A 57,671-nucleotide genomic window follows, 5' to 3' on the forward strand; every position below is an offset into this window, starting at 1 on the left:
TATCCACGCTCAGTGCTCTATATACCTAGCCGTTATCCACTTAAATATAAACAGTAATGCTTATCCGAATAGCATTAATCAGAAATGATGGGGCTTTTTAATAATTTTATACTCAAGGTTTATATGAGTAATATGTCGATGAACCCACCGAAGCGGGTGAGGGTAAGTTATTGAAAAATTGATTTAAATGGTTTGAAGACTTTGTAAGCTTGTTGGTAAGTTGCCGGGTGTCAGTAATAAAGACAACGTTCTAACATTAAATTATCGATACCTCACACCACTAGACCCCCCCAGTCTGAAGTTTTACAAACTACAATATTTATGCAGTGGTATTGTGACTCCGACAGGTTAAAAATGCATTTACATAAATAAGGCAGATTCATTTTTATAATATTAACACTTCGGTCAGCAAATTGTTATGTAACGGAATTTACAAAATAGAGCAATTTTTATAGGTAGTGACGATGATCAAATTTTTGGTTGCTCATGCTAGGAATTAATTTATGACAAAGATACTCAAAATAGGCATCGTTGGTTACGGCTATGCCGCAAAAACGTTTCATGCACCATTGATTAAGGCTGTATCGGGCCTACAACTCGCCGCAATATCCTCCAGCAATCCGGCAAAGGTGCATATAGATCAACCTGATTTGGCTGTGTTCTCATCCCCCGAAGAGTTATTTTCCTGCGCTGATATAGATTTGGTGGTTATTCCAACTCCCAATGATACGCATTTTCCTCTTGCGGCAGCGGCTCTAGCAGCCGGTAAGCACGTAGTTTTGGATAAGCCATTCACTCTCACTACTAGTGAAGGTAAGGAGCTTATTAAACTCGCTCATCAATATGATCGGCTGCTATCAGTATTTCATAATCGCCGTTGGGATTCCGATTTTTTGACGTTACAGAAGGTGTTGCGCGAAGGTTCACTAGGCCGTGTGACACATTTTGAATCACACTTTGACCGCTATAGGCCTGAAGTTCAAACGCGCTGGCGTGAGTCGGCTGCTCTAGGCGGAGGTTTGTGGTTTGACTTGGGATCGCATTTACTCGATCAGGCACTGCAGTTGTTTGGTACACCAAATACAATGTGGTTAGACCTGGCTCAACAACGTGATGGAGCAGTCGCAGATGACTGGTTTCATGCCGTGCTGGGATATGACGAAATGCGGGTAATTCTTCATGGTAGTGCATTGGTTGCTAACCCTGGCCCACGTATGACCGTGCATGGCACTAGTGGCAGCTTTACTAAGTTTGGTCTTGATACGCAGGAGAATGCGCTTAAGTCAGGTCAGCAGCCTGGAACTCAGGGGTGGGGAAACGATCCACTTTCTTGCAAATTATCGCTGAAACACAAAGACGCGATTATCGAGCAAGACATCATAACGACACCAGGCAATTACCAAGCATATTATGAAGGCATTCGCGATGCGATTTGTCTTCGCAGCCCAAATCCAGTAACGGCAGAGCAGGCCCTTTTGGTCATGAGACTTATTGGACTCGGCATTGCCAGTGCTGAAGAAGGTCGTAAGTTGAAAGTGTTTGATCTCTGAGTATACGCACTAAATTTTTATATTATTTTCGAGCAAGAATACTTGCTCGATTATAAATTAACTTATGTTGTGTAGTGGATATAAAAATCGTTAACTTGTTGTTTACCTTTTCTGCTACACACTCTGTGAGATATATCTCACAAAGTGTGTGAGCCGAATCACCTTATTACGGGTTAATATTTCTCCTGAATATTTAAGTTATTGATTGTAAAGTTTATTTAATTTTGTGTTATCTGTGAGGTATTTTAATCATTTAGAGGTACCTGTTTACGTAGAGGTAAATGAATTATTATTTATCTCGTTCCTAGGACGGGAACATTACAAGGTAGTAAAGAGGTCTTGGAAGACCATGAGTATATGGAAATAACGGACGGTATTGAGTTTCAGGATGAAACGTTAAACTTGCTCAATGGACGCAATAGCGGATTAAGCGAGTTTTATAACATTATCAGGATGATAGTGCGCAATGGATGCAAGATTCTACGCAAATGATTTGCGACAGGATACGTTAAGAATTTCATGGATGATATAAGGACACGCTCAGGATGGAGCAGGCTCGGTAAAAGGATAATCGAGTAAGATGGAAAGTACTTAATTGTACAAGGAACATCAAGGATTGAACAAGGATAGAGCAGGAAGCAAGTGATACGCATGGATGGTGCAGGGAGCACATTTATAGCTGGAAAGCTTAACAAGAGATCAAGAGGCCGCGACAGTTACTGTCGCGGCCTTTCTTTTGGTTTTTTTCAGAGCTATGGAACTTTGTAGTGATATGTTGTCCAATTGTAAAGTGCCTATGTGTAGGGTTTGAGTACCTCATTTAAGTACACAACATCTAACTCACCATTGTATAAGGAGATAGCATGAAAGGGTTTAAAGTTGCACTATTGGTAGGTTTTTCATTCGTTTGCTATAACGCCAATGCAGCCGTGAGCGAAGAACAACAACAATGGGTTGAGCAAGCGTTCAGCGATCTTAATAGTAATAATGACGGTACCAAGGTGCTTTGGCAGTATTCACAGCAAACAGTGATGCCAGACATGACACGTATTGAACAATTCAATGCATCTTTAACTGAAACTGAACGTTGGAGTTTGGTGTCTGAAAATGGTGATACTCCTGGTAAAAAGCGCTTAACTGAATACCGAGAACGTCAACAAGATCTGCATGAAGATAAAGACGAAACTAGCTATGAATTAGCGTTTTCTGATTTAATTGATTTGTCGACATTGGTTTTTGTCGGTGAGGATGACAATAATATGTCATTTACGTTTACACCCAATATTGATGAGCTAGACAATAACGTATTAGCAGGCGTGCTTTATTTGGATAAAACATCCAAGCATTTACGTAAAATTCTCATCAAAAATACTGACGAGTTAAATCCTGCGTTTTCAGTTACGTTAACTAAATTTGAATTAGAGTTAAGTTTTGATGTGTTTGAGGGATTAGTGATGCCAGCTCATACATCAACCACTATAATGGGTACAGCGGCAATTTTTAAGTCACTCGACAGTGTTCAAACTGTTACCTACAGCGATTATAAAATCCTCAACAATCCACAAACTTAATTGCATTTTATGGCAATAAAAAACGCTATTTTTTTGAAAAATAGCGTTTTTTTTGATTCAACATCGACTAATAAATAATGATATTAGTGGCATTTACCAGAATCACAGCTTTTACTGCTGCCACAACTGCCAAATTTACCGCTCGCCATTGGTGCATCCATCCATTCTGGTTCAGGGAAAATTGGCCATTCAATTTTTTTGGCTCGATTACCATGCATTAAAATATGGCCGCGATATTGGTTAATACCATCGGTGCTAAACTCGAACATGAATGTTGCTTTCCAACAAATGCCAGTACTGCCACCAATACTTGGACGGGCTGATTCCATTGCAATAGCCAGTAGTTGTACGTTTTGCTTTTTACAGGCTTGCTCTGTAATCGTTCGGCTTAATTCTGCCATTTGTCGAAGTTGCCAAAAAAAAGCAGCAACGACAACTAAAGCAACAATTAATAAAAAATCAGTCATCATAGGCTGGTAGCTCTAAATAATCCGCCAATTGCGGTTGCTAATTGAACGCTTCTGTCTGGATGCCTTAAGTCGGCTAATAATCCAGAACGTAAGCTGGGTATTGCCACGATATCAGCAAATACTTGATTAAAGAAGTGCTGAGGCTGTTTTGCTAGCGCTTCTAAATAGTGTTTACGAGTGGCATCATCTTTTAACGCTAACCAGTTACGTGCTGCAATTGTTATTAGCGTGTTGTCGTCTAAATGTTGTTGTTCATTGAGCTGGTTAATGGCTGTCGTACTGTATTGAACATCAGATGCTAATGCCGCTAAATACATTACTTTTATATGGTCTTCAGCTTGTTCTAATTGATTAAATAAGTACTCTGCAAGGCGTTTATCAATATTAATGTGTTCTAAGCATTGGCAAAGGGCGGCTTGCACTTCAATAGGTGCATTATCAAGTGCATTTATAATGTCATCAAGATGGTTGAATTGATGTGCGCGAACGCAAATATCGGCTAAACCTTGTAAACCCAGTTGTGGCCATGTGTTTTGCGCTGCTTGGCCAGACAAATACTGTGCCGCAAATTCATATTGGCTCGATGCGGGTTGATCAAGCTGAAGTCTGACCAATGCATTAAATAACGCCAGTTTGTGCTGATTAGGCTTAAAGCTGAAAGGATGATTGGCTAATTGTTCTTGCTGTACATCGGTTAATGCTTGGGTTGGATTACGACCTAGGGCTTCTAAAATCATTTTAATAAACTGAGTTCGAGGCGCAGGTGATAATAAACCTTGCTCATCTAGAGGTAACTTTACAAACCAAATATAAGGTAATTGTTCTTGTTGCCAAAATACGATAGCAAACTGTGCATGGCCTTGAATAGGATAAGGATACGGTGCCAGTAAAGAATCAATTTGCTGAAAAGCTAACATATCGATATGTTGCACTCGGCGACCTAAATCGTATATTTGGAATTGTGTATTTGCGGTCGTCAGAAACTGGCTTAAGGTGGTTATCTCGGTCATGGGGTCGTCACTAAATCAAAGAAGTTGGATGGGTATTCAATGGGCTAAATGATATCATACTCCGACTTAGCCTTTATGTTGTCGTTCATTTTTATGCTTTATTTAGCCAGCCAAAATTATTTAGTTAAATTAGAACAATTGCTTAAGGAATTTCAGCTATGGTCTGATATCTCACCTCCTGCATCTGTTATGGCGAGTACTGCACCTTTTTGCTGTGATGTAATGGCATTCGAGCAATGGTTGCAGTTTATTTTTATTCCAAAGATGACCGAGCTTATTGCGCAACGACAACCTTTACCGACCAATATGGCATTAGCGCCTATGGCCGAGCATGTGTGGCAAGGTATGCACTATGGTGATGTTCTGATTGCTCAATTACAACAATTTGATACTTTGCTCAGTCAGCGTTAAGCGAATGACAAACACCACCACATTCCAACAAAAAAATTAAGCCAATACTGAGTTGGCCAATACAAAATAAGTAAAGTGATAACAAATGATCTTAAAAGATAACGATGCTGAATACTCATTAGATAACGATGACTTATGTGAACCAATAGGCTCAGAATACATGGATGAGACCTCTACTGCAGATACTGAATTAGACAGTGATTTACAACCTCCCCATATCGACATTCTATTTGAAGACGAGCACCTAGTTGCTATCCATAAGCCTGCTGGTTTGTTGGTTCATCGTAGTTATTTAGCCCGTAGAGAGCGTTTTTTTGCGATGCAGATGACTCGTGATTTAGTGGGCTGCCATGTTTTTCCGGTGCACCGCCTAGATAGACCAACATCCGGAGTATTGCTGTTTGCCAAGTCTAGTGAAGTGGCTCGGGCATTATGTGAGCAATTTGCTGATCACAGTATCAAAAAACACTACTTAGCGATTGTACGTGGCAATATACATGAGTCTGGCACGCTAGATTATGCCCTAAAACAGGAATTTGATGATTTAGGCGATAAGCATGTTGATCCCAACAAAGCCGCACAAGAAGCCGTGACGGATTATCAACCATTATTGAATACCGAAATACCGTTTAGTTCTGGTCGTTATCCTTCCAGCCGTTACGGTTTGGTAAGATTAAGCCCTCATACAGGCCGCAAGCATCAATTACGTCGTCATATGGCACATTTACGTCATCCAATTGTTGGTGATACAACCCATGGTGATGGTAAACAAAATAAGTTCTTTCGCGAACACTTCGGTATTAACCGTTTGTGGTTGATTGCAAAAAGCCTGCAGTTTGTGCATCCGGTAACCCAGCAATCAATGCATATTGAAACAGAGTTAGAAGCTGAATGGTTGAATGTTTTTAACGCATTTGGCTGGGATGATGATCAATTATCCTCAATGCCAAGTATATTATTAAGTTAATTCATTCGGTCTGCAAGCAAGGCTTTAAGCTTTTCAAATTCGGGGATATGCGGTATGGGTTCGTGCTGCTTTTGTTCGATGTGGAAATAATAGTTACGACGAATGTGGGCGAATTTATGTTGTAGTTTTAGTCTTCGCTTTCTGCTCACTTGTCGCATCGTCTTGATTCCGTTATTGCGCTATTTCATTTGGGGCAACTGATGTTGACCATATCGATTTAAATTACTTTATAAAGACACTTGCGAGAGACTCAAACAATACAGTAAGGTAAGTCACTAAGACTCAAGGTCTTTTATATCGTATTACATTTAAGGGGAAAGTATACCATGAAAAAGGTCAATGTTGTTTTTGGTACCGTTTATGGTAGCGCACAATTTACAGCCGAAACAGTGACTAAAGCGATTGCAACATTAGGGTTTACAACTAAGCTTTGGCAACCCAATGAATTGTCTGGTTTTATACCACCTCAAGATGAACTACTCATAGTAGTGTCATCAACCACAGGGCAAGGTGATATACCCGAGGATATGTCTCCTTGGTTTAATGAACTTAAATCCAGTGCACCGTATTTACCATTATTGCAATACAGCCTAATTGGGTTAGGCGATTCGAGCTATGACACTTTTTGTGGGGCGATAAAACAATTTGATGAGTTGTTAACCGAGTTGGGTGCCAAGCCGCTGACTGAACGATTAGAAATTGATGCCTGTGAAACAATGGAACCCGAAATAGAAGCTAAAACATGGATAGCCACTTGGCACAACGCCGTCATATCGGTAAACGTAGCGTAAGTTTTTTTACGCAACAATGGTTTAAATTCGCACAGCGCCTGAGTCAAGCACTGCTCATACCTATTGCTATTTTACCTGCTGCGGGGGTGATGTTAGGGTTGACGGTTAACCCGTTGCCATTTATCCCTGCAGAATTAAATACAGTATTTTCTGCTGTAGGCAATCTGGTTTTTACCATGATGCCTTTGCTGTTTAGTGTTGCTGTAGCGATTGGTTTTTGTCGAGATCAAGGCATTGCAGCATTTTCTGCTGTATTTGGTTTCGGGGTGTTTTTGTCCACGATGGGTGCCCTAACAAATATTTATGGCTTGGTATCGCGACCGCTCTGGGGCATGCAAACGATTGACACTGGTATCGCTGGCGGAATGTTAGTCGGTGCGATGACATGTTTAGCTGTCAATCTTAGTCAACATGTTAAATTGCCTGCTATTTTTTCATTTTTCGAAGGTCGTCGCAGTGCACCAATAATTACTATACCCCTGTCTATGGCACTGGCTTATTTACTTGTGCATGTTTGGCCACCCTTGTCGCATATTATTGAACTCCTTTCTGATTGGGCAGTATATCAAGACCCCGCTATTGCTTTTGGGGTTTACGGAACAGTTGAACGCTTATTAATTCCACTAGGGTTGCATCATATTTGGAATGCACCATTTTATCTTGAAGTAGGGCAGTACATTAATCAAGGTACAGTGGTTCGGGGTGAGGTGGCGCGTTATTTGGCCGGCGATCCATTGGCGGGAAATCTTGCTGGTGGCTATTTGATTAAAATGTGGGGCTTACCCGCGGCAGCATTAGCGATTTGGCGTTGTGCTGATAAATCCGAGCGTAACAGAGTTGCGGGGATTATGTTATCAGCGGCGACAGCTAGTTGGTTAACCGGGGTGACAGAGCCGATAGAATTTGCCTTTATGTTTGTCGCGCCAATTTTGTTTATTGTGCATGCATTACTCACGGGCATAGCTTACAGCGTGTGTATTTTACTAGAAGTTCATCACAGCATCGTGTTCTCTCATGGGCTGGTAGATTTCACCTTATTGTTTTCTCGCTCTGCTAATACTCATTGGATTTGGATATTGGGCCCGCTTACCACAGTAATCTATTATGCCATTTTTAGGGCCAGTATTTTAGCGTTCAATTTAAAAACACCTGGCCGAATCGAGCAAAGTGATTTACCTGCAGAGCCTAAAGAGAGCTTGCGGGCTATGATTTCTGCATTGGGCGGACGCGAGAATATTGTTGAGATTAATGCCTGTTTAACCCGCTTACGTATAAGTGTTAATCAAGCCAATTTAATCGATAAAGCTAGACTAATGCGTTTAGGAGCTAAAGGCGTGGTTGTTATGGGCAAAGGTGTACAAGTTGTTTATGGCACTAAGGCTGAAACATTACGTAAATTGCTGCAAAAATATTTAGATTCTCGGCGTTAGTTCGGACGGTTGTTTCATTAAGCCATAATAGTTGTTGCTTAACTTGTCATACATATTTGAGAGTTTTGTATTTAAAGCAAGATTATTTCTCTTTTATGAGAATTTATCATTAAAAACATCACCCAAAAATCTTTTTAAATGGCACACTGTAAAACAGTATTTTAAGAGGAGTTGTACGCGTGAGCCATCAAGATAAAACTATTTTTACCCCAGCTAATTTACAACGTAAAGTGCTAATAACCGATTGTGCTGATGCTCAGGGGTTGATAGCCAAAATCACCAACGTATGTTTTGCTCATCAATTAAACATTATTAAAAACACCGAATTTGTTGACCACACTCAAGGCCGCTTTTTTATGCGTGCGGAGCTTGAAGGGGTGTTTGATGATGAACGCCTACTGAATGAATTACGTGAAGTATTGCCAGCTAAAAATCACATGAAATTAGTGGATATGGGTAAAAAACGTATCGTGATCATGGTGACAAAAGAAGCCCATTGTTTAGGCGATATTTTGATGAAGTCTTATTATGGCGGTTTAGATGTTGAGATTGCCGCTGTGGTAGGCAATTATGATGTGTTGCAGCCATTAACTGAAAAGTTTGATATTCCATTTCATTATGTTAGTCATGAAGGTTTAAACCGTCAGGAGCATGAACAAGCCATGCTTAAAGTGATAAAACCCTATGATCCTGACTTTGTTGTACTCGCTAAATATATGCGAGTATTAACACCCGAGTTTGTAACAGCATTTGCAGATAAAATTATTAATATTCATCATTCTTTTTTACCCGCATTCATTGGCGCATCACCTTATAAACAAGCGTGGGATCGTGGTGTTAAAATTATTGGTGCAACAGCACACTTTGTGAACAACCACTTGGACGAAGGGCCGATTATTAAACAAGATGTCATTTCAGTTGATCACAGTTATAGCGCAGAAGAATTAGCCCATAATGGCCGTGACGTTGAAAAAAGCGTATTAAGTAAAGCACTGCAATTGGTATTAAATGAACAAGTTGTGGTGTACGGTAATAAAACGGTCGTGTTTTAAAGTTTGTAGATATACATCATTTGACGTTAAATCAAATGGTGTTATCTTTAAAGATAAATAAAGATGAGTGGTTCCTGTAAGTTACTGTATCAACTTATCTATTAGAAATTTGCTATGCTGTATTCCATTGGAATTGATATTTTTAGTCTGTATAAGTAAGAAACGGGAAACTGGATGTTACAAAAAGCTAATTTTTTCTTAAAACCTTCAGAATTACCTAAAACAGTTGGGCTCTGTTGGGGCATTCTTAATGATAGGCTTGAATTAATTAAGCTAAGTGAACCGCTATACAAATTAGTCAATAAACCCATCTCGGCTATTCTAAAACAACCATTATCGAATGCTTTTTCAATGCTTACTCATGAGCAAATAGATCTTACCAATCATCTTTCTTCACAACAGATCAATTTTGTTGATGATAAAGGGCATGCATTACAAGCGACTGTCACCCCGATAGAAGAAAGCAGTGAGCATTGGTGTATTACCTTCATAGAAATCGAACTCGATAAAGCTTGGTTATCTGATTTACATCCTGATTATCATCAAGCGATCCAGTCTAGTGATGATTGGCTAAATCAAATCGAAGAAGTGATTAATGCCAGCGGTGATATGGTGTTTGCTACGTCATTAAAACAGGCGCTTTCACTGACTCAATCTAATGTGGGTTATCTGCATATGTTTGATGAGAAAAACAATCAAATAGTGCGAACCACATGGAGTGAAAACGTCAGTGAATACTTTACGATTACAAAACAACAAACCTATAAAGCAGATTCTGGTATTTGGGCTGAAACCATCCAAACCCGTAAATCGATGGTGCATAATGAATTAGCCAGTATTTCTGAGAATCGTTCGCAACAACAAGGTTTTTTTGCCTTTAGTAATCATCTTTGTGTGCCGATTCATTATCGCAAAAAACTCGTTGGCATTATCGGCGTTGGCAATCGAGATAAACCTTATACCCAAGTAGATGCCAAATCGTTAAGTATTTTTGCGACTATTTTGTGGCACAGCGTCGAATTACCTCGCACCATGAAAGCGGTATCGAGACAATCTAGCATTATTAAAATGCAAAAAGAAAAGATGACCCTTATTTTGGTGCAGTTGATTGGTGCCATTTCAGAAGCGCTAGAGTTAAAAGATGCTTATACCGCGGGGCATCAAAAGTCGGTAGCGCAGTTAAGTTATCTTATTGGCGAGAAAATGGGCTTAACACCTGAAGTATTGGAAGGATTAAAACTGGGATCATTGATCCACGATATCGGTAAGTTGGCCATTCCAAGCCAGATTCTATCTAAACCCTCACGGTTAAGTGATGCTGAGTTTGGCTTGGTTAAACAACACCCTGAGCAAGGCGCTTTAATTGTTGATGAAGTGGAGTTTCCTTGGCCTATTAAGCAAATGATCCTTCAACATCATGAACGCTTAGACGGTTCAGGTTATCCAAAAGGGTTGAAAGCGGATGACATTATACTAGAAGCCAAGATCATTGCTGTAGCCGACGTTGCTGATTCGATTCTTAGCCATCGACCTTATCGGCCATCGCTCGGAATGGAGGTGTTAACCCAAGAGTTATTAAAAGGCAGAGGTATAATATTCGATGAAGTCGTTGTTGATACCTGTATTGATATTTTGGCTGTCGAAGACTTTAAACAAGAAGAATATGTTAGCACTTTGTCATTAGCCCCAGTTGTTTTTTTAGAGGAGTATCATACTCTTGAACATGCTGAGTCTATGATGAAAAAAGCTAAAATGGATGTGGCCGTGGTACTGTCAGAAAAAAATCGTAGCCCAATCGGCGTGGTTGATAATAACGTTTTAGCATTTTGGCACAGCCCATTTTTAAATACAGCAGCAGAACGTGCAGCGGATAGAAGCTTACTGAATAAACGTGTACATCAAGTGATGGAACATAAAATAAATATGATTAACGATCGTACCATTTTGAACGATGCTCAACGGACGATGGAAAAAAGTAATGTTAATTATTTGATTGTTCAAAATGACAAGCAGTTGGTGATTGGAATGTTAACCTGGCGAATATTAGCCAATGCATTATTGGTGAATGCACAAGCAAGATCTAATTAGTTATACTATTGATTTGATAAGTTAATGTTATTTTTTGAAACTTATATTTTTTTTAATGGATGATTTAACAGTAACAAAAAAGGCTCCTAGGAGCCTTTTGTAGATTATCGTTGGGTAATAAAATTAATCAACGATACGTAATAGTTCATTGATGCCCACTTTACCGCGGGTTTTAGCATCAACTTTTTTGACAATAATCGCTGCATACAAGCTGTATGTGCCACAAGCCGATGGTAGGTTACCTGATACGACAACCGATCCAGCAGGAACACGACCGTAATGTACTTCACCGGTTTCACGATCAAAAATTCGCGTGCTTTGGCCAATGTAAACGCCCATTGAAATGACGCTGCCTTCTTCAACCACAACACCTTCAACGATTTCGCTGCGAGCACCAATAAAACAGTTATCTTCAATAATGGTTGGACCTGCTTGTAATGGCTCTAAAACACCGCCAATACCAACACCGCCAGATAAGTGTACGTTTTTACCAATCTGCGCACACGAACCAACAGTAGCCCATGTATCAACCATAGTACCTTCATCAACATAGGCACCAAGGTTAACGTAAGATGGCATCAATACGGTATTTTTACCGATAAATGAGCCTTTGCGAACCGTTGCGGGTGGCACAACACGAATACCTTCTGCTTTAAAACGAGCTTCGTCATAATCGGCAAATTTTTGTGGGACTTTGTCGAAATACTTGGTGTCGCCACCTTCAATCACGCCGTTATCAAAAATGCGAAAAGACAGTAGTACCGCCTTTTTAAGCCATTGGTGAACATGCCATTCACCGTCAATTTTTTCAGCAACGCGTACTTGGCCTTTATCGAGCATATTGATCACGGTTTCAACATCAGCGCGAACACTCGGTTCTACGGTTGCAGGTGAGATGTCTTGACGTGTTTCGAATGCTGCTTCAATGCGTTGGCGTAAAGCCTCCATTGTTTTCTCCCGGTATTAAATGATTAGTTGCACAAATTTATGGTTTAAATTAGTTAGATGATTTTAGCGCCAGTGTTAGCGCATCAGATAATTGTTGCTGTTGTGGCTCATCTAGGGCCGTTCCACTTTGGTTTTTTAATATGAAAAAGTCTTCTGCACGTTCACCAATAGTGGTAATTTTAGCGGCTAATAATGTCACATTACAACGGTAGAAGGTATCACCGACTTTGGCTAATAAGCCTGGGGTGTCGAGAGTGATTAATTCCATCATACTTGTACCATGGCGAGCACTGGGTAAGAAACTCACATGAGTCGCAACATTAAAAGGTTTCATGATCCGGGCTAGTTTTCTAAACTTCGGCAGTTTTGGATTTTCACTTGCCAAGGCTTTTTCAAGTGCTTTGCGGATACTTTGAATACGTGATAATTGGATAATAGGCTCGCCATCTTGTTCTAAAATCACAAAGGTGTCGAGTGCATAGTTATCTCTTGATGTCATGATGTTAGCGTCATGCACATTGATATTTTTGTTATCTAAAACGGTCATAACGGTGGCGAACAGTTTTGGTTTATCTTTACTATAGACAAAAAGCTCCGTACCACCACGTGTTGTATGCTTAGACATTAATACTAATGGTTCGTCGTGATGATGTTTTAGAATGGCCTCAGCATGCCAGGCCACTTGGGTTGGCTGATGACGTAAAAAATAGTCAGATTTGAACCGAGACCAGAGTTCATCCATGTCTTTTTCTTTCAGGCCACGACGAATAAGTTCTTTTTTAGCTTTGGCCTGGACCTCTTTAACACGCGCTTTAGCATCAATAGGTTTTTCTTTACCCCGAGCTAATACTCGTTGAGTTGAAAAATACAAATCACGTAATAACGAGCCTTTCCAGTTATTCCATGTTTTCTCATTGGTGGCACAAATATCTGCGACAGTGAGGCAATACAAATAACTTAAGTGTGCAGCATCGCGTACTTTTTCAGCAAATAGTGCAATCACTTCCGGGTCTGAAATATCTCTGCGCTGAGCGGTGATTGACATCACTAAGTGATTTTCAACTAACCAAGCCACTAAGCGACCGTCATGATCATTCATGCCATGCAATTTACAAAAGTCGATAGCGTCTTTTGAACCTAATTTGCTGTGATCGCCGCCACGGCCTTTAGCGATATCATGAAAAATAGCCCCGAGAACTAACAAACCTTTTTTCGGTAACTGATTAATTAAGATGGCACCGAGTGGAAATTCATCTTTTTGTTCAGCTTGTGAAAAACGATCAATATTGAGCAGTAATCTATGGGTGTGTTCGTCAACGGTATAAGCATGAAATAAATCAAACTGCATTTGGCCTTCAATCTTGCGCCAAGCCGGTAAATAAGACGACAAAATACCGTGCTGGTGCATTAATGAAAATGCGGTAATACCTCGTGGATGTTTTAAGATCTCCATAAACACTTTACGACATGCGGGGTTTTCTTGTAAGGGTGATGTTAATGCTCTACGAGCATTGCGCAGTAATCGTAACGTTGGCGCGTAAATTTCTTGAATGTTTGAGTTTTTAGCCACCAGTAGAAATAAGCGTAATATTTCTTCGTTTTGGCGGCTAAATAAATCGTCATCTAATACTTCAATGTAACGTCCACGCCGTTGATAAACATCGCTTATCGGCTGAATTTCCAGTGCTTGAGTGTGACCTAATGTCGCGCGCTTAAACAATTGCAACAGCATTTGATTAAGCTCCATCACTCGGCGTACCGTGCGATAATAGCGCTTCATCATTTGTTCGACGGCTAATTGGGTAGCATCCTCGTAACCTAATAAACTGGCAACTTGTCTCTGTAAATCAAACAACAAGCGGTTTTCGTTGCGATTCGCGGTGGTGTGAAGTGCAAAACGGATTTCCCACAGAAAATTTTGGCATTCAATTAATTCTGCTAATTCGGCTGGCGCTAGAAAATCGTGCTCGACTAAATCTTCTAATTTAGCGGCATCAAAGTGGCGCATTGCAACCCAAGCGATGGTTTGAATATCACGCAATCCGCCGGGGCAGGTTTTGATATTAGGTTCTAAATCAAAGGCACTGGCTTTACTATGACGAGTCGTTTGTTCATCTTTCTTGGCATTATAAAAGTCATAAGAGGGCCAAAAGTCTTGTTGACGAATAGCATCGTATAACACGTCAAATAGATATTCATTACCAGTGAGCAATCTGGCTTCAATGAGATTTGTGGCAATGGTGATGTCTGATTTACCTTGTTCAATGGTTTGCGCAACTGTACGTACACTGTGGCCTATTTCAAGCCCAGTATCCCAAAGGTAGGTAATGAATTGCCCTAACTCAATTTCAGTTTCGGGCGATAATTGTTCATCGTTAACCAAAAAAAGTAAGTCAATGTCTGAATAGGGATGCAGTTCACCACGACCGTAGCCGCCAACGGCAACTAGGGCAAGCTGGCTATTATGTAAGCCAAAATCCCGCCAAGTTTGTATTAGTAAAGCATCAACAAATTGACTACGGTGTTTAACAATATCAGCAATAGGGTGTTTTGCAGTGTACTGCTCAACTAAGCGCTGGTTTAAGTCAATTAATGCGTTTTTGGCGGCCAGCGCAGTATTCATTGATGTCCTTACTAATTTGAGTCTTTAGTGGTTAATGATACGGGGAAAGTCTTCTTCTTCACGCAAAGTTAACACTTCTACACCGGTTTGGGTCACTAAAAGTGTATGTTCCCATTGTGCTGAGTTTTTACTATCAGAAGTTGTCACTGTCCAATTATCACTTTTATCCAACACAGTAGTATGACGACCTGCATTGATCATTGGTTCAATCGTAAAGCACATACCGGGTCTTAACACGGTTTTATCATTATTTTTATAATGAACAACTTGTGGTTCTTCGTGGAAGCCAGTGCCAATACCATGACCACAATAATCTTGTACGATGGAGTACTTATCAAGCCCTGTTTTACTTGTTTTGATGAATTTTTCGATGGTTGTGCCAATTTCGCCTAATTTTAAACCAGGACGCACTTTACGAATGGCTAAATACAAGCTTTCTTGGGCAATGCGGCTTAAACGTTTGTCTTTTGCTGATACTTCACCAATTAAAAACATTTTCGAGGTATCACCATGATAACCGTCTTTGATGACAGTAATATCAAGGTTAATCATATCGCCTTCTTTTAACACGTACTCTGAAGGAATACCGTGGCACACGACTTCATTTACCGACGTACAAATAGACTTCGGAAATCCGTGATAATTTAACGGGGCTGAAATAGCACCTTGCTCTTCGGTGTATTTAGCACAGATTTCATCTAATTCATTTGTGGTCACTCCAGCCTTAATGTGTGGAGCTACCATTTCTAATACTTGCGCCGCTAATTTACCCGCTGCACGCATTTTTTCTATCTCGTCTGCATTTTTGATCACAATACTCATGAAAAACTCTCTATCTTTTTGACGGTCAAAATAGGCTTGTTTTATCCAAGGATTTTACGGCAAAAATTTGTATTTACATGCCGTTTATGGTATAAAGCGCGCCGTTATGTGTAAGATCGTTGTTGTACGGTTCGAGTTAATACAATGTCAATCGCTGCTTTTTTTAGCAAGGTATACATTGTGTTCGGCAAATCGTAAAATATGGTGGTCATTATACATGGCAATTAACTTAAATACTAAATCACACACGTATCGACACATTTTTCGGGGTGCTTTCTCATTCTTAACGGAAGTTAGAAAGTCGAAACATGGGATGCGTGGAGGTCTAACCCCTTACATTAAGGTAAATACAATGACTACTGTTTCAATGCGCGACATGCTACAAGCTGGTGTTCACTTCGGTCACCAAACTCGTTACTGGAACCCTAAGATGAAGCCTTTCATCTTCGGCGCTCGTAATGGTGTACACATCATCAACCTTGAGCATACAGTACCAATGTTCAACGAAGCTTTAGCTTTCATTAGCAACATCGCTTCTAAGAAAGGTAAAGTATTATTCGTAGGTACTAAGCGCGCTGCTGGCGAAGCTATCAAAGCATCTGCACTTTCTTGTGATCAGTATTATGTTGATCATCGTTGGTTAGGCGGCATGTTAACTAACTGGAAAACTGTTCGTCAGTCAATCAAGCGTCTTAAAGAGCTAGAAAGCCAGTCTGTAGACGGTACTTTCGACAAGTTAACTAAGAAAGAAGCGTTAATGCGTTCACGCGAATTAGACAAGTTAGAAAAGTCTTTAGGCGGAATCAAGAACATGGGCGGTTTACCTGACGTATTATTCGTTATCGGTGCTGACCATGAGCATATCGCTATTAAAGAAGCAAACAACCTAGGTATTCCAGTTGTTGCAGTTGTTGATACCAACTCTGCACCAGACGGTGTTAACTACATCGTTCCTGGTAACGACGACGCGATGCGTGCTATCCGTTTGTACACTTCTTCTGTTGCTGCAGCTGCTAACGCTGGCCGTGGTCAAGATTTAGCTGTTCAAGCTGAGCAAGACGGTTTCGTAGAAGCTGTTTAATAAGGCGTGATGATTATCATCCCCCTTATTTGCCAATAAGATAATTGGTGAACAGGGGCCTTTTGGCCCCTGTTTTATAAATGCAATATTAGACGAATTAAATTAGAGGATTTAACAATGGCAATTACTGCTGCCCAAGTTAAAGAACTTCGTGACCGCACTGGCGCTGGCATGATGGACTGTAAGAATGCACTGACTGAAACTGACGGTGACATCGAACTAGCGATTGATAACATGCGTAAAAGCGGCGCCGCGAAGGCTGCTAAAAAAGCAGGTAACATCGCTGCTGACGGTACAATTCTAATCAAGAATGGCGAAGGTTTCGCTGCACTTTTAGAAGTTAACTGTCAAACTGATTTCGTTGCAAAAGACTCAAACTTCCTAGCATTTGCTAACGCAGTGCTTGATGTTGCTGCTGCATCTAAAGTGTCTATCGAAGACTTAAAAGCACAGTTTGAAGAAACTCGTGTTGCGCTTGTAACTAAAATCGGTGAAAACATCAACGTTCGTCGCGTTGAGTATATCGATGGTGCAAACCTTGCGTCTTACCGTCACGGTGATCGTATTGGTGTTGTGGTTGCGGGTGAAGCTGATGAAGAAACACTAAAGCATATCGCAATGCACGTAGCTGCTTCTAAGCCAGATTTCGTAAACCCTGAAGATGTGCCTGCTGAACTTGTAGAAAGAGAGCAAACGCTTCAAATCGAAATCGCGATGAATGAAGGCAAGCCTGCTGAAATCGCTGAGAAGATGGTTGTTGGTCGTATGAAGAAGTTCACTGGTGAGATCTCTCTTACTGGTCAAGCTTTCATCATGGAACCAAAGAAAACTGTTGGCGAAGTGCTTAAATCGAAAGGCGCTACAGTAACCAGCTTTATTCGTTTAGAAGTTGGTGAAGGTATCGAGAAGAAAGCAGAAGATTTCGCTGCTGAAGTAGCTGCGCAAATCGCTGCTACTAAAAAAGCGTAATCGCTTTAATCTAAATACCCTAAGACCGCAGCAACCGCTGCGGTTTTGTTATGATCAGGATGAAAATTATGAGCACCAATCCAAAACCAGCGTTTAGACGTATTCTGCTTAAATTAAGCGGTGAAGCATTAATGGGTGAAGAAGGCTTCGGCATTGACCCTAAAGTACTTGATCGTATGGCACAAGAAGTGAAAGAGCTTGTTGAACTTGGTATTCAAGTTGGCGTGGTTATTGGTGGTGGTAATCTATTTCGTGGTGAAGGCTTAGCAAAAGCTGGTATGAACCGCGTGGTGGGCGATCACATGGGTATGTTAGCAACCGTAATGAATGGCTTAGCCATGCGTGATGCCTTGCACCGTGCATATGTTAATGCCCGCCTTATGTCTGCTATTCCACTTAAAGGTGTGTGCGATGATTACACTTGGACAGAAGCAATTAGCCTATTAAAGTCTGGTCGTGTGGTTATTTTTGCTGCGGGTACGGGCAATCCTTTTTGTACAACAGACTCAGCAGCATGTTTACGTGGTATTGAGATTGAAGCTGAAGTGGTACTAAAAGGCACTAAAGTAGATGGTGTATACTCAGCAGACCCAATGAAAAACCCTGAAGCGGTTAAATATGACACGCTTAGTTTTGCCGAAGTCCTTGAATCAGAATTAAAAGTAATGGATCTCGCTGCATTTACTATGGCACGTGATCATAATATGCCGATTCTTGTATTCAATATGAACAAGCCAGGTGCACTTCGCCGCGTTATTATGGGTGAGAAAGAAGGTACGATTATTAGCAGTAAACAACCTGCTTAATCACAGACACAGAAAATATTTATATTATATAATTTAACTGTTTGAGCGGTTTTATTGCATGTGTCATTCTTAGGCTAATGCTCAAACACACATGAATTTGTGACAAAAAGGAAATTATTGTGATTGATACTATTATGTTAGATGCGCAAGAGCGCATGGGTAAATGCGTAGATGCAACTAAAAACCAAATGGCGAAAGTTCGTACTGGTCGTGCACACCCAAGTTTATTAGATTCTATTCAAGTGTCTTGCTACGGTTCTATGTCACCGCTTAATCAAGTGGCTAATGTCGGAGTTGAAGACTCTCGTACACTAACAGTGAACGTATTTGATAGATCGATAGTTCAAGCGGTAGAAAAGGCGATTATGAGTTCAGATTTAGGCTTAAACCCTATGTCTGCAGGTGCAACTTTGCGTATTCCGTTGCCTTCGTTAACTGAAGAACGTCGTAAAGACTTTATCAAAGTGGTACGTAACGAAGCGGAAAATGGTCGTATTGCCATTCGTAACGTTCGTCGCGACGCAATCAGTGAAGTCAAGAAGCTTGAAAAAGCAAAAGCATGTACTGAAGATGATGTTCGCCGCAGTGAAGATGAAGTGCAGAAGCACACTGATTCATCAATCAAAAACATTGATCAAATACTAGCAGCGAAAGAAAAAGAGTTGATGGAAGTATAATCTGTCAATTTAGACGCTAGAGTTAACACGCCGTGTAAGGGTATACTACACGGCGTTTGTTTTTATAAAGGATTGTCGTAGATGTCGTCTACAGTTGAGTTTGAATCAGACCCTAAAGCCGATTCGGAGCAAATGACTTCGCAATTGTTGCCGGGACAATTATCTGATGTAGTAAAACAATCTCTGCCCAAACATGTTGCGATTATTATGGATGGTAATGGCCGTTGGGCACAACTGCAGGGTAAAGCCCGGGTTTTCGGTCATAAAGCCGGTGTTAAAGCTGTGCGCCGTGCGGTAAGTACTGCAAGTCAACTTGGTATTGAATCATTAACCCTATTTGCATTTTCGAGCGAAAATTGGCGCCGACCAGATAAAGAAGTCAGTTTGTTGATGGAATTGTTTTTTACGGTGTTACAACGTGAATTGAAACTGCTCGATAAAAACCAAGTTAAGCTCAATATTATTGGTGATACCAGCAGGTTTTCTAATCGTTTGCAGAAACAAATTGCCGGTGCTCAAGAGAAAACAGCAAGCAATACTGGTTTGATATTAAATGTGGCGGCGAACTATGGCGGACGTTGGGATATCTTACAGGCTGCACAAAAATTAGCCGAAAAAGTAGAAAGTGGCGAAATCACCAGCAGTCAGATGACCGAAGAAGCATTAAATGAACATTTGTGCATGCAAAACCAGAGCGAAGTTGATTTAATGATCCGTACTGGCGGTGACTACCGCATTAGTAATTTTGTTTTATGGCAGGCCGCTTATGCCGAGTTGGTGTTTACTGACACCCTATGGCCTGACTTTGATGAGCTAGCATTCCGTGATGCTATTGCCATTTTTGCCAGTCGGCAGCGCCGTTTTGGTTTGACGGGTAGTCAAATTGAAGAGATACGCGCAATATAAATATTAAGAGGATTAGTTTTTGCTAAAACAACGAATAATAACAGCATTGTGGTTAATCCCAATTGTACTCGGGGCAATATTTTTACTTCCAGCAAACTGGTTTGCTTGGGTGTTAGTGCCAGTGTTTTTAATTGCAGCAAAAGAGTGGGGCAGTTTCATTGACCCAAGCTGTAATGTCACCCAGTGGTCTTTTACTGCTACCCTGGGTCTGTTAATGATAGCGCTTAACTTATCAGTACCCTTAGATGTGTTGTGGTTTAAAGGCCAATTACACCCTATTTATTTGGCCATCATCACTATTGGTGTATTTTGGTGGATAGTCAGTAGTGCATTGGTGTTCAGTTTTCCTAAAAGCGCCAAAATATGGAAAGACAGCCCTATGCTGAAATCCATGTTTGGTCAGTTAACACTCATCCCGTGTTTTGCTTCTTTAATCGCTCTCAAATCGTTAAGCAGTAACGTTCATCCTTATTATGGTGGTGCATTAGTGTTTATCGTTATGTTAGTGGTTTGGGCGACTGACACCGGTGCTTATTTTGCTGGACGTAAGTTAGGTAAGCATAAATTGATGCCGAGTGTGAGTCCTGCTAAAACGCTGGAGGGTTTAGCTGGCGGTTTAATTACGACTATGGTCGTGGTTGCGGGCATTATGTATGTTGCGCCAGAACAAGAGTTAGGCTTACTCATTGTGGTGACACTCGTTACTGCTCTGGCTTCTGCTTTTGGTGACTTGTCTGAAAGTATGTTCAAACGTGCTGCAAATATTAAAGACTCTGGCACCATTTTACCTGGTCATGGTGGTATTTTAGACCGTATCGACAGTCTAACGGCTGCATTGCCAGTGTTTACCTTTATCTACATAGCCATGTGGATGTGATGCCAATGCAAAATATGGTGATTTTAGGGGCTACAGGCTCAATTGGCGCTAGCACCTTAAGTGTGATGGTAAATAACCCTGCCGATTTTCATGTCTATGGATTAGTGGCCAATGCCAGTGTTCAAAAAATGCTGGCCTTGTGTATCACTCATCAGCCTGAGTATGCTCATATGGTGGATGAGAGCGCCGCCATGGAGCTTAAATCGTTATTGCCTAGTGGATGTATCACTCAAGTGACGACAGGTGCTGAGGCGTTAAATGCGTTAGTGACCGACAGTCGCACTGATACCGTTATGGCGGCTATTGTTGGCGCAGCAGGTTTAGTACCGACATTTGACGCTGTTAAAGCGGGTAAACGCGTGTTGTTAGCCAACAAAGAAGCATTGGTTATGTCGGGTGAGTTATTTATGCACACTGCTAGACAGTCGGGTGCGACAGTGCTACCTGTCGACAGCGAGCACAATGCCATATTTCAATGTTTACCAACCAATGTCCAAGCGCAACTCGGTTATTGTGACTTAAGTGCCAATGGCATATCACATATTTTATTAACCGGTTCAGGTGGACCGTTTTTAAACACTGATTTAGCCACTCTGAGTGCGATGACACCTGTTCAAGCTTGCAATCACCCTAATTGGTCCATGGGGCCTAAAATCTCTGTCGATTCAGCCACCATGATGAATAAAGGCTTAGAGTTTATCGAAGCTCGCTGGTTGTTTAATACACAAGCTGAACAGCTCAAAGTAGTGATACATCCTCAAAGCGTGATTCATTCAATGGTGCAATACCGCGATGGTTCTGTTATTGCACAAATGGGCAACCCCGATATGCGTACACCGATTGCTCATTGTATGAGCTATCCGCAAAGAATTGGCGCTGGCGTTGAACCTTTAGATTTTTTCAAAGTCGGACAGTTAAGCTTTTGTGAACCTGACTTTGACCGTTTTCCATGTTTACGCTTAGCGATGCAAGCCTGTGAGCAAGGTCAGGAAGCGACCACAGTGTTGAATGCGGCCAATGAAATTGCTGTCGATTCATTTTTAAAAGGTCACATTCGTTTTACTGATATTGCTAACGTTAATTATCGCTGTTTAGACTCGGTGCAACAAACACGTTTAGACAGTATTGAAGATATAATACAGCTTGATGAGCAAGCACGTGCCACGGCAGTGTCCGTTATCAGCACACTAAATTAATTCAGGGAAATAATGATAGATTTTTTTTGGAGCTTAGGTTCTTTTATCGTCGCGTTGGGTATTTTAATTACCGCTCATGAGTATGGCCACTTTTGGGTTGCCCGTCGTTGTGGTGTTAAAGTCGAGCGTTTCTCTATCGGATTTGGCAAAGCGATTTGGCGTAAAGTGGGTAAAGATGGTACTGAATATGTCGTCGCTATGATCCCACTAGGTGGCTATGTCAAAATGCTTGATGAGCGCGTTGAAGATGTGCCGGAGCATTTACTTGACCAGGCCTTTAACCGTAAAACAGTATGGCAACGTATTGCGATTGTATCAGCCGGCCCGATAGCTAACTTTATTTTTGCAATTGTAGCGTTATATGTCATGTACCTTATTGGTACTCCGTCGATTAAGCCGGTAATAGACAGTACTAAGTTAAATAGCCCTGCCAGTGTTATTCAGTTGGTTGAACCACAACAGATTATAGCGGTATCAGGACAGCCAGTACGTACTTGGGAAGAAGTTAATTTAGCCTTAGTGGGTCATATTGGTGATGACAGTATTGAGTTATCCCTAGCACCATTACCAGCGTTGTCGGGCATGGATATGCCCGTTCGCACCGTCAAACTCGATACGCGAAATTGGGTTTTCGATCCAGAAAAAGAGTCGCCGATTACCGCGCTCGGTTTAGGGATATTTCGCCCAGGCATAGATCCAACGATTGCGGCAGTGAGTAAAGACAGTGCGGCAGAGCAAGCGGGCATTAAGATTGGCGATAAACTCGTCAACATCAATGGCACTCAATACAGCGATTGGAATGCGTTTGTTGATGTGGTACAAAGCTCTGCTAACAAAAATATTAATATGACATTGATACGTCAAGGCGAACAAATCAATGTTGATGTTGTGCCAAAAGCACAACAAAATTCTGATGGTAAAACTATCGGAATTGTCGGAATTAGCCCAACCCAAGCTCAGTGGCCTGATAATATGCGCTTTGAGCTTGAGTATGGCATAGTAGATTCTGTTATCGCTGCAGCTGATAAAACATGGCAACTCGTTGTCGTCAGCTTTAAGATGATTGGAAAATTATTTACCGGCGATGTGTCGGTGAAAAACCTTAGTGGTCCTATTTCGATTGCACAAGGCGCAGGCGCCAGTGCAAGTTACGGTTTAGTGTACTTTCTAGGGTTTATCGCGCTCATCAGCGTTAACTTAGGTATTATTAATTTAATGCCTCTGCCAGTGCTCGATGGGGGACACTTGCTGTATTACTTTATAGAAGTGATTACTGGTAAGCCTGTACCCGAAAAGGTACAGGAAATAGGATTCAGGTTTGGCGCAGCTTTGCTGCTAATGTTGATGGGCGTAGCCTTATTCAACGATTTTGCCCGACTCTGAGCAAGGACAGACTAATAATTAGAAGTGCTCTATGAGATTTAATAAAATTTTTGCCTCGATGTTATTCGTCGGCGCGTCTTTTTCAGGGAATGGTTGGGCAGAGTCTTTCCAACCTTTTGAAGTGACCGACATCCAAGTAGAAGGTTTGCAACGAGTTGCTCTCGGTGCAGCACTATTGAGTTTACCTGTGAAAGTAGGTGACACGGTAGATGAAGTTAAATTACAGCAAGCGATTAAGAGCCTTTACGGTTCAACCAATTTTGAAAACATCAGTGTCAGTCATGAAGACGGTATACTCTATGTAACGGTTAAAGAACGTCCAACTATCAGTATTATCTCGTTTGACGGTAATAAAGATATCAAAGACGAGCAGTTACAAGAAAGCCTTGACGGTTCTGGTGTTAAAGCTGGCGAATCACTTGATAGAACAATGTTGTCTGGTATTGAAAAAGGCCTGCAAGATTTCTATTACGGTGTGGGTAAATACGGTGCCAAAGTTGAAGCGCAAATCATCAACTTGCCGCGTAACCGTGTTGAGCTTAAATTTAAGTTTACCGAAGGTTTAGCGGCTGAAATCCGTCAAATCAACGTAGTAGGTAATACTGTGTTCTCAGACTCTGAGCTCATCAGTATGCTTGAGCTTAAAGACTATGTGGCATGGTGGGATTTATTTGGTGAACGTCGCTACCAAAAGCAAAAGCTACAAGCTGACTTAGAAACTATTAAAACTTATTACCATAATCAAGGCTATATTCGCTTTGAAGTGACTTCAACGCAAGTGGCGATGACACCAGACCGTAAAGGTTTGTACATCACTATTAACGTGAATGAAGGTGAAAAGTACAAGGTGAAAGAAGTTAACTTAATTGGTGACCTAATGGGTCGCGAAGAGTTAATGAGATCTATTTTGCCAATTAAAGCGGGTAACATGTACAACGGTGCCGACGTGACATTCACCGAAGAAATGTACAGCAAATACCTTGGCCGCTTTGGTTATGCTTATCCTGAAGTTAAAACCTATCCTGAAATTGATGATGAAACCAAAGAAGTGGTACTCAACATCAATGTTAAGCCGGGTAAGCGCGTGTATGTTCGCTCAATTAACTTCACTGGTAACACGGTTACCAAAGATGAGGTAATGCGCCGCGAATTACGCCAAATGGAAGGTGCGTGGTTGAATTCTGCTCAAATTGAACAGTCTAAACTACGTCTTAACCGTTTAGGTTATTTCGAAACTGTTGATGCAGAAACCATTCAAGTACCGGGCAGCGACGATTTAGTTGATGTCGCAGTGACTGTGAAAGAGCAACCGTCAGGTTCGTTCAACGCAGGTGTCGGTTATGGTACTGAATCTGGTGTGAGTTTGCAGTTTGGCGTTGAGCAAAATAACTTCCTTGGTACTGGTAACCAAGCTGGTTTTAGCGTCAACACTAACAAATATTCTAAAAGTGCTAACTTGTCTTATACCGACCCATACTTTACTAAGGATGGTGTCAGTTTAGGTGGTAGCGTTTACTGGAATGAGTTTGATGCCAACGAGGCTAACCTTGAGCGCTATAAGAATAAATCTTATGGTGTAGCGTTAAACTCTGGATTCCCGATTAACGAATCTAACCGTTTGAACGGTGGTATTGGTTATCGTCATAATACTATTTCAGAAATCTCTGCTTATGAACAAGCGTTGCGTTTCTATAATGTGTATCGTGAAACGGATGATCCTAATTCAGACTTAAGTTTTGATAACTTTGAATTGAATGCCGGTTGGTACCGCAGCACACTTAACCGTGGTACGTTCCCGACAGATGGTTCGTCGCAACGTTTAAGCGGTAAAATGACCGTGCCAGGTTCTGACTTACAGTACTTTAAAACGGATTTCGATACTAACTTCTACTTCCCTCTGACACCTCAGCATGGGTTTGTATTATTGGCTCGCGCCCGTTTAGGTTATTCAAACGGTTATGGTCAGTTTAACGACAACGATCAAATCTTACCGTTCTGGGAAAACTATTATTCTGGTGGTAGCAGTTCGTTACGTGGCTTTAAGTCTAACTCAGTAGGCCCACGTTCGTTCTATTTATACCGTGGTAGTGAGCAATGTGCGCCTGATGTTTCTGGTGATGGTTGTAGTTTACCTGGTGACCCAAATACCATTCAGGTGAGTTCTGGCCGTTCAATTGGTGGTAACGCCATTGCAACAGCAAGCTTTGAAATGATTGTTCCGACACCATTCCTTGATGAAGCTTACACTAACTCAGTGCGAACCAGTTTCTTCGTTGATGCGGGTAACGTATGGGATACTGAGTTTGATTATGACTCATATCGGACTTTACCAGCGGATCAGTTCTCTAAGTTAGAAGACTATAGCGATCCAGAACGCTTACGTGCCTCATGGGGTATGAGCGTGCAGTGGTTATCGCCAATGGGACCTATGGTATTCAGTTTAGCTTGGCCACTGAAAGAATATGAAGATGACGAGACAGAGATTTTCTCATTCAATATTGGCAAAACGTTCTAAAACAAATACACTCGGCAGGTTTTGCTGATAACAACAAGTTTAACAAGGAGTCTACTTTGAAAAAGATGGTAAATCGCGCATTAATTACATTGGCATTGTTTGCTACCCCTATGCTAGCCCAAGCGGAAAAACTCGCTGTGGTTGATATGGGTGAAGTGTTCGAGCAGTTGCCACAGCGCGAACAAATTTCTAAATCATTAAAAGCTGAGTTTGGTGACCGTGTTGCTGAAGTCCAAAAAATGCAAGAAGAAATGCGTTCTTTGGTTGAGAAACAACAACGTGACGGCGCCTTAATGAGCGATTCACAAAAGACTGAATTAGTACGTAAAATGGAATCATTAAAGTCTGAATTCCAGTTGAAAGGCAAAGCATTAGATGAAGACATGCGTCGTCGTCAAGGTGAAGAGCAAAACAAACTATTAGTTCAAGTTCAAAAAGCGATTAATACCATTGCTGGTAAAGAAAAATACGACATGGTGCTACAACGTGGCGCAGTTATTTTTGTTAAGCCAGAAGCTGACATCAGCAGCAAAGTGGTAGAAGCCTTAAGCAAAGGCAAATAATAAGTATGCAAAAAGTGACTTTAAAAGAGCTTAGCCAACTATTAGGGGCAACGATTAAAGGCGACGCCACGCTGGAAATAACCAGTGTCGCTACCCTTGAAAGTGCAACTAAAGGCCAACTCTCTTTTTTAGCCAATAGTAAGTACCGTGCTCAGCTTGAGGCAACTCAAGCTAGTGCGGTATTGCTGAGCGAAAAAGAAGCAAGTGGTTATCATGGTAACGCCCTGATTGTTAGCGATCCTTACGTAGGGTTTGCTCGAGTAGCGCAATTACTTGATACCACCCCAAAAGAAACGCCTGGTATTCATCCTTCGGCTCAAATAGATGCATCAGCCATTTTAGGTGACGGTGTGGCTATTGGTGCAAATGCAGTGATAGGTGCCAATGTTATTTTGGGTGAAAATGTTCAGATTGGTCCAGGTTGTGTGGTGGGTGAAACCAGTATTATTGGTTCAAACACGCGTCTTTGGGCGAACGTGAGCGTTTATCATAATGTCCATATTGGCCATCATTGCATCGTCCATTCAGGGACTGTTATTGGCTCTGATGGCTTTGGTTATGCCAATGAGCGCGGTAACTGGATTAAAATTCCACAAACCGGCGGCGTTCGGATTGGCAATCATGTCGAAATTGGCGCATGTACTTCCATTGACCGTGGTGCGTTGTCGCATACCGAGATCCACGATGGCGTGATTATCGACAACCAAGTTCAAATTGCTCATAATGTCATTATCGGCCAAAATACTGCAATGGCTGGCGGCTCTATTATTGCTGGCAGTTCTACCATTGGTAAATATTGTATCCTCGGTGGCGGTAGTGCTGTTGCTGGACACCTGAGTGTCGCTGATGGTGTACACATATCAGGCGGAACAAACGTGACCAGCATTATCCGTGAAAAAGGTGTGTATTCGTCTGCTACCATCGCAATGGAAAATAAATTATGGCGTCGAAACACTGTTCGTTTCCGTCAATTAGATGAATTATTTAGCCGAGTGAAAACCCTCGAGAAAAGTGCTAAGGGCACAGAATAATTGTAATTCTGCCTTATTTAAGGAATGTAGTGTGTCAAACCAATTAAACACCATGGATATTAAAGAGATACTTAAATATCTGCCTCATAGATATCCATTTTTGTTGATCGATCGTGTATTGGACTTTACTGTAGGTGAGCACTTACATGCGATTAAAAATGTCACCATAAATGAGCCTTTTTTTCAGGGACATTTTCCGATACAGCCTGTGATGCCTGGCGTGCTCATTTTAGAAGCCATGGCACAAGCAACGGGTTTACTTGCATTTAAAACCATGAGTACAGAGCCGTCTCCAGAGGTACTGTATTATTTTGCTGGTATTGATAAAGCGCGTTTCAAACGTGTTGTTGAGCCAGGTGACCAAATACATTTTCACGTTAAAATGATTAAAGAGCGTCGCGGTATTGGTGTATTTGTTGGTGAAGCCTTGGTTGATGGTGAACTGGTTTGTTCTGCTGAAATCATGTGTGCACGTAGAGAGATTAAGAAGTGATAGATAAATTAGCGTTTGTTCATCCAACAGCCAAAATTGGTAATAACGTCACTATTGGTCCTTGGACCTACATTGGTGAAAACGTTGAAATCGGCGACGACACATGGATAAGTTCTCATGTTGTGGTTAAAGGTCCAACGGTTATCGGTAAAGGTAATCGTATTTTTCAATTCTCTTCAGTTGGTGAAGAGTGTCAAGATAAAAAGTACGCAGGCGAACAAACTCGCTTAATTATCGGCGACAATAACATCATTCGTGAGTCGGTTACCATTCACCGTGGTACGACCCAAGATAAAGGTGAAACTCGCATCGGTTCTAACTGTCTGTTTATGGCGTATGTTCATATTGCCCACGACTGTTTTGTCGGTGATAACGTTATTATGGCCAATAATGCTTCAATTGCGGGTCATGTACATGTTGGCGATTGGGTTATTTTGGGCGGCATGACTGGCGTGCATCAGTTTGTACACATTGGCGCGCATGCCTTTACCGCGGGTGCTTCACTTATTTTGCAAGATGTTCCCCCATTTGTGATGGCTGCTGGTTCTCCTGCAGTACCGCGTGGATTAAACTTAGAAGGCTTAAAACGCCGTGGTTTTACCAAAGAAAACCAACGAGCAATCTTGAGTGCGTATAAAGCGGTTTTCCGTAAGAGTTTAACCATTGAAGAAGCTAACGCTGAATTAATCGAGGCCGCTGAAAAAGACATCAATGTGAAAGCATTTATGGAATTTATCAACCACTCTGCTCGTGGCATTATTCGATAGACGGAAACGATGACCAACTCTCCTTCAAAAGTATTCGCCATTGTCGCCGGAGAAATCTCCGGCGATATTTTAGGTGCCGGTTTAGTTAATTCACTCAAAAAACGCTACCCTGATGCGCGCTTTATCGGCATTGGTGGCCCTCGAATGCAAGCTCTAGGGTTTGAGAGTTTATTCCCAATGGAAGAACTGTCGATCATGGGCTTAGTCGAAGTGTTATCACATTTACCTCGACTGCTTCATATTCGTTCAAGTCTCGTGAAACAAATTACTGAATTAGCGCCAGACTGTTTTATTGGTATTGATGCGCCCGATTTTAATATTGGCGTAGAGCTTAAATTAAAAGCCAAAGGGATTAAAACAGTCCATTATGTCAGCCCGTCAGTATGGGCTTGGCGTCCAAAACGTATATTTAAAATTGCTAAAGCTACTAATATGGTGTTGTCGTTATTGCCGTTTGAGAAAGCGTTTTACGACCAACATCAAGTACCTTGTACCTTTGTGGGGCACACACTTGCGGACGATATTCCGATGCACAGTGATAAGCTGGCTGCTCGGCAGTTATTAGGATTAGATCCTAATGCTGAATACTTGGCAGTATTGCCAGGGTCCAGAGGCGGAGAGCTAAAGCAATTAGCTGAACCATTTATAAAAGCTGCTCAGTTAGTTAAGCAAACCTTTCCAGACATCAAATTTGTCACCCCAGTGGTTAATGATGCTCGTCGACAACAGTTTCTTGCTGCACTGGAGGAGTTTGCTCCCGATCTAGAAGTCACTATTGTTGAAGGTCAATCTCGCGAAGTCATGGCTGCTGCAGATTGTATTTTATTAGCATCTGGCACCGCGACATTAGAGGCCATGCTGGTTAAACGTCCTATGGTTGTGTCGTATCGGGTTAGCCCAATTACATATGCCATCGCGATTAAAATGATGAAAATCAAAAATTATTCGTTGCCTAATTTACTCGCAAACGACACCATCGTGCCAGAACTGATGCAAGCCAATTGCCAACCACAGTTAATTGCCGATGCGATAATCAACCAGCTTAATCAAGATTTTGCACCGCTAAATACCCGCTTTGAAGAATTACATCAATTGCTAAAGTGTAATGCCAGCGAGCGAGCTGCAGATGCTGTAGTAGCATTATTACCAGCGCCGTAACCTGACTAGGATAAGCTAATATGTCGACATTATCGGTTGTGATAAAAGATATTACCCCTGAACAAGTAGCCATTATTTCACAAGGGCTTGTTGCTGGTGTTGACGAAGTTGGACGTGGTCCATTGGTTGGCGATGTGGTCACTGCCGCGGTGATATTAGACCCAAATAAACCGATTGTTGGCCTTAATGATTCTAAGAAGCTTAGCGAGAAACGTCGTAATTCCTTATATCAACAGATTATGGATAATGCGCTAAGTGTCAGTATTGGCCGTGCCAGCCCTGCTGAAATCGATGAGCTGAATATTTTGCATGCCACCATGTTGGCCATGCAGCGCGCAGTAGCCGGGTTATCCATTTTACCAGAACGAGTGCTGGTAGATGGTAATCGGGTGCCGGATTTTGGTATTGCCAGTCATGCGATAATTAAAGGCGACGGCTTAGTGGCTGCTATTAGTGCGGCATCCATTATTGCCAAAGTCACTCGTGATGCCGAGATGGACGCGTTAGACAATCTGCACCCGCAGTATGGCTTTGCTAAGCATAAAGGGTACCCAACCAAAGCGCACTTTGAAGCGCTAGCCTTGTATGGCGTATTACCTGAACATCGTAGAAGTTTTAAACCTGTCGCTGAACGTATATTGCTTCAGGATACATTTTGATAATAGCCAAATTAAGCGAGTTTATCGTTGGATAACATCGCGTAGTTTGGTAGTCTAAATCCCGCATTTTCGTGTTGTTTCATTCATCTTTTTCGAAGAAAAAATATTCTATGTCCGATCCTCGTTTTGTTCATTTGCGCGTCCACAGTGATTATTCAATGTCAGATGGCGTTGCTAAAGTTAAACCTATTATTGCTGCTGCTGAAAATCAGGGGATGGCAGCAATAGCGTTAACTGATCAGAACAACTTTTGTGGTTTGGTTAAGTTTTATGGTGCTTGTAATGGTGCGGGAATTAAGCCGATCATTGGCGCCGATTTTTGGGTGCAAACCCCTGGATTTGAAAAAGAATTCTGTGCCTTAACCATTATCGCGATGAACAATGAAGGTTACCAAAACCTGACCCAACTGATCAGTGAAGCCTATCTTCGCGGTCATGTTGATAACCGTGTGGTGATCGACCAAGATTGGTTAGTCAAATATAACAGCGGCTTGATCATTATCTCGGGTGCCAAAGATGGCGATGTCGGTAAGGCATTATTAAAAGGTAATCAAAACCAAGTAGAGTCGCTGATTGCCTTTTATCAACAACACTTTGAAGATCGATATTACCTCGAGCTTATCCGCACTGGTCGTGCACATGAAGAACGCTATTTACACATGGCGGTTGAGCTAGCATCAACCAAAGGTTTACCTGTAGTTGCCACTAACCAAGTGGTGTTTTTAAAACAAGATGACTTTGAAGCACATGAAATCCGGGTGGCAATTCATGATGGTTTTACCTTAGTCGATCCGCGTCGCCCTAAAACATACAGCGATCAACAATACCTGCGCACCGAAGATGAAATGATCGCATTATTTGCCGATATTCCGTCGGCAATTCAAAACAGCGTTGAAATCGCGAAACGCTGTAATGTCACTATTCGCCTAAATGAATACTTTTTGCCTAATTTCCCTACTGGCGACTTATCCATTGAAGATTTCTTGGTTAATGTGTCAGTTAAAGGCTTAGAAGAACGTCTCGAATTTTTATTTCCAGACCCACAAGTTCGCGTTGAAAAACGTGTCGAATATGACGAACGCCTCGAGATTGAACTGAAAGTCATTAACCAGATGGGTTTCCCTGGTTACTTCCTTATCGTGATGGAGTTTATTCAGTGGGGCAAAGACAACGGCATTCCAGTTGGCCCAGGCCGTGGTTCTGGTGCGGGTTCATTAGTCGCATACGCGCTTAAAATTACCGACTTAGATCCACTAGAATACGATTTACTGTTCGAACGATTCTTGAACCCTGAACGTGTATCCATGCCCGATTTCGACGTCGACTTTTGTATGGACCGACGCGACGAAGTCATTGATCACGTTGCCGAGTTATACGGCCGAGAAGCGGTATCACAGATTATTACCTTTGGTACTATGGCGGCCAAAGCCGTTGTGCGCGATGTTGGCCGCGTATTAGGTCATCCTTACGGCTTTGTTGAACGGTTAACTAAATTAATCCCCGCAGAACCAGGGATGACATTGGCGAAAGCCTTTGAAGTTGAACCCGCGCTTCCTGAAGCCTATGACGGCGATGAAGACGTTAAAGAGCTTATCGATATGTGTCGCCGCTTAGAAGGGGTAACACGTAACGCGGGTAAGCATGCCGGTGGTGTGGTTATCGCACCGACTCGAATTACCGATTTTGCACCGCTATATTGCGATGCCGAAGGCTTAAACCCAGTAACACAATTTGATAAAAATGACGTTGAAACTGCTGGTCTGGTTAAGTTCGATTTCTTGGGCTTACGTACCTTAACCATTATTGATTGGGCATTGCAGATGATTAATCCGCGCCTGATTAAAGAAGGTAAAGAACCCGTTAGTATCGAAGCCATTCCGCTTGCCGATCCTGCCTGTTTTAGATTACTGCAACGCTACGAAACAACCGCGGTATTCCAGCTGGAATCTCGCGGTATGAAAGACCTGATTAAACGTCTGCAGCCCGACTGTTTTGAAGACATGATTGCACTCGTGGCTCTTTTCCGCCCAGGTCCCTTGCAATCAGGCATGGTTGACAACTTTATTGAACGTAAGCACGGCCGTGAGGAAGTGTCCTACCCAGATGCTGAATATCAGCATGAGTCACTAAGAGAGTTATTGTCACCGACTTACGGCATCATTTTGTACCAAGAGCAGGTCATGCAGATTGCTCAGGTATTGTCGGGTTACACCCTAGGCGGCGCGGATATGCTCCGTCGTGCAATGGGTAAGAAAAAACCTGAAGAAATGGCCAAGCAGCGCGGCACGTTTAAAGAAGGGGCGATTAATAACGGCGTCGACGGCGACTTGTCGATGAAAATCTTCGATTTGGTGGAAAAGTTCGCCGGTTACGGTTTTAACAAATCGCATTCTGCCGCTTATGCACTGGTGTCGTATCAAACCTTGTGGTTAAAAACCCATTTCCCATCGCAATTTATGGCCGCGGTAATGTCTGCCGACATGGACAACACCGACAAAATCGTCACCTTGGTTGATGAATGTGAACGCATGGGCTTGCCGCTAATTCCGCCCGATGTCAACAAAGGCTTATTCAAGTTTACTGTCGATGACGACCTTAATATTGTTTATGGTATCGGCGCGATTAAAGGCGTCGGTGAAGGCCCGGTAGATTCTATTTTAACAGCCCGTAAAAATGGACCGTTTACCGACCTGTTCGATTTTTGTGCTCGAATTGATTTGAAAAAACTCAATAAGCGAGTAATTGAAAAGCTTATCCTTGCAGGCGCCTTAGACACATTAGGCCCGCATCGAGCATCAATGATGGCGACCTTGCCTCAAGCGATTAGTGCTGCGGCGCAACATGCTAAAGCAGAAGCGACTGGTCAAAATGACATGTTTGGTTTACTCAATAGTGAACCTGAAGACAGTAAGCAAAACTTTGTCCATTGTACTCCGTGGCCAGACAAAATCTGGTTGGAAGGTGAGCGCGAAACATTAGGACTTTACCTTACTGGTCACCCTATTAATCAGTATTTAAAAGAACTGAAGCAATACACTAATGGCCGCTTAAAAGACATTCACCCAACCGAGCGCGGTAAAACCGTAAAAGCAGCTGGTCTAGTGGTGGCAACACGGGTGATGATCACTAAGCGTGGCTCTAAAATGGGCTTAGTCACATTAGATGATAAAAGTGCCCGTTTAGAAGTCATGCTATTTACCGAGCCGTTTGAGAAGTTTGGTCATATGCTTGAAAAAGATCGCATTCTTATTTGTGAAGGTGATGTCAGCTTTGATGATTTCTCTGGCGGCAATCGCATGAACGCCCGTAATATCATTGAAATTGGCGAAGCGCGCAGTCACTTTGCCAAAGCGGTTGAAATCAATGTTCATGGCGATGATGTCACGCCAGAGTGGTTACAAACCTTTGAGCAAACATTAACACCGTGGCGTAAGGGCGCTGTGCCTGTGGTGATTAACTACACCAAACAACAAGCCAGTGGCAAAATCGTGTTAGGTGAAGAGTGGCGAGTTAATCCTAGTGATGAGTTAATGTTAGCCCTCGAAAGCATGCTTGGTTCAACTAACGTCAAAATCGTGTTTAATTAGGCGCGCATCATGATTGAAAAGTCTTCGTTATCAGAGCAAATAAGTGCACCACAACTGCTAAGTTTGCTCGAACAAGCGATATTACCCCTTTATCAAATGAATGTAGTTAAAGGTGAATCATCGCCTAAGTTAGTACTGGCTTACAGTGGCGGCGTTGACTCAGAAGTGCTCGCATGTGGATTAAGTGCCTTGGCACACAAGCATCCGCATATTGCTTGCCTGCTTATTCATGTTCATCATGGACTTAGTGTCAATGCTAACACTTGGGTACAGCACTGTATCACTCGAGCTAATCATTATCAGCTTCCAGTGCAGATTGAACGAGTTAAGGTTGAAAAGGGCCCTCGGCAGAGTTTAGAGGCGCAAGCCCGTGATGCTCGTTACCAAGCATTTGACCGTTATCTTAATCCCGGCGATATTTTATTGACCGCACATCATCAAGATGATCAACTTGAAACCTTATTACTCGCGTTAAAACGTGGCCAAGGCCCAAAAGGCTTAGCGGCAATGGGGGCGGTACAAGCTTACAAACAAGCTTGGTTAGTTAGACCATTATTAGATATCAGTCGCGATCAAATTGAGCAATTTGCGGCGCAAAAACAACTATCCCATATCGAAGATGAAAGTAACCAAGACGACAGCTTTGATAGAAATTTTTTACGCCTCGATATCATTCCAAGATTAAAACAGCGCTGGCCAAGTATTGCGATTACCGCAGGGCGTAGCGCCGCATTATGTGCCGAGCAACAACAGGTTATTGACGACGAAGTGAGTCATCGCTTACCCGAGTGGTTAATAGTGCCCGGCGATACAAATGCATTAATGACCGAATCAACCGGGTTTAAACTCACCGGGTTTGGTCAATTGAGTGCCGCTTGGCAAGCATTACTGTTTCGCGGTTATTTAATTCATTGTGGCGTTAGTTTACCTTCGCAAGCGCAATTACAGCAGATCCTGTCACAACTGTTAGCGGCTAAAGACGACGCGAATATGTCGATTCAGTGGGGCGATTATCAGGTTAAACGTTTTGCTGGCATCGCTTATGTGGTTAGTCATAAAGAGTTAGAGGTTATTGATGCAAGTACAGTGCAACAACCATTTGAGCAACTGCTTAAAGGCGAGCTGCAACAGATAGTGTGCCGCGTTGCTCACAAGCAATACCCGCTGGGTCTGCAAATTGCTGCGGACAATACGCCGCTACTTACTTTACCCAATAATACCGCCTTGAGCATACGCTTTGGCGCGGCAGGTTCAATTAAATGTCAGCCACAATTTGCCACATCACAACGGCAAAAACCGCGCGAATTAAAGAAATTGTGGCAAGAATGTAATATCCCGCCATGGCGTAGACCACAAATCCCGTTAGTTTTTTATGGTGACACTTTAGTCGCCGCCGTTGGTTTATGGGTCGACAAACGCTATTTAGCGCAAACAGGTGAGCAAGGGATTTGTATACCGCTTTTTGACGCACGATGAAGAGTGATAACAGCAGGTCAAGACGATAACAAGCGATAGAAACAGGCAAAAGCGGTAACAGTCTGCCAAGATGGTAACAAGCGATAACAACGAGTAAAGCTATAGGTGCTTGGACGCTTCGCGACTAGATGCGATAAAAGCGTTAGGTTTTGGGTGATGAAGGCATAGCAGTAAAGCCTAACACTGCACTAAGTTACTATCTAAAATAGGTAGTATTAAATTGTTTCAGTTAGGCCACAGATGTTTAGCTTTCCTGTTAATTGACGGCTTGACAGATCCTTTCTGGCTGGAGCAATTTCTCCGCCTGACTTTCAATATGTTCTCCAGATCCTGTTTGACCGTAATTAAATTCAGTTGCAAAAAATGAAGCATCTATTTCTGTTTTATTTTTTAATGCTATCGGCAATACAGAGCAAAGTTTTTTAACTGCTAAGTCTATTTTGTTTGACTCAATCAATTGTAATGTCGTTGTCGACATTTGGATCTCTGCCGCGGCAACACTTTGCCCGCCATAAGCGAAAAACTTCAATGCAACAAAACCTGCACCTACAACACCAAGTGTAAAGCTGATTAAAGCCACCATAATAAATTTCATGTATTTTCCTTTTCACATTAATTAGCGTTAAGAGATAGAGTGAGTCGTGCGAAATAACAACGGTACGCATATTCCATATCAAACTTACCCAGAGACATATTATCTTTGATATACAGCCTTTGACATAATATGTCTCACTATGTTTGCTAAGACATATTATGTCAACTTATTTTTGATATAGGCAAAATTAACTCAATATTATTATGTGAAACAGAGCAGAGTTTTATTTCCAACTTTTACGAATAATAATGTTTACTCTAATCCTTTTTTCAATGTGGCGATCTTGTTGCTACAATGGTTTTTCTTAATACTCAACAGAGGATGTTGTCTGTGAATACCTTTCGTTTATTAGCCGTGTTTGGTGTGTTGCTTCTGCCAAGCGTAAACGCTACCCCATTTCAATTTGATCAAAAAACCTATCGTCAAAATGTGCAAACCTTAGCAAGTGATGAATTTGAAGGCCGTGGGCCTTTATCTCATGGTGAAAAACTGACGGTTGAGTATTTAGAAAACGCCTACAAAGCAATGGGACTCGCTCCTGGTTTTGGTGACAGTTATCGTCAAGCTGTGCCAATGGCTAAAATTACTGCCGATCAAACAATGCAGTTGAGAATGGGTGATTTAGTGTTCAACAACGGCACTGATTTCACTGCCCGTACTGAACAAGTTCAGCCTCAAGTGAGTGTAGATAACAGCGATGTAGTGTTTGTTGGCTATGGTATTAATGCGCCAGAATATCAATGGAATGACTACGCTAACATTGATGTTAAAGGCAAAACCGTGATTATGCTGGTCAATGACCCAGGCTTTGCGACTCAAGATCCTGCCGTCTTTAAAGGCAATGCCATGACCTATTATGGCCGTTGGACTTATAAGTATGAGGAGGCTGCAAGGCAGGGCGCCAAAGCGGTGTTTATTGTCCACGAAACTGCACCAGCAGCCTACGGCTGGAACGTCGTTGAAAACAGCAACACTAATACTAAATACACCTTAGTTGATGATCAAAATAATCAATCACACATTGGCGTCATGGGTTGGATCCAGCACCAAACCGCGCAAAAAGTGTTTCAAGCAGCAGGCTTAGACTTTGATAAAGTCAAACTCACCGCAGCAAAAGCGGGTTTTAAGTCTATACCACTTAAACTCAAAGCCAATTTAGCAGTAAAAAATACCATTGAATTAGCCACCTCATATAACGTAGCAGGGCTGATACCAGGTACCAGCCAAGCCGACGAATGGTTAGTCATGCATGCCCATTGGGATCATTTAGGTAAAACCTTGCAAGATGGTAAAACGGTTATTTTAAACGGCGCCGTCGACAATGCCTCTGGCGTTGCTGGTGTATTGCAATTAGCGCGTCATTTTAAAGCGCAAAACAAAGCACCTAAACGCTCTATTCTGTTTACTGCATTTACCGCAGAAGAAACAGGCCTTATTGGCGCGCAATACTTTGCTGCCAATCCTCCGGTACCGACTAAACAACTGGTATCGTTTTTAAACATAGACGGCATGAATGTAGGCAATGGTGTTAATTACATCCTGCGTTATGGCCAAGGCGTATCAGAACTTGAAACCTATTTAGATGATGCCGCCAAAGCACAAGGCCGCACTGTAAAGGCTGATCCTCGTCCACAAAATGGCTTAATGTTCCGTTCAGACCACTTTGCCTTAGCCCAACAAGGCGTCCCCGGGTTAATGTTCATGAGCTTAGGCGACACCGACCCAGACTACATTGCCCATAAATACCATCAAGGCGCAGACGATTACGATGCCAGCTGGAATTTAGGCGGGGTAGAGCAAGACTTAGCTTTAATCAGCGACATCATTGAAAAGCTAGCCAACAACAACGACTGGCCAAAATGGATTGAAGATTCAGACTTTAAAAAACGCAGAGCGGAAGACGGTAAATAACCGTAGTATATTTTTATTTTAAATGGCCTATGGCCACTAAGGTCGTGGCGCTTCGCCCACACCAGACTTTTTCAAACTTCGTTTGAATTGAGATCGCAAGGTTCCACCCTGCACTGGCCAAGAGGGGATCAACAGCAATCCCCTCTTGGATCACCCCTGCCGTTCCGGCAACATTTTCAAACAGCGAAAAGGTCGCGACGGAAATGGATCCAGCTTTTAACTTCGTCTTAGTGTTCTTCGGCCTTATTCGAAAATGCTAACGCTTCCGATGGTACATCCTGTACCGCGAAAGCTAGCCTGACATCCATGTCATGCTCACGCTATTTTCTTCAACGCCCTCAAGTTAAAAGTTGAATAAAACCTATTGACAAAAAGTGTTTAAGTTTAACTAAAACAGTTGGTTAGGTTTTTTGTTGCACATTGCAACCAACAATTTTAGTCCGCTTAACGCGGTGTTGAACGAAGCCGCTGCACGGAGCCAAATGAAGTTTCAATTGGACGTATAATCCTCATTGAAATCGTTGGGCTTAAAGATGTAAGATAGAAAATACAATGAAAAGGAATTTCAATGAAAAACTTACCTACTACTCGATACCAATTGACTCAAAACTGCTCTGTAGCCCAGAGCCAGCATCAAAAAAAGCAAATTCCTATAGCATGAAGTATACCAATTAATTTGGACTAGGCATCGGCCAAGTCCAATAAGCGATTTATGCCTTGCAAACAGCGCAACGCATAAATACTAAAACGTTATATTTCTAAGGAGAGTTATGTCCTACGCAGCAACAGTTTCAGGGGCAGCAACAACTAATACTTTTGCATACATGTTCATCGGTGCAAAGCATATGCTTGAACAGGCAGAGGAAAGTGAGATTGGACAGTTATACAATATTGTAAGTTGTCTAACCTATTGCGCATTTACTCTTGAGGCTTACTTCAATCATTTTGGAAAACTTCAAAATGATGATTGGGATAATATTGAGCGGAATTATTCAAAGCTAAAGAAATACAAGAAATTCTGTAAGGATTTAGATTTATCAATTGACTTTAAAAAACCTCCATACAGCTCCTTAATCGAAATTTTTTCATACCGAGACCAAATGGCGCATGGTAAATCAACCATAGAATTTGTAACCAAAGAAGTTGAGCTTGAGATCGAAAAACCCAATGAGTTTAGGGCAGGCGCAGGCTGGCAAGAATATGCAACAATTGATAATGCAAAGAAGGCCCTTGAGCACACTAGCCAAATAATATCAGAGCTGCATATTGCTGCCGGATATGGTGACAAGCCATTCAATAAGTTAGGTTCAGGTTTGTTTGGAGTTAGTATCAATCGAAATATAACAAGTGGTTCGTAGGGACGCCTACGGCGCCCCACAACCAAGCGTTAGCTATCGTTCGTGTATCAATCAAAAATAGGTGTTCAAAATGACAAAAGTATCACTTTCAGTATTCGCAACTAATGCAACTGTTACTTATGATGTAACGCCTAGTGGTAAATCTAAGTTTCCCATTAAAATTAATTATGACGCTGGAACTGCCATGGATCGAGTGCAAGAATGTCATGATTACGATACAAGATTACCTTCATCTTTTAAGCTAATTGAAGGTACTAGGGTCTTTAAAAACAAAAATTGTTATATCACCTTTGCAATGTACCGAAGAGATGATAAATCTAATCTTCTAGTTACATGTAAATGTAATCAGCAAGAATTAACTCAATCTGAAGCAGTCGATTTAATTGAAAAAGGGATGAAGTTGGCGCTAGAGAAAAACAATAGCTAACTAATTAGGATAGGCCGCGCGAAGCCGCGTCCTTATCCCAAGTGTTGAACAAGCCCGAACACGTGAGATGTGACTCTTTATTATGTAATTAACAGTTCGAGAAACGCGCTGTTTGATGTGATTGTTAGCTAACTACTTTTCAGTAGCCAGCACGTTCCCTTAGCCTCTTTGCTAATTAGTTAACTCGCTATATTTCAGTATCTTAAAAACTAACTATGCCACCCATACTTCTAATCCTAAGTGATTTTTGACCAAAATCCGCTGCTGTTTAGCTTATAAATGATCAGATAGCCCTGAACTTGAGGCCGTTGAAGAAAATGACGTGAGCTAGCCAAGGATGGCGAGCTAGCTTTCGAGGGGAAGGGACGCCCCATCGGAAGCGTTAGCATTTTCGAATAAGGCCGAAGCAGATTCCGAATGCAGGTCAAAGTTAAATCAATCCCCATGGCGACCTTTTCGTTTTTTGAAATTGTTGCGGGGCGGCTGGGAGTTCCAAGAGGGAATAGCCGTTGGTTTCCTCTTGGTCTGGTGTGGGCGAAGCGCCACGACGTTAGTGGCCGCAGGCCATAAGCACAAACAACAAAAGAAACAGCTGGATTCCAGTTCAACAGCACTACCAGAACGACAGTAAATTTGGCTCATGCAAGGTGCAACCTTGCGATCTCAATTCAAACGCAGTTTGAAAAGCCAGTTGTGGCTGCTTGCCATAAAAAGCTTAACCATCTTAAGCCAAAGATGATTTAACCACTAGACAAGACACCTGTTTCTGCTTCCCATACTGCATCACCTGCGCCAGCTCTGACTGACTAATCGGTACATATGCAGCGTTAATCGCATCTTTTTGAGCTTCAACAAATGGGTCGTGAATAAACATAAACTGCTCGTTGTAACCGCTTAATACCACCCAATGTGGGCCTTTCTCGCCATTAAAGCGATAAGTACTTATCATCAGCAAAACGGCATAACCGCTGTCAATCCAATGTTTAATTTGAACCAGTGTAGGTGCCGCGTTGTGTATCTCAATACCTTGCGAAATCAGCTGTTGGCAAAAATCGTCATGCACAATCGTAATGACGGCTTTTTTATTGCTATCACGGACGCTATCAATAAAAGGAACCGAGGTTGATTGGCTGTACATTTCAATTTGTAAGCCACGCTTAATCGCTGCTAAGGCTAAGCCATGAACACTGCAACCGCCGTGGCCGCTGGTCATAAAAATAGTGGTGGCTTCGCGCCAGATGCTCAGCTCATCAACTCGACTTGGATTATATTGCGGCTTTACCGCACTCATGGCCATCATTAAGCAGGCCGCGCCACAGGTAAATGGGGTGGTTTGTACATACAAAGGCATCTTGATGACTTTGCTTGGCCCTGGTGGGTCTAGGCGTTTGTGCATGCGCACGCCATCAGCCAAGTCGTCATAATAATGCACTAAGGTTTTTAGGACTTTATAACCCATTTTTAAATAAAGATTTTTGGCAGCGATATTGTCGTTTCGCACTTCTAGGCGTAATGTAATGAAACCACGTTCGACTACTGTGTGCTCACATTGTGTGACCAGTTCGAAGGCAATGTTGCGACCTCTAAATTCGCTTGCAACGGCAATAGAGTAAAGCCTAGCTAGCCGAGTGCCTCGATGAAATAGCACCAGAGCATAGCCTGCAAGTGTGCCGTCTATTTCGGCCACTAATAAGCTGTCCAGAGGTGAATTGAGAAAGCGTTTCATCTGCCGAGAACTGATTTTATCGCCACTAAATGCATTGTTTTCGATGTGGTTTAGTTGCGGTAAATCGCTGGGGGTCGCTTGACGAATAAGCATGAGTCGGCTCGAGTTGGCAAAACATGATAGTGGCTTAATTTACGCGCTAAACCGCACAAGAGGCAACAGATATTTATGGCTCATTTTTTAATTGTCACCGATGATGTTAATGATTGGCGTCCCTATTTGCCCAGTGACCATATGGTCACGGTTCATGATTATTTAGAAATGGGTGCATTTGCAGATCAAAGCGCCATGCAAGTGATTAACTTGTGTCGTAGTTATGACTATTTAAGCACAGGTTATTACTGCTCGTTAATGGCGGAAGCCCGTGGGCATCGCGTGATCCCTCGGGTAATGACCATTAATGATTTATCTCAGGACCGTTTTTTTAGTTTGCCGCAATCAGGCTTAGATAAGCTGCCAGAGTCGGTGAATGAAATCAGCATGAAGCTGTATTTTGGCTATTGTGATAATCCGTTGCTAGACAAGCTTGCGCGTAAAATATTTGAACGTTTTACTGTGCCTGTATTGCAGGTGAATTTGTTAAAAATGTCAGGTAAATGGCAAGTTAACACCATTGAGCCTGCTGCGTTTCAAGATTTAACCGAGCCTGAACAAGATTTATTTGCCAAGTATCTTGAAGTGTTTTCACAAAAAGTATGGCGTTTACCGAAACCGTCGAAACGTTATCGTTACGAAATTGCCATGCTGGTGGATGAGCATGAGAAAATGCCGCCATCAGATAAAGCCGCGTTAAAGTTATTTACTAAGTCGGCTAATCGTATTGGCATGGATTTAGTCCAAATTGGTTCTCATGATCTGGCTCGGTTAAGTGAATTTGATGGTTTGTTTATTCGCTCAACCACTAATATCAGCAACTTTACTTATCGGTTTGCTAAAGCTGCTGAGCAACTTGGGCTAGTGGTAATGGATGATCCTGAATCCATTATGAAGTGCACTAATAAGGTGTTTTTAACCGAACTATTAAACAAGCATAAAGTGCCCGTACCCAAGAGTTTAATCTTTAAAGCCTCAGATAAAAACTGGGCCGATAATGTTATTAACACCATAGGGTTACCAATTGTACTTAAAGTACCCGACGGCGCATTTTCGCTCGGGGTGGTTAAAGTTAAAGACCGTGAAACTTTACTTGAACAAGCAGCGATAATCTTTGAGCACAGTGCGCTAATTTTAGCGCAGGCGTTTATGCCAACCGATTATGACTGGCGTATCGGCGTGCTAAATCGCCAACCTATTTATGCCTGTCGTTACTTTATGAGTCGTGGTCATTGGCAGATTTACCAACATCATCAAAGTGGTCGTGTTAGCAGTGGTGATTTTGACTGTATCGATTTGAAGATGGTGCCACAAAATATTGTCGATGCAGCGGTCAAAGCGTCTAATTTAATTGGCGCAGGCTTGTATGGTGTCGATTTAAAAGAAATTGATGGTAAAGCTTATGTGATTGAAGTGAATGACAATCCGAGTATCGACCATGGCGTTGAGGATTTGTTTTTAGGTGATCTAGTCTATGACCGAGTGATGACTGAGTTTTTAAGGCGTATTCAGCTTCGCGGTATGTAATTACCATACAATAATCAACCAATAAAAAAAGACCTGTTAAGGTCTTTTTTATTAATTAGTTGTTACTACATAAGTATAAGGTTGTGCTAATTAGCGCAAATTCGGTAGCAGTTACGTCCGGCTGCTTTCGCGGAATACATGGCTTTATCGGCACGCTCATATATATTTTCTGCTTGTTGCTGCGGTTTGGACTCCGCAATACCTAAACTGCACTGAATGTTATATTCGGTAAGCTCTGAATGTTTTGGCATCATATCAATGATACGTTGGCATACTATTGCAGCGGCCTGGGCATCCCCTTGGGTAACGATCACAAACTCATCACCGCCAATTCTAAAGGCTTGGTCTGTATTACGAATGGCTTCATTAATTAATGCGGCAAAGCCTACTAATACAAAATCACCGACTTTATGGCCATGCGCATCGTTAAGTTGTTTAAATTTATCTAAATCTAATACAATTAAAGACACTTGGCCTTGCTGGCGATTAGCTCGTGCTAATGCGATGTCGATTGCCTGGCGGTAATAATAACGATTACCTAATTGGGTTAGTGCATCAAACATGGCTTGATTAGACATATTTTGATACTTCAACGCATTATTCAACGGTTGAATTAATATGCCTTCAAGTTGCTCTAAAGTGTGTTTTTGCGCCGAACTAAGTGCTACAGACAACTGATAGGTTATGATAAACGTATCTTGGTTATCGTTAATAGTACGTTGCAGTTCAATACCGTAGTGACGTCCCCAAACAAACTTTTGTTTGTCTAGGTTCAATTGTAGTCCTTTAATCGGCAAATGTTGTCCTAGGATCTTGCCGAAGCAGGCAAAAACTGTCCGAGGATCTAAACTTCCATGTAGTTGTTGAATCACTTGAATAAGGTCCAGTTCGGGTTCCATATTCAAGTAAGCGTCTGAACGGTACCAGTAATCTTCAGGATATAATTCTGTCGCTATTGAAAAATCCATAATATTGGTTCCAGTACGTTACAACTAATTACCATATTGTTAGCAATAATCGTGCCTATGAAAAATTTTCTATAGTTATTAATTGGTTGTTGTTTTACTGTAGTGCTAACAAAACGTTTTATTTCCCTTTCGACAGTTTTTTGACAAGGAGCCAAAGCCACAATGGAACACAGTATTTTTATCCATATTTTGTTGATGCTTGTGATTGCTATTGTGGCTATTGCATTGTTACGTCGACTCGGCTTACCGGCCATTTTAGCTTATTTACTCACCGGGGTTGTTAGCGGCCCCAGCGGTTTTCATTGGTTTACCCAATTACAAATGCAATCTGTGGCTGAGTTAGGCGTAGTGCTACTGATGTTTACCTTAGGACTTGAGTTTTCGGTACCGAGGTTGTGGGCAATGCGCCGAACGGTTTTTGGCCTAGGTAGCGCCCAAATGCTGGTAACAGCCTTTGTGGCTGGCGGCATTGCTATGTTGGTTGGGCAAAACTTAGTGGCTGCGGTGGTGATCGGTTCGGCTATTGCGCTGTCGTCAACGGCCATAGTGTTAAAGCTGCTTAATGAACAAAACTGGTTAAGGCGCAGACACGGCGAGCTGTCGGTCAGTGTATTGTTATTTCAAGATTTAGCGGTGGTGCCGCTATTGATTTTAATGCCGCTATTAGCCAAAGGCGGTGCTGAAATGAGCTTCAATAGTATCGCGTGGGGATTACTCACCGGTATTTTGGCCTTTTTAGGATTAATGTCATTTGGTAAATGGATATTGCCACGTATTTTTGACGAAGTAGCTCGCTCACGTTCAAATGAATTATTTGTATTATCTACCTTAGTTGTCGCTTTAGTGACGGGCGCGTTTACTCAATGGCTTGGATTATCGATGGCGTTAGGGGCATTTATTGCTGGGATGTTACTTGGCGAAAGCCAGTATCGACGCCAGTTAGAGGCTGACATAAGGCCATTTCGTGATTTATTAATGGGTTTGTTTTTTATTTCCATCGGCATGCTACTGAATTTCGATTTAGTGATGCAATATTGGTGGCAAGTGTTATTGATTTTGGCAGGTGTGGTGCTCACCAAAATATTAATCGTGCACGGTTTGCTCAAACTTGTGGGTGAAAATACTAAGGTATCACTCAGTACCGCAATCAGTTTAGGTCAAGTCGGTGAGTTTAGTTTTGTGTTACTGGCATTAGCAGTAAATTATCAATTACTCGATACCGAAGTAAGCACTGTGTTAGTCGCCGTGGCGGTGATATCTATGTCAATGGCGCCTTGGCTGATCCGTCACAGTGTTGATATTGCCAAAAAGGTTAGCGGCAATAAGCTGCCACCTAAAAATGAACCGATAGAAATTGTATTGCCTCATTCTGACGAAAGTGATGTGGTACTGATTTTAGGTTACGGCCGCGTAGGGCAAACGATTGCACGCTTTTTGAAAACAGAAGCGGTGCCTTATATGGTGCTTGATTTAGATCCCACCAGAGTGACAGAAGCGAGAGCCGCAGGCGAAAATATTCATTTTGGTGATGCTTGCAGAATGGCGCTATTGAAGAAGATGGGCATTCGTCAAGCGAGCTTAGTGGTGGTGACATTTTGCGAACCAAGGCAATCTGAAGAGTGTTTAGCCGTGGCGCGTAAACTGGCTCCCGATGTAAAAATATTGGTGCGCACTCGCGATGATGCGAATCTACATGAGCTTAAAGAAGCGGGGGCGACCCAAGTTATCCCTGAATCACTTGAGGGCAGCTTAATGCTGGTGTCGCAAGTGTTGTTTAAATGTGGCGTCCCCTTAGCGCGGATTATTAAACGCTTGGAATCTGAACGTCGTAATCATTATCAATATTTACACGGTTTCTTTTCCGGCACAGAAACTGATTTTACCTTAGATTTACTCCATGCTGTGTCACTGGCTTCAGGTGCTAGTGCGGTGGGTAAAACCGTTGCAGATATTCCATGGCAAGCTTTGGATGTTGAGCTTAGAGCGGTGCGGCGTAAAGGCGAGGAGATCGATCCACCCCCCCCTGAGTGGATATTAAGGCGTAACGATATTTTAATGCTGGTGGGTAAACCGCGCAGTATCGAGAAAGCTGAAGAGTATTTACTGCAAGGTTAAATATAGCTTCATATTATTGCTACCAAGCACCATGCTGAAAAGTGATGGTGCTTTTTTATTTTATTTTATTTTGCATCCAATATTAACTTTGGTTCGTATACACGCTATTGGGGCTTTTTTATCAATATATGCGCAATTAGCCTGTATCAACTATATCGAACCATCATAGGGAAACGTGGCAGATTATGGATCAAGACACCTTACTTAACTTATTAAGTGCTAGTGCAGATGGAGATAAACAAGCGTTTGCTGATTTATATCAATCTACCAGTGGCCAGTTATTCGCAGTTAGCTTAAAAATGCTCGGTCGACGTGAGTTAGCCGAAGAGGTATTACAAGAAGCCTATGTAAAAATTTGGCATAACGCGACAGAATATCAACACGGAAAAGGATCGGTTCTAACGTGGATGATCAGTATTGTTCGTTACCGAGCCTTAGACATGTTGCGTTATCAAAAGGTCAGAAAGGAAGATCCACTTGAAGATGGCCAAGAAGCCATTTTTGAAGAGCATATCAATGATGACGGGCCTCAAGTTCATAAAAATAAACTCGACCAGTGTATGGGAGAACTCGAGCCTCAGCAGAAACAAGCAATTCATCTCGCTTACTATAATGGTTTATCGCATCACGAAGTTGTGGGGCACTTAGATTTACCATTAGGCACTATTAAGAGTTGGATCCGTCGTGGTTTACAACAATTACAGAGGTGTTTATCGTTATGAATTATCGTGATCCTCAATTAAAAGACGCATTAGCAGCAGAATATGTGCTTGGTACATTGCGTGGCCAAGCTAGACGTCGGTTTCAAAAATTAATGATGCAAATTCCCAGTCTGCGTGAAAGCACTTGGTTATGGGAGCAACATTTACATGGCATGAATCAATTGTTAACGCCGATAACCCCAGATGAACGGGTTTGGCAACAAATCAGTATGTCGCTAGGGTTTGTTGATAATGTGGCCCAAGCACCATTGCCAGAAACCTCAAATGTGATGCCTATGGCAACACGTAACCGTTTATGGAAGGGATTGGCTTCAATGGCAAGCGCAGCAGCCATTGTTATGGCTGTTTTAGTTGTGAATAATCAGCCTGTGCCAGTTGCTACATCGCTGCAAGTTGCGGTTGTGCAAAGTGCACAATCTAAAGCATTATGGCTGATTGAAGTCACCTCCAATACGATTGAAGTGCGCTCTACTAGTAACCTTAAGCCACTGGCGAATAAAGACTATGAGTTATGGATGGTGGCTAAAGGTGTCGAAAATCCAATTTCATTAGGCTTACTGCCTAAGTCAGGCAAGTTAACATTGGTGAAAAACAGTCAATTTGATGACATGGATATTGTGGCTCTGGCGGTGAGTTTAGAGCCTTTGAACGGCTCACCAAATGGCTTACCAACAGAGGTATTGTATACCGCAGAGCTAGCAATTTTATAAAGCCTTGATGATAGGGTGATGCTTCAAAGCATTGATGTGTTACCACGCTAACATTTAAGCGGCCAATAGTGAGACTATTGGCCGCTTTTTTATGGTTGCAACTATCTATTGGCGATCGATGAATCACCGGTTAACGGGAAATTGTTAACGACTCATTTCTGAGCATTCACATACTAAAGGATTGTATTGAAGAAATTGTATAGAGGGGGCTGTATTGAAAGGACCATATTGATAGTTCATCATGCGAAAATTAACATTTTCATTAAATTAGTAAAAATAGTTTTTTTATAAATTCATTTAAATTCAGTGTGTTAATTTTTTATTTAATTTATTTCAACAATAATTGCTAAAACCTGCATCCAAAATGGAACCTGAGCCGTTTACTGATATGACTCTACTACATAACAAGGAAATGGTCATGAAAGTACTAAAAATATCCCTAATCGCCAGTATCGTATGCAGCACTTTATTAGGCGCTAATGCATTTGCGTCAAGTCACCGAGAAGCACCCAATATCACTCGTTTTCCAACATTAGACTCTACCGACTTCTACGCTTTTAATAGCTACGAAGCTGGACGTGAAGATTACGTCACTCTTATCGCCAACTATATTCCACTGCAAGATGCCTACGGCGGACCTAACTATTATGCGATGGATCCTGCTGCGGTATACAGCATTCATATCGATAATGATGGTGATGCTATAGAAGATTTAACCTTCCAATTTAACTTTACCAATGAGCTTGCCAATAATAATCAAGGTATTGCGCTAACGGTTGGTCCTGCTGACAATCAACGTAGTGTGTCAGTACCGCTTAAAAATATTGGTGGCATTACTGCTGCGGATCAAAGTGCGGCAAACTTTAGCGAGTCGTATGAGTTAACACTTGTTAAAGGACCACAAAATAGTGGTAGCGCAACAGCGTTAACCAATACTTCAGGGGCGATGTTCCATAAGCCACTGGATTACATTGGTAATAAGAGTTTCGGTGATAGCAGCGCGTATGCAAGTTATGCGGGTCAATTCATCTACGAATTTAATCTCGATGGTTGTGCAAGTCCTGGCAAAGTGTTTGTTGGCCAACGTAAAGACCCTTTCGTGGTTAACTTAGGCAAAACCTTTGATTTGGTCAACTATGTGCCTGTAGAAGGTGATAGTGCACCGGGCGCTGGCGACCAAGGTGGATTTCCAGGTGGCATCACTCAATCTGTTGATAATGATGATTTGATGGATAAAAATGTCACAGCCATTTCAATTGAAGTGCCAAAGTCTTGTTTAACGACTCAAGGCAACGGCACCATTGGTGCATGGACTACCGCCAGTTTACCGCAAGCGCGTATTTTAAATCCAAATGCCAAAGTGGGTAAAACTGAAGTCAACGGCGGCGCATTAACTCAGGTATCTCGTCTGGGTAATCCACTGGTTAACGAGTTAGTGATTGGCTTAAAGGATAAAGACACCTTTTCGACTTCACATCCTAAAGATGACACTCAGTTTGCTGACTATGTGACGCACCCGAGCTTACCAGAGTTGCTTAACATTCTGTTCAAAGACGCGGTTAATCAAACGTTGGGAACAAACATTGAAACGTTAGCGCCAACTAACTTCCCTCGTACCGATCTTGTTACTGCATTTCTCACTGGTTTTGCTGGTGTTAACCAACTTGAGATGGTGACGCCTTCAGAAATGTTGCGTCTTAATACCGGCATTCCGGCAAAATCACGTGATATGCAGTCAGCTTTTGGTGTGGCTGGTGATGATTTAGCCGGTTTCCCAAATGGTCGTCGTCCGGGTGATGATGTGGTTGATATTGCACTGCGCGTGGTAATGGGACGTTTATGTTACCCCATCCCAGTCAATGGTACTGACACAGATTTAGGCCTTTGTACCAGTGATGATGCCAGCGTTGGTAACGTGCCATTTACTGATGGGGCACCCGTTGACGCGACCATGATGATGGATCACTTCCCTTACTTAGCGACGCCGCTTTCGGGCTCAAAATAAGGAACATAAGATGAATATTTCTATTCGATATGCGACGCGTCAAGCGCTTAATAATCTCGCTAAACCAGTGGTATTAATCAGTGTGCTCAGTGGCGGTTTTTTAGCTGGTTGTAACTCAGATGATGATGCGATGACCATGGTTAAAAACAGTGCGCCAATGGTGAGCAGTGTCATGATCTTCACCGTGACTGAAACACCAGTGACAGATCAAGTGATAGCCACCGATAAAGATGGTGATGCATTAACGTTTACTGTAATGAGTGAACCCACGCTTGGTACGGTTAGTTTAATGCCAAATGGCGAGTTTACTTATACTCCTGCCAATGAAGTGACTGGCATGGACAGTTTTACTGTTGCTGTGAGTGATGGCGTAAACGACCCTGTGGTAGCGATGGTGAACATTACCATTGATGCACAGCAAGTGATGTTTTCAAGCTTAAGTCGTCAGGCATTTTTACAACCAAGCCAAGCTGCACCTTTACGTGTTAATGGCCGCATGGTTGAGAACGATGTTTCAACGGCTGATTTTTACGACGACTTATTACTGGATTAATAGTGCGAGTTCTATTCGCTAGCTTAAGTTTATAACACAGGACCAAATATCTATCTTATTCATCCAATGAATGATTATCTCAGCTGAGAAGTAATGATTAATTAGATCGATATTCATAGCCAAGGATGGCATTAAGGAGGCGTTATGCAAGCGATATCAGGGCGATTAACACCAATGATTAAGTACCCTCAATTTAGCCTCAACATTCAATTTTACATCAATATTGTAATGGTTGTCAGTGCATGTTTGTTGATGGTAGGCAACAGTACTGCGGCGCCATATACACCAAAAGATACCAGTGAAGTTATTGCGACCTGGAAAGTGTTTAATGATACCGACAAGCAGATGAGCTTAGACGACATCAGTGATTTTATTGAACAAGGACAATATCCCGGTGAAGCTGATTATCGCTACGGTCGTGCAAAAGCTTGGTTACAAGCCAAAATGGCCAATGCCAGCCCCGATGCGCAGACCTATTATTTATATGCTCGAGTATTACAGCATCAACACCAATTTGACCGGGCGATAAAGGCGTTAGAGCGCTCCATTGAATTAAAACCGACTGCGATAAATAGTTGGTTATTAAAAGCCAATATTCATCTGGTACAGGGGGATATTGTCGGTGCAAGGCAAGCGTGTTTAACCCTAATAGGAAAAGCCGATATTTTGTTGATTTCTACCTGTGCTTTAGAAGTGACTAGTCAAAATGGCAAACTGGCCGAAAGTTATCAAGAGTTAGCTCGGTTGTACCAGTTGTATCAACCTAATAATGAACCAGAAAAACGTTGGATAGTGCAAATTCTTGCTGACATGGCATTTAAGCAAGGTATGTCAGAAGAAGCATTGAGTTATTTAAATCAGTTAGATATGGACAATGCTCCGGTTAGTTTATTAGCGCTATGGTCTGATATTGAGTTGGCATTAAATCAACATCAACAGGTGTACGATATGCTCTCCAGTGTCGTCAATAATAACGCTGTTCAAGACGACGCACTATTATTGCGCTTAGCAATAGCGGAAAAATCCCTTGGCAATACTGTTAAATGGCAATGGACTTTTGCCCAAAGAGTTAAACTGCGCGAGCAAAGACAAGACAGCTTGCATGCATCCGATCTGGCAAAATATTATTTAAATATTGATATTCAGCCCCAAAAAGCACTTTACTGGGCCAAAATCAACTGGCAGGTAGCACGTCAAGACAATGATCGGATACTTTTAGAACAGGCTAAAGCATTGTTGAGGAAGACTAAAAATGATAAAAAGTCAGTACAAGTCAGTCAGAACCTCGTTGTCGATCATGTAGCAAGTTAAGGATAAACCAGTGAAGGCATTTACACGTTTTTTTTCGGTGATGAAAGGTGGATTATTACTGCTAATGTTACTGTTTAGTCATGGCAGTTTAGCCCATCAAATGAGCACCAGTTATTTGTCTGTTCACCTCGATAAGCACGGGCAAATTCAAGGTGATTGGCAAGTGCGTTTTTTTGACATAAACCAAGTTGTCCCTATTGATGATAACCAAGATGGTGAGCTTACTTGGGGAGAGTTGCAAGCTCATCAAATTGCGATAGTAGATTATTTACGTTCATCTTTGGCAATCAGCCGAGAGCAAGATTGCCCACTGAGTTTTAACCCAACGCAGCAAGTTGACCAACACTTTAGTGAAGGTTATCTAGTCAGTTCATTTCAGGCTGAATGTGATAGCCCTGGAGTGTTGACCATTAATTATCAAGCTTTCTTCAATATAGACACTGATCATAAAGTGATTACCACCATTGCAACGCCCGATCATCAATACGCTCGAGTGATCAGTAACGATAACCCGATAATATTGATTAACTTAGCTGAAAGTCAGCTCAGCGATACATTTGCAGAATATGTTTATCAAGGGATTATTCATATTTGGAAGGGCACTGATCATATCTTATTTTTATTGGCGTTGTTATTAACCTGTGTGTTGGTGCGTGAACAACAAAAATGGCACCCGATAGATAAGCCTAAGCAAATATTTAAAGACACAGCATGGATTATTACTGCATTTACATTAGCGCATTCGGTAACGTTAACTGCCACCGCATTGGGACTGATTAATTTTAGTAGTCACTGGGTTGAACTGGGGATTGCATTGTCGGTGTTGTTTGCGGCGCTTAATAATGTCTGGCCGATTGTATTACGCTTAGGCTGGATTACGTTTGCGTTTGGCCTGTTACACGGCATGGGATTTGCTGGAGTATTAGGCGAGCTTGGCTTGCCTGAAAATCAAAAACTATTAGCGATTCTTGCGTTTAATGTTGGCGTTGAAATCGGCCAGCTGGCGATTTTAGCGCTAGTGCTGCCTGTATTGATGTTTCTACGCCATACACTTTGGTATCGACATTGGGGCATGCAGCTCGGTTCAATTGCGATTGGGCTCATGGCGATTCAGTGGTCTGTAGAACGTTTTTAGTGTTTGCCAATGAATAACTAGTCAGCTTTGGATAGTGGCTAGTTATTCATTGAGATTGTATTGCTTAAGTAACCTTGTATTCGACCGTCGCTAACTTATGCTCGGCTTACATTTGCCATATGTTCTATTTATATTTGAGACGGGTACAAATAACCGACGTCAGTAGCCATTAGTCAGACATTCGCCCACCTTAAATTCCTCTTGGTAATATCTCCCAACGACTCAAGGTTAAAATTGGCTTTAGTGGTAAGCAAACTTTTGTGTATGTTAATTCGTATGATGATACAGATTATTGCTGTATCTGAGCTTTAGCGACCACCCAATATGTGTAATCGCAATAATATAGCGTGTTTGAACGAGTTTTTTGTTCGAAAGATCAGCAAAGCCTAGATATTGCCTGCTTTCTTCCATAGAATGGCAAGTTAACTTTTTTATCAGCAGCCATTGTTTATTTTGCTGCGGTTTTATTAGGTATATTGATGTCGGCGAAACTGTTTAATCTCCCCATTAAGCTTTCATTAGAGATGATTGCGAAACTGTTTTCGGCCACCCAAATTCAAAAAGCGCAAAACTATTTGATCCAAGGTCGAGTTCTAGAAGTTACTGCCAGCAGTAATAATCATGATATTGAGGCCTATGTTGAAGGATCTGCTGCTGAACCCTATCGTCAAGAAATCACCCTAGTTAATGTGAATCACAAAATTGTGATGCGTTCACATTGTACTTGCCCTGTTAGAACAAATTGTAAGCACGTTGCCGCAGCAATGCTGGCACTGGTCGATAAAAAGCCGGTTGAAGAGCAGCGTATCCACCAATGGTTACGCCAACTTGACGAGCAAAAAACGGTTGCCGAGTTTGAAGAAGAGGACGAAGAAAAAGACCGCATTATTTATGTGTTATCTAACGATCCTCATGGCATTTTTGTCGAATTTAAACGCAGTAAATTTAATAAAAAAGGTCAATACAATAAAGGCAGCAAGCTAGCATTAGCCGATATTCGCTATAGCATGCCATGGTGGATTGACCCTGAAGATAAACAGATTATCAGCTTGTTATTGTCATCAAATAATCATGGTTCTAAAATTTATATTGAAGGTGAGATTTCATTTTTAGCACTGACTAAAATGCTCACAGCCGAAGTGTGTTTTTGGGAAGAAAATCGCATCCCACTAACATGGGCTAAATCTGTTGTGCCTGAGTTTGTCTGGTGTGAAATTGATAAAAAACATACCCAAATGCAAATGCGCATGCCTGGGCTGGATAATTGGGAGTTTATTGCTACCGAGCCACCTTTGTATGTTGAATTAGACTATTTGCATTTAGGTAGAATAGACACTGACTTGCCCGTTAAAAAGTTAAGTTTATTGCAACACATGCCGCCAGTGCCCTTGGCTCAAGTAGATGCCATTAGTCATAAAATGCTCCAGCATTTTTCGCCTAAAACGGTGCCTGTGCCGAGTGAAATTGATTTTTGCGAGATAACAGACTCACTGTTAACACGCTTAACTTTTACGCGTGAGCTCATTGCCAACAACCCGATTCTGCAACCGGTTATTCGAGTTGATCATTGTTACGGTGAAATTACCTTTAATGCATCGACTAAACCCGAACGCATAAGCTTAGTCAAAAAAAATCAAGTTCAGTATCAAGTGCATAGACATGTCGAGCAAGAACTCGCGGCATTACAGTCATTAGCGGATATAGGCTTAGTGACGCTTGAGCCAGACGCTACGCTGGCCAGTTCACAACAACCCTACTATGTCAGTGTCGGCTTATTACCCGAGTCGATTTTTGAATGGTCTGAATTGACTGACAATGGTCTTGATGCGTTAACTGCGCTGGGTATGGATATTCATTTTGATGATGACTTCGACTTACAAATTACCGATGCACAGTTAGATGTCGACTTAGTTGACGATGATGAGTCTGGCTGGTTTTCGTTATCGCTCAGTGCCGACATCGATGGTCAAAGTGTACCGTTATTAGCCTTAGTTGCCCGTTGGTTACAACAAAATGGTGAACCAGCAGACGATGATGAATTGCTATTACCTGGCCCTAACGGTGGTTTTATTAAAATCAAAGCCAAAACCATTAAGCCGCTGATTAGTATTATCCAAGAATTATTTAATCGTCATTCTGGCGATGTCATTTCGATACCACGCAACCGTGCGCATATTTTGAATGATTTATCTGCCAGTGACGTGCGTTTACTCAATGGCGAACGTGTGCGCAATTTAGCCACCAAACTCGCAGAGTTTAAAGGGGTGGTTCCGGTTGAGTTACCCGATGGCTTAAATGCGACATTACGTGATTATCAAAAACAAGGTTTTGACTGGTTGTGTTTTCTTAAAGAATATCAACTAGGTGGTATTTTAGCCGATGACATGGGCCTGGGTAAAACCGTTCAAGCATTGGCATTTTTACTCAAAGCCAAGCAAGACGCTACCGAGCGTCGTACCAGTTTAATTGTTTGTCCCACTAGCTTAGTGGGTAACTGGTTAAAAGAAGCCAATAAGTTTGCTCCGTCGCTGAATGTAGTGGTGATCCACGGTAATAAACGCCAGCCGTTATTAGATCAAATTAACCAGTTTGATGTGGTCGTAACAACCTATCCATTAATGTTACGTGATGAAGCCATTTATTGTGAATATGTGTTTGAGCATATTATTTTGGATGAAGCACAACAGATTAAAAATGCCCAAGCAAAAGTCACCCAAGTGATTAAAACCCTTAGAGGTAGATTTCGCTTATGTTTATCGGGTACGCCGCTTGAAAACCATTTAGGCGAATTAAAATCATTGATGGATTTTTGCTTGCCAGGTTTATTAGGTCAGCATACTTACTTTAATAAACAGTTCCGTGGTCCGATTGAGAAGCAAGCCGATGTTGAAAAGTCGCAGTTACTGAGTCAGCGTATTGCTCCTTTTATGCTGCGCCGCACTAAAAAAGAAGTGGTATCAGAATTACCTGAAAAAACCGTGATTATTCAAACTCTGGAACTTGAAAGAGATCAACGTAATTTGTACGAGTCTATCCGTTTAGTGATGGAGAAAAAATTGCGTGAACTGTTTGCCAAGAAAGGAGTATCGAGTAGTCATATTGAGTTTTTAGATGCATTGTTGAAGTTGCGTCAAGCCTGTTGCGACCCGCGTTTAGTTAAGCTTGAACAAGCTCAACAGGTAAAAGACAACGCTAAAATGACTTGGTTAATCCAAAACCTGCCTGAAATGATTGAAGAAGGTCGTAAGATCCTTATCTTCAGCCAATTTACCGGCATGCTGGCACTCATTGAAGATGAACTGAAACGCTTAGCTATCAGTTATAGCAAGTTAACAGGCCAAACTCGTGACCGTCAGACCCAAATTGATTCGTTTCAAGAGGGTGATAACTCGGTGTTTTTGATCAGTTTAAAAGCCGGTGGAACCGGACTTAACCTTACTGCTGCGGACACGGTTATTCATTTTGACCCGTGGTGGAACCCTGCCGCGGAGCGCCAAGCGACCGATCGCGCTCATCGTATTGGCCAGTTAAATCCAGTGTTTGTTTATAAACTCATTGCCCAGGGCACCGTTGAAGAGAAAATTCAAGAAATGCAGCAGCACAAACAAGGTTTGGCAGACAGTATTTTATCCGATGGTACTCAAGGTCCATGGCAGGGCAGTGCGAACGATTTATTAGCATTGTTGAGTTAACTGTTGAGTTAATTGTTGAGTTAATCGTTGAGTTAATCGTTGAGTTAATAACATGAAAATCACTTGAACTAGCGTGTAGATTCGCGAAACTCAAGTGATTTAGCGGTTATCAATTACCCTAGATGAACTCGATAACATTGGCTTAAAAACGTTGGCTCTATACACTTTGGCTCGATAAGCTTTGGCTCGATAAATATGGACTCGATACACGTTGACTCGATACACGTTGGCTCGATACACGTTGGCTCGATACACGTTGGCTCGATACACGTTGGCTCGATACACTTTGGCTCGATACATTTTGGCTCGATACACTTTGGCTCGATACACTTTGGCTCGATACACTTTGGCTCGATACACTTTGGCTCGATACACTTTGGCTCGATACACTTTGGCTCGATACACTTTGGCTCAATTAGCTTTGGCTCGATAAATATGGGCTCGATACACGTTGGCTCGATAAACATTAACTCGAAAATGGAGATAAGCCTTGGTTGCAATGTACTTTAAACGTGGTTCATCAGCGCCAAGACAACGGCGTTCGTCTCGTGCGACGCCTGCTGAGCACACAGCTTATTTTGAACAGGTGTTTACCGTTCTTCGGCTTCATCCTGAGAAAATTGCCATTGTTAGACGTAATATTGCTGAGTTCCAAGCTCAACCTTATTTGAAAAAAGGCCTGCACACGGCAATTGATCGGTTACTGTTGGTGTTTGAAGACGATAACGACATTGAACTGCTATATAGGCAAGTGATGAGTGATGATATTGGCCAACGGGTAAGACGCTACCCGCTGATATTTAAAGGCATAATTTCAATAGATTCAGATGCTGTGTAATCTCATTCAGTGAGTGCCTTATCAAATATAAGCACTCATCGTTATGGGCGTTCAATCACGCTAACCGTCAGACGTTCCAAAGTGGATATGCCAAACCGTTTTGCGCTA

The 57,671-nt window shown here is 42.0% G+C and carries 47 protein-coding genes; 38 read left to right on the top strand and 9 right to left on the bottom strand.

The window, feature by feature from the left end; genetic code table 11:
- Window positions 1-503 precede the first annotated feature (503 nt).
- Complete coding sequence (locus AAEY99_RS07980; RefSeq protein WP_162023513.1) at window positions 504-1,550, top strand: oxidoreductase; 1,047 nt, start codon at window positions 504-506, stop codon at window positions 1,548-1,550.
- Window positions 1,551-2,413: 863 nt separating this feature from the next.
- Window positions 2,414-3,121, top strand: a complete 708-nt coding sequence (locus AAEY99_RS07985; RefSeq protein WP_101086620.1) for a hypothetical protein — start codon at window positions 2,414-2,416, stop codon at window positions 3,119-3,121.
- A gap of 83 nt (window positions 3,122-3,204) precedes the next feature.
- Here the strand turns inward: AAEY99_RS07985 and AAEY99_RS07990 are convergent, their stop codons facing one another.
- A complete protein-coding gene (locus AAEY99_RS07990; protein ID WP_101086621.1) occupies window positions 3,205-3,591 on the bottom strand; it encodes a DUF3301 domain-containing protein in 387 nt (128 codons plus the stop codon).
- Complete coding sequence (locus AAEY99_RS07995; RefSeq protein WP_162023512.1) at window positions 3,588-4,601, bottom strand: DUF3549 family protein; 1,014 nt, start codon at window positions 4,599-4,601, stop codon at window positions 3,588-3,590. The genes AAEY99_RS07990 and AAEY99_RS07995 overlap by 4 nt, the downstream gene beginning before the upstream one ends.
- Before the next feature lie 48 nt (window positions 4,602-4,649).
- On the opposite strand from AAEY99_RS07995, the gene AAEY99_RS08000 reads away from it, so the two are divergent.
- The 6 genes from AAEY99_RS08000 to AAEY99_RS08025 all read left to right on the top strand — a co-directional run bounded on the left by AAEY99_RS08000 (window position 4,650) and on the right by AAEY99_RS08025 (window position 11,340).
- Window positions 4,650-5,012 carry a YqcC family protein gene (locus tag AAEY99_RS08000; protein ID WP_101086623.1) on the top strand — a complete coding sequence of 121 codons (363 nt, stop codon included), beginning with the start codon at window positions 4,650-4,652 and terminating at the stop codon, window positions 5,010-5,012.
- Between the two features lie 160 nt (window positions 5,013-5,172).
- Entirely contained in the window at window positions 5,173-5,979 is an 807-nt protein-coding gene (truC, locus tag AAEY99_RS08005) for a tRNA pseudouridine(65) synthase TruC (protein ID WP_162024372.1), read from the top strand.
- Window positions 5,980-6,305: 326 nt separating this feature from the next.
- Window positions 6,306-6,770: a flavodoxin gene (locus AAEY99_RS08010; RefSeq protein WP_101086625.1), complete on the top strand. Its 465-nt coding sequence runs from the start codon at window positions 6,306-6,308 to the stop codon at window positions 6,768-6,770.
- Window positions 6,722-8,200, top strand: coding sequence for a PTS transporter subunit EIIC (locus AAEY99_RS08015; protein ID WP_162023511.1), 1,479 nt, complete (start codon window positions 6,722-6,724; stop codon window positions 8,198-8,200). Before AAEY99_RS08010 ends, AAEY99_RS08015 begins: the two co-directional genes overlap by 49 nt.
- Before the next feature lie 179 nt (window positions 8,201-8,379).
- Window positions 8,380-9,252, top strand: a complete 873-nt coding sequence (gene purU, locus AAEY99_RS08020; protein WP_174839644.1) for a formyltetrahydrofolate deformylase — start codon at window positions 8,380-8,382, stop codon at window positions 9,250-9,252.
- A 174-nt stretch (window positions 9,253-9,426) separates the two neighbouring features.
- On the top strand, window positions 9,427-11,340 hold the full coding sequence (locus AAEY99_RS08025; protein ID WP_351009963.1) for an HD domain-containing phosphohydrolase: 1,914 nt from the start codon (window positions 9,427-9,429) through the stop codon (window positions 11,338-11,340).
- Window positions 11,341-11,463: 123 nt separating this feature from the next.
- Here the strand turns inward: AAEY99_RS08025 and dapD are convergent, their stop codons facing one another.
- Genes dapD through map form a run of 3 tightly spaced genes read right to left on the bottom strand, consistent with a single transcriptional unit; the run spans window position 11,464 to window position 15,733 of the window.
- The gene (gene dapD / locus AAEY99_RS08030; RefSeq protein WP_101086629.1) at window positions 11,464-12,288 is read right to left on the bottom strand and encodes a 2,3,4,5-tetrahydropyridine-2,6-dicarboxylate N-succinyltransferase; all 825 of its coding nucleotides are present in this window, start codon (window positions 12,286-12,288) and stop codon (window positions 11,464-11,466) included.
- A 49-nt stretch (window positions 12,289-12,337) separates the two neighbouring features.
- Entirely contained in the window at window positions 12,338-14,911 is a 2,574-nt protein-coding gene (gene glnD, locus AAEY99_RS08035; protein WP_162023509.1) for a bifunctional uridylyltransferase/uridylyl-removing protein GlnD, read from the bottom strand.
- A 24-nt stretch (window positions 14,912-14,935) separates the two neighbouring features.
- Window positions 14,936-15,733: a type I methionyl aminopeptidase gene (gene map / locus AAEY99_RS08040; RefSeq protein ID WP_101086631.1), complete on the bottom strand. Its 798-nt coding sequence runs from the start codon at window positions 15,731-15,733 to the stop codon at window positions 14,936-14,938.
- A 352-nt stretch (window positions 15,734-16,085) separates the two neighbouring features.
- On the opposite strand from map, the gene rpsB reads away from it, so the two are divergent.
- The 17 genes from rpsB (at window position 16,086) to tilS (ending at window position 35,877) form a co-directional block, all read left to right on the top strand.
- Window positions 16,086-16,814: a 30S ribosomal protein S2 gene (gene rpsB / locus AAEY99_RS08045; RefSeq protein WP_011636744.1), complete on the top strand. Its 729-nt coding sequence runs from the start codon at window positions 16,086-16,088 to the stop codon at window positions 16,812-16,814.
- Between the two features lie 117 nt (window positions 16,815-16,931).
- Window positions 16,932-17,783, top strand: a complete 852-nt coding sequence (gene tsf / locus AAEY99_RS08050) for a translation elongation factor Ts (RefSeq protein WP_162023508.1) — start codon at window positions 16,932-16,934, stop codon at window positions 17,781-17,783.
- A 68-nt stretch (window positions 17,784-17,851) separates the two neighbouring features.
- On the top strand, window positions 17,852-18,589 hold the full coding sequence (gene pyrH / locus AAEY99_RS08055; RefSeq protein ID WP_011636746.1) for a UMP kinase: 738 nt from the start codon (window positions 17,852-17,854) through the stop codon (window positions 18,587-18,589).
- A gap of 134 nt (window positions 18,590-18,723) precedes the next feature.
- Window positions 18,724-19,266 carry a ribosome recycling factor gene (frr, locus tag AAEY99_RS08060; RefSeq protein WP_101087203.1) on the top strand — a complete coding sequence of 181 codons (543 nt, stop codon included), beginning with the start codon at window positions 18,724-18,726 and terminating at the stop codon, window positions 19,264-19,266.
- Between the two features lie 81 nt (window positions 19,267-19,347).
- Window positions 19,348-20,172: a polyprenyl diphosphate synthase gene (gene uppS, locus AAEY99_RS08065; protein WP_011636748.1), complete on the top strand. Its 825-nt coding sequence runs from the start codon at window positions 19,348-19,350 to the stop codon at window positions 20,170-20,172.
- A 19-nt stretch (window positions 20,173-20,191) separates the two neighbouring features.
- Window positions 20,192-21,049, top strand: a complete 858-nt coding sequence (locus AAEY99_RS08070; protein ID WP_101086633.1) for a phosphatidate cytidylyltransferase — start codon at window positions 20,192-20,194, stop codon at window positions 21,047-21,049.
- A gap of 5 nt (window positions 21,050-21,054) precedes the next feature.
- The gene (ispC, locus tag AAEY99_RS08075; protein ID WP_192115299.1) at window positions 21,055-22,245 is read left to right on the top strand and encodes a 1-deoxy-D-xylulose-5-phosphate reductoisomerase; all 1,191 of its coding nucleotides are present in this window, start codon (window positions 21,055-21,057) and stop codon (window positions 22,243-22,245) included.
- A gap of 12 nt (window positions 22,246-22,257) precedes the next feature.
- A complete protein-coding gene (gene rseP, locus AAEY99_RS08080; RefSeq protein WP_101086634.1) occupies window positions 22,258-23,628 on the top strand; it encodes a sigma E protease regulator RseP in 1,371 nt (456 codons plus the stop codon).
- 31 nt (window positions 23,629-23,659) lie between these two features.
- A complete protein-coding gene (gene bamA / locus AAEY99_RS08085; protein WP_101086635.1) occupies window positions 23,660-26,143 on the top strand; it encodes an outer membrane protein assembly factor BamA in 2,484 nt (827 codons plus the stop codon).
- 65 nt (window positions 26,144-26,208) lie between these two features.
- Complete coding sequence (locus tag AAEY99_RS08090) at window positions 26,209-26,706, top strand: OmpH/Skp family outer membrane protein (protein WP_011636753.1); 498 nt, start codon at window positions 26,209-26,211, stop codon at window positions 26,704-26,706.
- A gap of 5 nt (window positions 26,707-26,711) precedes the next feature.
- Entirely contained in the window at window positions 26,712-27,737 is a 1,026-nt protein-coding gene (lpxD, locus tag AAEY99_RS08095) for a UDP-3-O-(3-hydroxymyristoyl)glucosamine N-acyltransferase (protein ID WP_162023506.1), read from the top strand.
- A gap of 31 nt (window positions 27,738-27,768) precedes the next feature.
- On the top strand, window positions 27,769-28,230 hold the full coding sequence (gene fabZ / locus AAEY99_RS08100; protein WP_011636755.1) for a 3-hydroxyacyl-ACP dehydratase FabZ: 462 nt from the start codon (window positions 27,769-27,771) through the stop codon (window positions 28,228-28,230).
- Window positions 28,227-28,997: an acyl-ACP--UDP-N-acetylglucosamine O-acyltransferase gene (gene lpxA / locus AAEY99_RS08105; RefSeq protein WP_101086637.1), complete on the top strand. Its 771-nt coding sequence runs from the start codon at window positions 28,227-28,229 to the stop codon at window positions 28,995-28,997. Before fabZ ends, lpxA begins: the two co-directional genes overlap by 4 nt.
- Before the next feature lie 9 nt (window positions 28,998-29,006).
- The gene (gene lpxB, locus AAEY99_RS08110; protein ID WP_101086638.1) at window positions 29,007-30,155 is read left to right on the top strand and encodes a lipid-A-disaccharide synthase; all 1,149 of its coding nucleotides are present in this window, start codon (window positions 29,007-29,009) and stop codon (window positions 30,153-30,155) included.
- Between the two features lie 20 nt (window positions 30,156-30,175).
- Entirely contained in the window at window positions 30,176-30,814 is a 639-nt protein-coding gene (gene rnhB, locus AAEY99_RS08115; protein WP_162023505.1) for a ribonuclease HII, read from the top strand.
- A 110-nt stretch (window positions 30,815-30,924) separates the two neighbouring features.
- The gene (gene dnaE / locus AAEY99_RS08120) at window positions 30,925-34,401 is read left to right on the top strand and encodes a DNA polymerase III subunit alpha (RefSeq protein ID WP_162023504.1); all 3,477 of its coding nucleotides are present in this window, start codon (window positions 30,925-30,927) and stop codon (window positions 34,399-34,401) included.
- Between the two features lie 9 nt (window positions 34,402-34,410).
- Complete coding sequence (gene tilS / locus AAEY99_RS08125) at window positions 34,411-35,877, top strand: tRNA lysidine(34) synthetase TilS (protein ID WP_351009966.1); 1,467 nt, start codon at window positions 34,411-34,413, stop codon at window positions 35,875-35,877.
- Window positions 35,878-36,133: 256 nt separating this feature from the next.
- On the opposite strand, the gene AAEY99_RS08130 is transcribed toward tilS, so the two are convergent.
- On the bottom strand, window positions 36,134-36,472 hold the full coding sequence (locus AAEY99_RS08130; RefSeq protein ID WP_351009969.1) for a hypothetical protein: 339 nt from the start codon (window positions 36,470-36,472) through the stop codon (window positions 36,134-36,136).
- 321 nt (window positions 36,473-36,793) lie between these two features.
- Here AAEY99_RS08130 and AAEY99_RS08135 point away from each other — a divergent pair, with 321 nt between their 5' ends.
- The 3 genes from AAEY99_RS08135 (at window position 36,794) to AAEY99_RS08145 (ending at window position 40,168) form a co-directional block, all read left to right on the top strand.
- Window positions 36,794-38,383 (top strand): M28 family metallopeptidase, encoded by a 1,590-nt coding sequence (locus AAEY99_RS08135; protein WP_351010072.1) that lies wholly within the window; start codon window positions 36,794-36,796, stop codon window positions 38,381-38,383.
- Between the two features lie 770 nt (window positions 38,384-39,153).
- On the top strand, window positions 39,154-39,741 hold the full coding sequence (locus AAEY99_RS08140; protein WP_351009971.1) for a hypothetical protein: 588 nt from the start codon (window positions 39,154-39,156) through the stop codon (window positions 39,739-39,741).
- Window positions 39,742-39,811: 70 nt separating this feature from the next.
- Complete coding sequence (locus tag AAEY99_RS08145; RefSeq protein ID WP_351009973.1) at window positions 39,812-40,168, top strand: hypothetical protein; 357 nt, start codon at window positions 39,812-39,814, stop codon at window positions 40,166-40,168.
- Window positions 40,169-40,892: 724 nt separating this feature from the next.
- On the opposite strand, the gene AAEY99_RS08150 is transcribed toward AAEY99_RS08145, so the two are convergent.
- Window positions 40,893-41,987 carry a peptidase C39 family protein gene (locus AAEY99_RS08150; protein WP_335691357.1) on the bottom strand — a complete coding sequence of 365 codons (1,095 nt, stop codon included), beginning with the start codon at window positions 41,985-41,987 and terminating at the stop codon, window positions 40,893-40,895.
- Window positions 41,988-42,062: 75 nt separating this feature from the next.
- On the opposite strand from AAEY99_RS08150, the gene AAEY99_RS08155 reads away from it, so the two are divergent.
- A complete protein-coding gene (locus AAEY99_RS08155) occupies window positions 42,063-43,514 on the top strand; it encodes a RimK family ATP-grasp domain-containing protein (RefSeq protein WP_350979072.1) in 1,452 nt (483 codons plus the stop codon).
- A gap of 86 nt (window positions 43,515-43,600) precedes the next feature.
- Here the strand turns inward: AAEY99_RS08155 and dgcS are convergent, their stop codons facing one another.
- Window positions 43,601-44,482 (bottom strand): diguanylate cyclase DgcS, encoded by an 882-nt coding sequence (gene dgcS, locus AAEY99_RS08160; RefSeq protein WP_101086648.1) that lies wholly within the window; start codon window positions 44,480-44,482, stop codon window positions 43,601-43,603.
- Window positions 44,483-44,644: 162 nt separating this feature from the next.
- On the opposite strand from dgcS, the gene AAEY99_RS08165 reads away from it, so the two are divergent.
- The 8 genes from AAEY99_RS08165 to AAEY99_RS08200 all read left to right on the top strand — a co-directional run bounded on the left by AAEY99_RS08165 (window position 44,645) and on the right by AAEY99_RS08200 (window position 56,725).
- Window positions 44,645-46,597 (top strand): monovalent cation:proton antiporter family protein, encoded by a 1,953-nt coding sequence (locus AAEY99_RS08165; protein ID WP_101086649.1) that lies wholly within the window; start codon window positions 44,645-44,647, stop codon window positions 46,595-46,597.
- 185 nt (window positions 46,598-46,782) lie between these two features.
- Window positions 46,783-47,319: a sigma-70 family RNA polymerase sigma factor gene (locus AAEY99_RS08170; RefSeq protein ID WP_011636768.1), complete on the top strand. Its 537-nt coding sequence runs from the start codon at window positions 46,783-46,785 to the stop codon at window positions 47,317-47,319.
- Window positions 47,316-48,029, top strand: a complete 714-nt coding sequence (locus AAEY99_RS08175) for an anti-sigma factor (protein WP_351009976.1) — start codon at window positions 47,316-47,318, stop codon at window positions 48,027-48,029. Before AAEY99_RS08170 ends, AAEY99_RS08175 begins: the two co-directional genes overlap by 4 nt.
- 418 nt (window positions 48,030-48,447) lie before the next feature.
- Complete coding sequence (locus tag AAEY99_RS08180) at window positions 48,448-50,034, top strand: DUF4331 domain-containing protein (RefSeq protein WP_011636770.1); 1,587 nt, start codon at window positions 48,448-48,450, stop codon at window positions 50,032-50,034.
- A gap of 10 nt (window positions 50,035-50,044) precedes the next feature.
- Window positions 50,045-50,587: an Ig-like domain-containing protein gene (locus tag AAEY99_RS08185; RefSeq protein ID WP_182744515.1), complete on the top strand. Its 543-nt coding sequence runs from the start codon at window positions 50,045-50,047 to the stop codon at window positions 50,585-50,587.
- Window positions 50,588-50,731: 144 nt separating this feature from the next.
- Complete coding sequence (locus AAEY99_RS08190; RefSeq protein WP_182744516.1) at window positions 50,732-51,898, top strand: tetratricopeptide repeat protein; 1,167 nt, start codon at window positions 50,732-50,734, stop codon at window positions 51,896-51,898.
- A gap of 10 nt (window positions 51,899-51,908) precedes the next feature.
- Window positions 51,909-53,033: a HupE/UreJ family protein gene (locus AAEY99_RS08195; RefSeq protein WP_350979069.1), complete on the top strand. Its 1,125-nt coding sequence runs from the start codon at window positions 51,909-51,911 to the stop codon at window positions 53,031-53,033.
- Window positions 53,034-53,512: 479 nt separating this feature from the next.
- The gene (locus tag AAEY99_RS08200; protein ID WP_351009981.1) at window positions 53,513-56,725 is read left to right on the top strand and encodes a DEAD/DEAH box helicase; all 3,213 of its coding nucleotides are present in this window, start codon (window positions 53,513-53,515) and stop codon (window positions 56,723-56,725) included.
- 157 nt (window positions 56,726-56,882) lie between these two features.
- Here the strand turns inward: AAEY99_RS08200 and AAEY99_RS08205 are convergent, their stop codons facing one another.
- Window positions 56,883-57,140, bottom strand: coding sequence for a hypothetical protein (locus tag AAEY99_RS08205; RefSeq protein WP_351009983.1), 258 nt, complete (start codon window positions 57,138-57,140; stop codon window positions 56,883-56,885).
- Between the two features lie 75 nt (window positions 57,141-57,215).
- Between AAEY99_RS08205 and AAEY99_RS08210 the strand changes: the two genes are divergently transcribed.
- Window positions 57,216-57,563: a hypothetical protein gene (locus AAEY99_RS08210; RefSeq protein WP_174839643.1), complete on the top strand. Its 348-nt coding sequence runs from the start codon at window positions 57,216-57,218 to the stop codon at window positions 57,561-57,563.
- Window positions 57,564-57,671: the final 108 nt, after the last annotated feature.

The sequence above is a fragment of the Shewanella sp. S1-58-MNA-CIBAN-0166 genome (genome assembly GCF_040310085.1).
Lineage (GTDB): Bacteria > Pseudomonadota > Gammaproteobacteria > Enterobacterales > Shewanellaceae > Shewanella.

Bases quoted from the DNA above. Each gene is read 5' to 3' on its own strand.
- AAEY99_RS07990 (WP_101086621.1), bottom strand. From the start codon at position 3,591: ATGATGACTGATTTTTTATTAATTGTTGCTTTAGTTGTCGTTGCTGCT.
- AAEY99_RS08175 (WP_351009976.1), top strand. From the start codon at position 47,316: ATGAATTATCGTGATCCTCAATTAAAAGACGCATTAGCAGCAGAATAT.
- AAEY99_RS07995 (WP_162023512.1), bottom strand. From the start codon at position 4,601: ATGACCGAGATAACCACCTTAAGCCAGTTTCTGACGACCGCAAATACA.
- AAEY99_RS07985 (WP_101086620.1), top strand. From the start codon at position 2,414: ATGAAAGGGTTTAAAGTTGCACTATTGGTAGGTTTTTCATTCGTTTGC.
- rpsB (WP_011636744.1), top strand. From the start codon at position 16,086: ATGACTACTGTTTCAATGCGCGACATGCTACAAGCTGGTGTTCACTTC.
- dgcS (WP_101086648.1), bottom strand. From the start codon at position 44,482: ATGGATTTTTCAATAGCGACAGAATTATATCCTGAAGATTACTGGTAC.
- AAEY99_RS08000 (WP_101086623.1), top strand. From the start codon at position 4,650: ATGATATCATACTCCGACTTAGCCTTTATGTTGTCGTTCATTTTTATG.
- truC (WP_162024372.1), top strand. From the start codon at position 5,173: ATGGATGAGACCTCTACTGCAGATACTGAATTAGACAGTGATTTACAA.
- lpxB (WP_101086638.1), top strand. From the start codon at position 29,007: ATGACCAACTCTCCTTCAAAAGTATTCGCCATTGTCGCCGGAGAAATC.
- tilS (WP_351009966.1), top strand. From the start codon at position 34,411: ATGATTGAAAAGTCTTCGTTATCAGAGCAAATAAGTGCACCACAACTG.
- frr (WP_101087203.1), top strand. From the start codon at position 18,724: ATGTTAGATGCGCAAGAGCGCATGGGTAAATGCGTAGATGCAACTAAA.
- AAEY99_RS08140 (WP_351009971.1), top strand. From the start codon at position 39,154: ATGTCCTACGCAGCAACAGTTTCAGGGGCAGCAACAACTAATACTTTT.
- tsf (WP_162023508.1), top strand. From the start codon at position 16,932: ATGGCAATTACTGCTGCCCAAGTTAAAGAACTTCGTGACCGCACTGGC.
- AAEY99_RS08200 (WP_351009981.1), top strand. From the start codon at position 53,513: ATGTCGGCGAAACTGTTTAATCTCCCCATTAAGCTTTCATTAGAGATG.
- AAEY99_RS08165 (WP_101086649.1), top strand. From the start codon at position 44,645: ATGGAACACAGTATTTTTATCCATATTTTGTTGATGCTTGTGATTGCT.
- dapD (WP_101086629.1), bottom strand. From the start codon at position 12,288: ATGGAGGCTTTACGCCAACGCATTGAAGCAGCATTCGAAACACGTCAA.
- glnD (WP_162023509.1), bottom strand. From the start codon at position 14,911: ATGAATACTGCGCTGGCCGCCAAAAACGCATTAATTGACTTAAACCAG.
- AAEY99_RS08025 (WP_351009963.1), top strand. From the start codon at position 9,427: ATGTTACAAAAAGCTAATTTTTTCTTAAAACCTTCAGAATTACCTAAA.
- AAEY99_RS08135 (WP_351010072.1), top strand. From the start codon at position 36,794: ATGTTGTCTGTGAATACCTTTCGTTTATTAGCCGTGTTTGGTGTGTTG.
- AAEY99_RS08185 (WP_182744515.1), top strand. From the start codon at position 50,045: ATGAATATTTCTATTCGATATGCGACGCGTCAAGCGCTTAATAATCTC.
- AAEY99_RS08180 (WP_011636770.1), top strand. From the start codon at position 48,448: ATGAAAGTACTAAAAATATCCCTAATCGCCAGTATCGTATGCAGCACT.
- pyrH (WP_011636746.1), top strand. From the start codon at position 17,852: ATGAGCACCAATCCAAAACCAGCGTTTAGACGTATTCTGCTTAAATTA.
- ispC (WP_192115299.1), top strand. From the start codon at position 21,055: ATGCAAAATATGGTGATTTTAGGGGCTACAGGCTCAATTGGCGCTAGC.
- AAEY99_RS08015 (WP_162023511.1), top strand. From the start codon at position 6,722: ATGGATAGCCACTTGGCACAACGCCGTCATATCGGTAAACGTAGCGTA.
- map (WP_101086631.1), bottom strand. From the start codon at position 15,733: ATGAGTATTGTGATCAAAAATGCAGACGAGATAGAAAAAATGCGTGCA.
- rseP (WP_101086634.1), top strand. From the start codon at position 22,258: ATGATAGATTTTTTTTGGAGCTTAGGTTCTTTTATCGTCGCGTTGGGT.
- AAEY99_RS08010 (WP_101086625.1), top strand. From the start codon at position 6,306: ATGAAAAAGGTCAATGTTGTTTTTGGTACCGTTTATGGTAGCGCACAA.
- AAEY99_RS07980 (WP_162023513.1), top strand. From the start codon at position 504: ATGACAAAGATACTCAAAATAGGCATCGTTGGTTACGGCTATGCCGCA.
- uppS (WP_011636748.1), top strand. From the start codon at position 19,348: ATGTCGTCTACAGTTGAGTTTGAATCAGACCCTAAAGCCGATTCGGAG.
- AAEY99_RS08150 (WP_335691357.1), bottom strand. From the start codon at position 41,987: ATGCTTATTCGTCAAGCGACCCCCAGCGATTTACCGCAACTAAACCAC.
- AAEY99_RS08090 (WP_011636753.1), top strand. From the start codon at position 26,209: ATGGTAAATCGCGCATTAATTACATTGGCATTGTTTGCTACCCCTATG.
- AAEY99_RS08170 (WP_011636768.1), top strand. From the start codon at position 46,783: ATGGATCAAGACACCTTACTTAACTTATTAAGTGCTAGTGCAGATGGA.
- lpxD (WP_162023506.1), top strand. From the start codon at position 26,712: ATGCAAAAAGTGACTTTAAAAGAGCTTAGCCAACTATTAGGGGCAACG.
- dnaE (WP_162023504.1), top strand. From the start codon at position 30,925: ATGTCCGATCCTCGTTTTGTTCATTTGCGCGTCCACAGTGATTATTCA.
- bamA (WP_101086635.1), top strand. From the start codon at position 23,660: ATGAGATTTAATAAAATTTTTGCCTCGATGTTATTCGTCGGCGCGTCT.
- AAEY99_RS08130 (WP_351009969.1), bottom strand. From the start codon at position 36,472: ATGAAATTTATTATGGTGGCTTTAATCAGCTTTACACTTGGTGTTGTA.
- AAEY99_RS08190 (WP_182744516.1), top strand. From the start codon at position 50,732: ATGCAAGCGATATCAGGGCGATTAACACCAATGATTAAGTACCCTCAA.
- rnhB (WP_162023505.1), top strand. From the start codon at position 30,176: ATGTCGACATTATCGGTTGTGATAAAAGATATTACCCCTGAACAAGTA.
- AAEY99_RS08155 (WP_350979072.1), top strand. From the start codon at position 42,063: ATGGCTCATTTTTTAATTGTCACCGATGATGTTAATGATTGGCGTCCC.
- AAEY99_RS08145 (WP_351009973.1), top strand. From the start codon at position 39,812: ATGACAAAAGTATCACTTTCAGTATTCGCAACTAATGCAACTGTTACT.